General features: G+C 35.4%; 50 protein-coding genes (1 of these 50 cut by a window edge). 9 read left to right on the plus strand and 41 right to left on the minus strand.

The features are described from left to right. Window positions 1-96 precede the first annotated feature (96 nt). Window positions 97-4,491, plus strand: coding sequence for a T9SS type A sorting domain-containing protein (locus ACK4R1_RS10205; RefSeq protein WP_409686483.1), 4,395 nt, complete (start codon window positions 97-99; stop codon window positions 4,489-4,491). A 99-nt stretch (window positions 4,492-4,590) separates the two neighbouring features. Here the strand turns inward: ACK4R1_RS10205 and recQ are convergent, their stop codons facing one another. Next, the gene (gene recQ / locus ACK4R1_RS10210) at window positions 4,591-6,786 is read right to left on the minus strand and encodes a DNA helicase RecQ (RefSeq protein ID WP_409686485.1); all 2,196 of its coding nucleotides are present in this window, start codon (window positions 6,784-6,786) and stop codon (window positions 4,591-4,593) included. 86 nt (window positions 6,787-6,872) lie between these two features. Between recQ and ACK4R1_RS10215 the strand changes: the two genes are divergently transcribed. The 5 genes from ACK4R1_RS10215 to ACK4R1_RS10235 all read left to right on the plus strand — a co-directional run bounded on the left by ACK4R1_RS10215 (window position 6,873) and on the right by ACK4R1_RS10235 (window position 10,110). Further along, entirely contained in the window at window positions 6,873-7,838 is a 966-nt protein-coding gene (locus ACK4R1_RS10215) for an SIS domain-containing protein (protein WP_409686487.1), read from the plus strand. Continuing rightward, complete coding sequence (gene tatC, locus ACK4R1_RS10220) at window positions 7,838-8,653, plus strand: twin-arginine translocase subunit TatC (RefSeq protein ID WP_409686489.1); 816 nt, start codon at window positions 7,838-7,840, stop codon at window positions 8,651-8,653. Before ACK4R1_RS10215 ends, tatC begins: the two co-directional genes overlap by 1 nt. After that, window positions 8,646-8,996, plus strand: a complete 351-nt coding sequence (locus ACK4R1_RS10225) for a carboxymuconolactone decarboxylase family protein (protein ID WP_409686491.1) — start codon at window positions 8,646-8,648, stop codon at window positions 8,994-8,996. Before tatC ends, ACK4R1_RS10225 begins: the two co-directional genes overlap by 8 nt. Window positions 8,997-9,145: 149 nt before the next feature. Continuing rightward, window positions 9,146-9,886 (plus strand): LPS export ABC transporter ATP-binding protein, encoded by a 741-nt coding sequence (gene lptB, locus ACK4R1_RS10230; protein ID WP_409686493.1) that lies wholly within the window; start codon window positions 9,146-9,148, stop codon window positions 9,884-9,886. A 26-nt stretch (window positions 9,887-9,912) separates the two neighbouring features. Continuing rightward, a complete protein-coding gene (locus ACK4R1_RS10235; RefSeq protein ID WP_409686495.1) occupies window positions 9,913-10,110 on the plus strand; it encodes a DUF5808 domain-containing protein in 198 nt (65 codons plus the stop codon). Window positions 10,111-10,242: 132 nt separating this feature from the next. Here the strand turns inward: ACK4R1_RS10235 and ACK4R1_RS10240 are convergent, their stop codons facing one another. After that, window positions 10,243-10,959 (minus strand): CDP-alcohol phosphatidyltransferase family protein, encoded by a 717-nt coding sequence (locus tag ACK4R1_RS10240; RefSeq protein ID WP_409686620.1) that lies wholly within the window; start codon window positions 10,957-10,959, stop codon window positions 10,243-10,245. A gap of 194 nt (window positions 10,960-11,153) precedes the next feature. Between ACK4R1_RS10240 and ACK4R1_RS10245 the strand changes: the two genes are divergently transcribed. Both ACK4R1_RS10245 and ACK4R1_RS10250 read left to right on the plus strand, forming a co-directional pair. Continuing rightward, window positions 11,154-12,137: a PorV/PorQ family protein gene (locus ACK4R1_RS10245; RefSeq protein WP_409686622.1), complete on the plus strand. Its 984-nt coding sequence runs from the start codon at window positions 11,154-11,156 to the stop codon at window positions 12,135-12,137. A 6-nt stretch (window positions 12,138-12,143) separates the two neighbouring features. After that, entirely contained in the window at window positions 12,144-13,274 is a 1,131-nt protein-coding gene (locus tag ACK4R1_RS10250) for a DUF4105 domain-containing protein (protein ID WP_409686497.1), read from the plus strand. Here ACK4R1_RS10250 and ACK4R1_RS10255 read toward each other — a convergent pair. The 26 genes from ACK4R1_RS10255 to ACK4R1_RS10380 all read right to left on the minus strand — a co-directional run bounded on the left by ACK4R1_RS10255 (window position 13,242) and on the right by ACK4R1_RS10380 (window position 41,723). Next, window positions 13,242-14,636, minus strand: a complete 1,395-nt coding sequence (locus tag ACK4R1_RS10255; protein WP_409686499.1) for an exopolysaccharide biosynthesis polyprenyl glycosylphosphotransferase — start codon at window positions 14,634-14,636, stop codon at window positions 13,242-13,244. The two genes, ACK4R1_RS10250 and ACK4R1_RS10255, sit on opposite strands and share 33 nt — an antisense overlap. Before the next feature lie 51 nt (window positions 14,637-14,687). Further along, window positions 14,688-15,698, minus strand: a complete 1,011-nt coding sequence (locus ACK4R1_RS10260) for a glycosyltransferase family 4 protein (protein WP_409686501.1) — start codon at window positions 15,696-15,698, stop codon at window positions 14,688-14,690. Next, window positions 15,670-17,010: an O-antigen ligase family protein gene (locus ACK4R1_RS10265; RefSeq protein ID WP_409686503.1), complete on the minus strand. Its 1,341-nt coding sequence runs from the start codon at window positions 17,008-17,010 to the stop codon at window positions 15,670-15,672. The genes ACK4R1_RS10260 and ACK4R1_RS10265 overlap by 29 nt, the downstream gene beginning before the upstream one ends. Before the next feature lie 4 nt (window positions 17,011-17,014). Further along, entirely contained in the window at window positions 17,015-18,088 is a 1,074-nt protein-coding gene (locus ACK4R1_RS10270; protein WP_409686505.1) for a glycosyltransferase, read from the minus strand. Beyond that, window positions 18,085-19,203: a glycosyltransferase gene (locus ACK4R1_RS10275; protein ID WP_409686507.1), complete on the minus strand. Its 1,119-nt coding sequence runs from the start codon at window positions 19,201-19,203 to the stop codon at window positions 18,085-18,087. The genes ACK4R1_RS10270 and ACK4R1_RS10275 overlap by 4 nt, the downstream gene beginning before the upstream one ends. Before the next feature lie 2 nt (window positions 19,204-19,205). Then, entirely contained in the window at window positions 19,206-20,207 is a 1,002-nt protein-coding gene (locus tag ACK4R1_RS10280; RefSeq protein WP_409686509.1) for a glycosyltransferase family 2 protein, read from the minus strand. Window position 20,208: 1 nt separating this feature from the next. Further along, window positions 20,209-21,750, minus strand: coding sequence for a glycosyltransferase family 2 protein (locus ACK4R1_RS10285; protein ID WP_409686511.1), 1,542 nt, complete (start codon window positions 21,748-21,750; stop codon window positions 20,209-20,211). Beyond that, a complete protein-coding gene (locus tag ACK4R1_RS10290; RefSeq protein WP_409686513.1) occupies window positions 21,744-22,889 on the minus strand; it encodes a glycosyltransferase family 4 protein in 1,146 nt (381 codons plus the stop codon). The genes ACK4R1_RS10285 and ACK4R1_RS10290 overlap by 7 nt, the downstream gene beginning before the upstream one ends. 4 nt (window positions 22,890-22,893) lie before the next feature. Beyond that, window positions 22,894-23,877 (minus strand): class I SAM-dependent DNA methyltransferase, encoded by a 984-nt coding sequence (locus ACK4R1_RS10295; protein ID WP_409686514.1) that lies wholly within the window; start codon window positions 23,875-23,877, stop codon window positions 22,894-22,896. 22 nt (window positions 23,878-23,899) lie between these two features. Continuing rightward, window positions 23,900-24,463 (minus strand): serine O-acetyltransferase, encoded by a 564-nt coding sequence (locus ACK4R1_RS10300; protein ID WP_409686516.1) that lies wholly within the window; start codon window positions 24,461-24,463, stop codon window positions 23,900-23,902. Further along, the gene (locus ACK4R1_RS10305; protein WP_409686518.1) at window positions 24,464-25,861 is read right to left on the minus strand and encodes a UDP-glycosyltransferase; all 1,398 of its coding nucleotides are present in this window, start codon (window positions 25,859-25,861) and stop codon (window positions 24,464-24,466) included. Window positions 25,862-25,964: 103 nt separating this feature from the next. After that, complete coding sequence (locus ACK4R1_RS10310; protein WP_409686520.1) at window positions 25,965-26,843, minus strand: FkbM family methyltransferase; 879 nt, start codon at window positions 26,841-26,843, stop codon at window positions 25,965-25,967. 1 nt (window position 26,844) lies between these two features. Beyond that, window positions 26,845-27,732, minus strand: a complete 888-nt coding sequence (locus ACK4R1_RS10315; protein WP_409686522.1) for a hypothetical protein — start codon at window positions 27,730-27,732, stop codon at window positions 26,845-26,847. After that, window positions 27,733-29,169 (minus strand): MBOAT family O-acyltransferase, encoded by a 1,437-nt coding sequence (locus ACK4R1_RS10320; RefSeq protein ID WP_409686524.1) that lies wholly within the window; start codon window positions 29,167-29,169, stop codon window positions 27,733-27,735. It abuts the gene before it with no gap. A gap of 3 nt (window positions 29,170-29,172) precedes the next feature. Next, window positions 29,173-30,870 (minus strand): asparagine synthase (glutamine-hydrolyzing), encoded by a 1,698-nt coding sequence (gene asnB, locus ACK4R1_RS10325; RefSeq protein ID WP_409686526.1) that lies wholly within the window; start codon window positions 30,868-30,870, stop codon window positions 29,173-29,175. A 1-nt stretch (window position 30,871) separates the two neighbouring features. Next, entirely contained in the window at window positions 30,872-31,813 is a 942-nt protein-coding gene (locus ACK4R1_RS10330; RefSeq protein WP_409686528.1) for an NAD(P)-dependent oxidoreductase, read from the minus strand. Beyond that, window positions 31,794-32,492 carry a cytidylyltransferase domain-containing protein gene (locus ACK4R1_RS10335; protein WP_409686530.1) on the minus strand — a complete coding sequence of 233 codons (699 nt, stop codon included), beginning with the start codon at window positions 32,490-32,492 and terminating at the stop codon, window positions 31,794-31,796. Before ACK4R1_RS10335 ends, ACK4R1_RS10330 begins: the two co-directional genes overlap by 20 nt. Beyond that, window positions 32,492-33,652 carry a UDP-N-acetylglucosamine 2-epimerase gene (gene neuC / locus ACK4R1_RS10340; protein WP_409686532.1) on the minus strand — a complete coding sequence of 387 codons (1,161 nt, stop codon included), beginning with the start codon at window positions 33,650-33,652 and terminating at the stop codon, window positions 32,492-32,494. Before neuC ends, ACK4R1_RS10335 begins: the two co-directional genes overlap by 1 nt. Continuing rightward, window positions 33,649-34,656, minus strand: coding sequence for an N-acetylneuraminate synthase family protein (locus ACK4R1_RS10345; protein ID WP_409686534.1), 1,008 nt, complete (start codon window positions 34,654-34,656; stop codon window positions 33,649-33,651). Before ACK4R1_RS10345 ends, neuC begins: the two co-directional genes overlap by 4 nt. 30 nt (window positions 34,657-34,686) lie before the next feature. Continuing rightward, window positions 34,687-35,601 (minus strand): glycosyltransferase family 2 protein, encoded by a 915-nt coding sequence (locus tag ACK4R1_RS10350; RefSeq protein WP_409686536.1) that lies wholly within the window; start codon window positions 35,599-35,601, stop codon window positions 34,687-34,689. 1 nt (window position 35,602) lies between these two features. Beyond that, window positions 35,603-36,619 (minus strand): glycosyltransferase family A protein, encoded by a 1,017-nt coding sequence (locus ACK4R1_RS10355; RefSeq protein WP_409686538.1) that lies wholly within the window; start codon window positions 36,617-36,619, stop codon window positions 35,603-35,605. Between the two features lie 41 nt (window positions 36,620-36,660). Continuing rightward, window positions 36,661-37,677 carry a glycosyltransferase family A protein gene (locus ACK4R1_RS10360; RefSeq protein WP_409686540.1) on the minus strand — a complete coding sequence of 339 codons (1,017 nt, stop codon included), beginning with the start codon at window positions 37,675-37,677 and terminating at the stop codon, window positions 36,661-36,663. Next, complete coding sequence (locus tag ACK4R1_RS10365; protein WP_409686542.1) at window positions 37,674-38,834, minus strand: glycosyltransferase family 4 protein; 1,161 nt, start codon at window positions 38,832-38,834, stop codon at window positions 37,674-37,676. The genes ACK4R1_RS10360 and ACK4R1_RS10365 overlap by 4 nt, the downstream gene beginning before the upstream one ends. A gap of 6 nt (window positions 38,835-38,840) precedes the next feature. After that, window positions 38,841-39,545 (minus strand): class I SAM-dependent methyltransferase, encoded by a 705-nt coding sequence (locus ACK4R1_RS10370; RefSeq protein ID WP_409686544.1) that lies wholly within the window; start codon window positions 39,543-39,545, stop codon window positions 38,841-38,843. A gap of 11 nt (window positions 39,546-39,556) precedes the next feature. Then, entirely contained in the window at window positions 39,557-40,837 is a 1,281-nt protein-coding gene (locus ACK4R1_RS10375; RefSeq protein WP_409686546.1) for an ABC transporter ATP-binding protein, read from the minus strand. Window position 40,838: 1 nt separating this feature from the next. Then, complete coding sequence (locus tag ACK4R1_RS10380) at window positions 40,839-41,723, minus strand: ABC transporter permease (protein WP_409686548.1); 885 nt, start codon at window positions 41,721-41,723, stop codon at window positions 40,839-40,841. A gap of 233 nt (window positions 41,724-41,956) precedes the next feature. Between ACK4R1_RS10380 and ACK4R1_RS10385 the strand changes: the two genes are divergently transcribed. Then, complete coding sequence (locus ACK4R1_RS10385; protein WP_409686623.1) at window positions 41,957-42,694, plus strand: tyrosine-protein phosphatase; 738 nt, start codon at window positions 41,957-41,959, stop codon at window positions 42,692-42,694. Here ACK4R1_RS10385 and ACK4R1_RS10390 read toward each other — a convergent pair. From ACK4R1_RS10390 to ACK4R1_RS10450, 13 genes are all read right to left on the minus strand, one after another. After that, window positions 42,677-45,067, minus strand: coding sequence for a GumC family protein (locus tag ACK4R1_RS10390; RefSeq protein WP_409686550.1), 2,391 nt, complete (start codon window positions 45,065-45,067; stop codon window positions 42,677-42,679). The genes ACK4R1_RS10385 and ACK4R1_RS10390 overlap by 18 nt on opposite strands. Before the next feature lies 1 nt (window position 45,068). Then, window positions 45,069-45,839, minus strand: a complete 771-nt coding sequence (locus ACK4R1_RS10395) for a polysaccharide biosynthesis/export family protein (protein ID WP_409686552.1) — start codon at window positions 45,837-45,839, stop codon at window positions 45,069-45,071. Between the two features lie 54 nt (window positions 45,840-45,893). Next, on the minus strand, window positions 45,894-47,840 hold the full coding sequence (locus ACK4R1_RS10400; protein WP_409686554.1) for a polysaccharide biosynthesis protein: 1,947 nt from the start codon (window positions 47,838-47,840) through the stop codon (window positions 45,894-45,896). Between the two features lie 42 nt (window positions 47,841-47,882). Further along, on the minus strand, window positions 47,883-49,031 hold the full coding sequence (locus ACK4R1_RS10405) for a DegT/DnrJ/EryC1/StrS family aminotransferase (RefSeq protein ID WP_409686556.1): 1,149 nt from the start codon (window positions 49,029-49,031) through the stop codon (window positions 47,883-47,885). Between the two features lie 294 nt (window positions 49,032-49,325). Further along, window positions 49,326-49,889: a sugar transferase gene (locus ACK4R1_RS10410; RefSeq protein WP_409686558.1), complete on the minus strand. Its 564-nt coding sequence runs from the start codon at window positions 49,887-49,889 to the stop codon at window positions 49,326-49,328. Window positions 49,890-49,908: 19 nt separating this feature from the next. Continuing rightward, entirely contained in the window at window positions 49,909-50,811 is a 903-nt protein-coding gene (locus ACK4R1_RS10415) for a hypothetical protein (RefSeq protein WP_409686560.1), read from the minus strand. Window positions 50,812-50,827: 16 nt separating this feature from the next. After that, window positions 50,828-52,273: an MBOAT family O-acyltransferase gene (locus tag ACK4R1_RS10420; protein ID WP_409686562.1), complete on the minus strand. Its 1,446-nt coding sequence runs from the start codon at window positions 52,271-52,273 to the stop codon at window positions 50,828-50,830. A gap of 29 nt (window positions 52,274-52,302) precedes the next feature. Continuing rightward, complete coding sequence (locus tag ACK4R1_RS10425) at window positions 52,303-53,358, minus strand: hypothetical protein (RefSeq protein ID WP_409686564.1); 1,056 nt, start codon at window positions 53,356-53,358, stop codon at window positions 52,303-52,305. A gap of 24 nt (window positions 53,359-53,382) precedes the next feature. Further along, entirely contained in the window at window positions 53,383-53,988 is a 606-nt protein-coding gene (locus tag ACK4R1_RS10430; RefSeq protein WP_409686566.1) for a sugar transferase, read from the minus strand. Beyond that, complete coding sequence (locus ACK4R1_RS10435) at window positions 53,981-54,976, minus strand: sugar-transfer associated ATP-grasp domain-containing protein (RefSeq protein ID WP_409686568.1); 996 nt, start codon at window positions 54,974-54,976, stop codon at window positions 53,981-53,983. Before ACK4R1_RS10435 ends, ACK4R1_RS10430 begins: the two co-directional genes overlap by 8 nt. After that, window positions 54,973-55,491, minus strand: coding sequence for a GNAT family N-acetyltransferase (locus tag ACK4R1_RS10440; protein ID WP_409686570.1), 519 nt, complete (start codon window positions 55,489-55,491; stop codon window positions 54,973-54,975). The genes ACK4R1_RS10435 and ACK4R1_RS10440 overlap by 4 nt, the downstream gene beginning before the upstream one ends. Next, complete coding sequence (locus tag ACK4R1_RS10445) at window positions 55,488-56,603, minus strand: hypothetical protein (protein ID WP_409686572.1); 1,116 nt, start codon at window positions 56,601-56,603, stop codon at window positions 55,488-55,490. The genes ACK4R1_RS10440 and ACK4R1_RS10445 overlap by 4 nt, the downstream gene beginning before the upstream one ends. Beyond that, a protein-coding gene (locus ACK4R1_RS10450; RefSeq protein ID WP_409686574.1) for a glycosyltransferase family 4 protein crosses the window boundary here: on the minus strand, window positions 56,600-57,671 show its 3' portion. It continues 143 nt past the right edge of the window; only the last 1,072 of its 1,215 coding nucleotides appear in the window; the start codon falls outside the window, past its right edge; the stop codon is at window positions 56,600-56,602. The genes ACK4R1_RS10445 and ACK4R1_RS10450 overlap by 4 nt, the downstream gene beginning before the upstream one ends.

Below are 57,671 nucleotides of genomic sequence, written 5' to 3' on the forward strand. Positions count from 1 at the left end.
TAGCTTTAGAAATTCTACCATTTTGAAAGTGTAACCTATAATATATAGGAGATAAGTAATTAGATTTGGATAATTAACTAATCCACCTATATCATTATGTTATTAAACTACATTTTTAAGAATCTTTCAAGTCGAGATTACAATCGAACCAAAATCTCAAAAGAGAAAAGTTTTATCTCTGTTGTGATGCTATTGCTTGTTGTGACAAGTGTACAATCGCAAGCGACGTTTACTTCAGTACAATCGGGGAACTTTACTGATCCTGTAACTTGGGGAACAGCAACTGCGCCAACTTCTATTGACAACATTATCATCGCAGCAGGCACAACAGTACTTCTTGACGATTTGATAACAGTAAACAACGCTACGATAGGTGGCACATTAGAAAGCGGTTCTAACTCAGCTGATTTTATAATAACCGGTAACTTGACAGTTAACTCAGGTGGTTTGTTTGATGGAATTTTCTATTATGATGCAGGCGGTTGGGGCTATGACAAAGGAACACAGCTTACAGTAGCAGGAAATATCACCAACAATGGTAGAATTGATTTGTCCATTGGTGCTAGTTACTTACCGGAAGGCGCTTTGAATTTGAACGGTTCAACAGTACAAACCGTGAGTGGTTTGGGGACTTTTGGAGGGACTTTGTATTTAACAGACAATACTAATACCGGAGCTGTTATTAATCAACTGATTGTAAATAACACAAGTACAGCTACTCCAAATATAATTTGGGGATTTAACAACATCAAAATTAGAAGTGTACTATCACTTACCAATACCCGAATTAACTTAGGCACCAATAAAATGACCATTGGAAATTATGCTACTGCAAGTTCGACTATTGCCTCTGGCAGTGGCTTTTTAAGCGGGACAATTGGAAGATGGTATAGTCAGTATGACAATCCTATTGCCATAACGCCGGGTACTGATTACTACAATAGCAATACATTATTCCCATTTATCAGTGCTAATGGTAAGAGCAGATCAACATTTATATCGAGACCGAATGATCCAAATGTTTCCGGAACATCGGGAGAACTTTCGGTAACCTATTATGACGAAACAGGAGTAGCTTCCGGGTTTTCTGTAACGGATGGGAGTTATACTGTAACCGACATTTATGAAGGTGCATGGACCATTGCTAAAGATGCTACCTATGCCTTTCCGTTAGGAAACCATACTATAGCCTTTTCTGTTCAAGACGCTTATTTAATCAAGAATGGTAATTCAAGAATTATTAAAGTAGACGGTACAACAATTGGCAACCACCAAACGGGAACCGTTACCCCATTTGCTTCAAGAAAAAACCTTTCTGATTCCGATTTAGACAATACTTTTCAAGTAGGTTATAATGCCGCATTAGACACTCCGGTGACATCAGTACAAACCGGTGATTGGAATACTACTTCAACTTGGAGTAGCAATAGTATTCCTACTTGTGGAGATACAGTAACCTTACTTTCAGGACACACTGTAACAGTTAACGCTACTAATTCGGTAGCTGGTATAAATATTTCTGCCGGAGCTACTTTAGTAAGTGAGTCTTCTACTTTAACAATTGGTTGCACAAATAACAACGCTACTTTTTTCAACGGAGGAACTTATACTATAAACGGAGGTTCTCTGGTAGTAAACGGAAATGTTGTACACGCCAATGGAAGTACATTCAACCAAATTGCTGGAGATATTATCGTTGATGGTAATCACAATGGTGACGCAGCTACAAGTACTGACCAGACAATCTTCAAAATTGAAAATGCAACTTTAAACTTAACCGGAGGTTCAATAACTATTGTTGACCCTGCGGTTTCAAGTGCAAGCATAGCAACCACTCACACAGCTACAGCCATTGTTCCTTGTACGGGATGGTTTTGTTGGTATCCTTCCAGTGTAACTTTAGATGCTATTGACGGTGTATCGGTTGGACAGGTTATAGTTGGCGACGGAATTCCTTTCGGCACTACAGTCGCTAACATCAATTTTGACGGATCTATCAACACTAACCCAAGTTTACCCGAGACTGGTTTGACTTTACCTTTAAGTTTAACTTTTTATAATGTTTCTAGTTCTCCTTCAACTTTTGTATACCAATCAAGTAGTCATTATGCAATTGGTGCTAATCACACTTTAAAAATTGGTGACGGAATATCAATCGAAAAAAGTACTGTAACTACTAACGGATTCAATTGTAATTTCAGAGCTGGAGAAGGAGTACTTTCCTTAAACAACTTAATTGTAAATGCTCCAGACGCTACCAACCGTTTTGTTAATTTAGATTCTAGTAATTCTAGTGGTAGTTCAATAATGAATGTTCAAAATGATTTTACCATTACACAAGGAAAAGTAAAAGGTCAAGGTGTTGATACTTATTTTGGTGGAAATGTTATCAATAACGGAGCGTTAAATTTATACAACAACACCTATTTTGGTAATTATATAGATGGCAATTCAGTAGCTACTGATAAAGCACAAACCATTTCGGGCTCAGGTACATTTAATGCCCAAACTGAAACCATCTTGAATACACCTGCCAATACCGGTTCGGTTTCCCAACTTAGAGTTAACAACACCAGTGCCGAAGGCGTAACTTTCTTGGTACCTTTTAATGTGGTGGTCGGATTGACAATGACTGAAGGAATCATTCATACCTCAGCAACTAGCGTATTAACTGTTGGAGCACCAGCCATGTCGTATACTGCATCTGTAACCGGTAATTTTGGGGAAACTTGTTATATAGATGGCCCTTTTGCTAAAGATATTGGTGGTGGACAGAATGCTACAGATTTAAATAGTGAATTTGATTTTGTCATAGAAAGATTCCTTTTCCCAGTTGGAAAATCATCTTATTCGCCGATTTGGGTAGCTGTTACAACTCCTGCTGGAGGTTTTGGAAGTCCGGGGACCAATTTAAAAGTAGAGGCTTTTGAAACAAATCCGGGAACACCTTCAGCAAATATTGCCTATTTAAGTCAGAACAGATGGGAAGTTTCTAAAACAGCCGGTACTGTTATCGATTTCAATATTAAAGTAGCCGATGCCAATGCTATTGAGACTAGCATTATTGTTCAAGCACCTTCAGCTGCGGGAATTTATGACAATGACTTTGGGATTACAGCAACTTTTGAGGCAGGCACTCCAAACATCTTAACTTCAAACGCTGATCCATTACCTTTTGCTGATTTTTACGGTTATTTTTCTACAGCAAGGCAAGCGGAATGTTCTGCTGTAACTCCGGGTAATACCTTATCTACAGAAACCAGTATTTGTGGTGGTAAAGCGGTAACTTTAAGTTTAGAAAATATTGTAGTTGGTGAAGGCATAACCTACCAATGGCAAAGTTCTACAACTGATTCAAACTATACAGATATTGACGGAGCTACAGACACAACTGCTTCAGTTGCTCCGGTTGAAAATACTTACTATCGTTGTAATGTTACTTGTTCATTCAGCACAACTACAGTAGCTTCAACACCAATTCAAATTACCTTAAATAATACTATTGTAACTACCACTCCGGCAACAATTTGTCAACCAACCGATACGGCTACTTTATCAGCTACTTCTTCAGTAGGTGATGTGAAATGGTATGCGTCTCAAGTTGGTGGTACTGCATTGGCTACAGGAAACTCGTTTACAACACCTGTAATCACAGCAACTACAACTTACTATGCCGGAACAGAATCAAGTACGGCAGGTACAGCAGGTATGGCTTACACTAATGACGGCTACGGTTCAGGTACATTAGATAGAGGTTTAGCCTTCAATTTATCGAATTCTATTATTTTAAATTCGGTTAAAGTTTATCCGCAACAAAACCCTGGTGGAACCGGTGCGGCACCTATAACCATTAAAGTATTCCAAAATGGAATTCAAGTACCGGGAACTGCCGATGTTATTTTCACCCCTGATACAGCTTCAGGATGGTCTCCAACCAATACAGCACAAACCGTTGCTCTTAATTATGTATTACAAGCCGGAGAAAATTATACGCTTCTAATCACTGATGGTGCTTCTTATGACAATACTTTGGCTTACGTAAGCCCGTTCCCTAGTCCTTTCCCGGTTAACACAGGTGCTGTATCAATTGTTGGAGGATATGCTTATGGTGATGTTGATACTTATAGCTACTACTTCTTCTTCGATTGGAATATTACTGAAGTTTGTTCATCTGCAAGAGTTCCAGTGACAGCCACTGTACAAACTGTTGAAGAGTGTGATTTAGGCAATCCAACTTCACAATTATTATCAAGAGTGGTGGCTTATCCGAACCCTTACAGCTCCACTTTTAGATTAGATATTCAAACCAATAATGCCGCAGATGTAAACATCAAAGTGTATGACATGGTGGGAAGATTAATTGAATATAGAACCGTTAGTCATAACGAGCTATCTAATGTTGAAATCGGAAATGGATATCCATCCGGAATTTACAATGTATCAGTAACACAAGAAGGTAAAGCAAAAACCCTTCAAGTGGTTAAAAGATAAAAACTAAACTTCATTGCAAAAAAACGGCTACTCAAAAGGTAGCCGTTTTTAATTTATTATTATCCACTTGTCTGAAAACTGTGACTGCGACTGCAAACTTTAGTTAGCCACTTCACTAATAAATTTAATTCGCATCAAACGCAATTCTTCGATATCATAGTCGCCGTCGAATTCTTTTAGTGCGTCTTCAATCTTGTCCGATTCAGAATCCATAAAATACTCATGAATTTCTTCTTGTTGTTCTTCGTCTAAAATTTCGTTTATCCAATAGCTGATATTCAATTTGGTTCCTGAATAAACGATTTGCTCCATTTCTTTAAGCAAATTATCCATCGTAAAACCTTTAGCTTTAGCGATATCATCTAAAGATAATTTTCTGTCTATATTTTGAATGATGTATAATTTATTGGCCGAATTAGCTCCGGTAGATTTTACCACCAAATCATCCGGACGAATGATATCGTTGTCTTCTACATATCTTTCTATAAGTTCAACAAACTCTTTTCCGTATTTTTTGGCTTTGCCTTCACCAACACCATGCACATTACTCAATTCATCAATAGTGATTGGGTATTTCAACGCCATATCTTCTAAAGACGGATCTTGGAACACCACAAATGGTGGAACGCCGAGTTTCTTAGCCACTTTTTTACGCAATTCACGCAACATACTCATCAAAGCTTCATCGGCTGTCCCGCTTGATTTGGCTGCCGTTACTATGGCTTCGTCTTCGCTTTCGCTGTATTCATGGTCTTCCGACATCATGAACGAAACCGGATTTTTAATGAACTCATGACCTTTATCGGAAACTTTTAAAATACCGTAAGTTTCAATGTCTTTGGTCAATAAGCCATCGACTAAAACTTGACGAATCAACGCCATCCAGTAGCGTTCATCAAAGTTAGAACCACAACCGAAAAAGGTTTGGGTGTCGGTTCTATGGGCTTTTATAGTCGCATTTACTCTTCCGATAAGCGTAAACACAATTTCTTTTGATTTGTATAAATACTTGGTATCGCGAACGACTTCCAACAGCATTTTGACTTGTTCTTTGGCTTCGACTTTGGTTTTCGGGTTGCGAACATTGTCATCCATATCGGCGCCTTCACCGGTTTCGCTGTCGAATTCTTCTCCGAAATAATGCAACAAGAATTTACGTCGCGACATCGAAGTTTCGGCATAAGCGACCACTTCTTGTAATAAGGCAAAACCAATTTCTTGTTCCGCTACCGGTTTACCCGACATGAATTTTTCCAGTTTTTCTACATCTTTATACGAGTAGTAAGCCAAACAATGACCTTCTCCTCCATCGCGTCCGGCACGACCGGTTTCTTGGTAATAACTTTCTAAAGATTTCGGAATATCGTGGTGAATGACAAAACGAACATCAGGTTTGTCAATTCCCATTCCGAAAGCGATAGTTGCTACAACCACATCAACATCTTCCATTAAGAACATATCTTGGTGTTTGGCACGGGTTTTAGCATCCAAACCGGCGTGATACGGAACGGCTGAAATTCCGTTTACTTGAAGTACTTCGGCAATTTCTTCAACCTTTTTACGGCTTAAGCAATAAATGATGCCCGATTTGCCTTTGTGCTGTTTGATAAAACGAATGATATCCGCTTCGATATTTTTGGTTTTGGTGCGTACTTCGTAAAATAAATTCGGACGGTTGAAAGACGCTTTAAACGTCGTAGCGTCAGACATATCCAAATTTTTCAGAATATCTTCCTGAACTTTTGGCGTAGCCGTAGCCGTTAAACCGATTACAGGTACATCGCCTAATTGTTTGATAATATGTCTCAGATTGCGGTATTCGGGTCTGAAATCGTGTCCCCATTCTGAGATACAATGGGCTTCATCTATCGCAACAAATGATATGGGCACACTTTGCAAAAATTCTACATATTCTTCTTTAGTCAAAGATTCGGGAGCGACATATAATAATTTGGTAATTCCTGAGGTAATATCCTTTTTAACCTGATTAATCTCGGTTTTGGTCAGTGACGAATTCAATACATGTGCAATACCATTTTCAGAAGACAAACTTCGGATGGCATCGACTTGATTTTTCATTAAAGCAATTAGAGGCGAAACCACAATTGCTGTTCCGTTTTGTATTAAGGCCGGTAATTGGTAACAAAGTGATTTTCCACCACCGGTTGGCATTATAACGAATGTATTATGTTTGGTAATAATACTTTTGATGACTTGTTCCTGTAAACCTTTAAATTGGCTAAAACCAAAATACTTTTTTAATTCTTTGTGGATGTCAATTTCGTCTAAATTCATTCTGTGTTAATGGTATTTTTACATAAATTTGCAAACATAAAGATACGACTTTCTTTCATACATACAAATTTTATATTATTTCAATTTTGATACCTAAAGAAACCATTTTAGCCTCTGCCAAGAAGACCATATTATCAGAAAGTGAAGCCATTGCGAAGCTGGTGGATTTTGTCAATGACGATTTTGTCAAAACAGTTGAAATCATATACAACGCAACCGGAAGATTAGTTGTGACAGGAATTGGCAAAAGTGCCATCATTGCTCAAAAAATTGTGGCCACATTAAATTCGACCGGAACACCTTCTTTATTCCTTCACGCTTCCGAAGCCATTCATGGCGATTTAGGCATGGTACAACCCGGCGATGTCGTAATTTGTATTTCTAAAAGCGGTAATAGTCCGGAGATTAAAGTTTTGGTTCCGTTGTTGAAACGTTTTGGCAACAAATTGGTAGCCATTACCGGAAACACCACTTCGTTTTTAGGCAAAGAAGCCCATTATGTTTTGAATACTTATGTAGACAGTGAAGCTTGTCCAATTAACTTGGCACCAACCAACAGTACAACTGCACAATTAGTGATGGGTGATGCGATTGCGGTTTGCTTAATGCAAATGAGAAACTTTACTGCCGAAGATTTCGCCAAATACCATCCCGGTGGTGCTTTGGGTAAAAAACTATTACTCCGTGTTGGCGATATGCTCGATACTACTCATAAACCAATTGTTGCACCCGATTCAAACATCAAAACAGTTATTGTGGAAATTTCCGAAAAACGTTTAGGAGTTACCGCAGTGGTCGATAATAATAAAGTAATCGGAATTATTACTGATGGTGATATCCGTAGAATGTTGAACAAAACGGAGAGCATTTCCGGTTTAGTCGCCCAAGACATCATGACCGTGAATCCGAAAATGATAAAGTCAACCGATATGGTTAGTGATGCCTTGAATATTTTAGAAGATTTCTCTATTACGCAATTGGTTGTGGTAGATAATGGCGAATACAAAGGCGTTTTACATTTACATGATATTTTAAAAGAAGGCATCGTATAATGGCAAAAAAAGAGCTTAAAGAAATGTCTTTTTTAGACCATCTGGAGGAATTGAGATGGTTGTTGGTCAGAAGTACACTTGCGATTATCATCATTGCCTGTGCTTCGTATTTTATTGATGATTTTATTTTCAATCAAATTATTTTCGGACCAAAAGATCCGAACTTCATCACCTATAAATTCTTTTGTGAAGTAACGCGTTTCTTTGGTGCAGACGATTCTTACGCTTGTGCCACTGAATTTTCTTTTATCATACAAAATACAGAAGTTGGCGGTCAGTTTTCTATTTATCTATGGATACTGATAACCACAGGATTTATATTGGGCTTCCCTTATATTCTTTGGGAATTATGGAAATTTATTCGTCCGGCCTTATATGAAAATGAGCGCAAAAAAGCTGGTTTATTTATCATTGTTTCCTCGTTGCTGTTTTTTATTGGAGTGCTTTTCGGCTACTTTATTATAGTTCCGTTGACCATTAATTTTTTTGCTACTTTCAATGTAAGCGACACAATTATCAATCAATTTACGGTAGAATCTTATATTAGTATTATTAAAACCTCTGTAATTGTAAGTGGATTGGTTTTCGAACTACCCATTATCATTTATTTTTTAACCAAATTAGGATTGGTAACTCCTGAATTTTTGAGGAAATACCGAAGAGCTGCTATCGTACTAATCCTAATCGTTTCCGCTATAGTTACACCACCGGATATCCCGAGTCAAGTAATCGTTTCTGTTCCTATCTTGATTTTATATGAATTGAGTATTTTAATTTCCGCATTTGTGGTAAAAAAAGAAAAACAAAATGGCTGATTTAGTACAAGAATTTAACGACTATCGTTCTAAAATGAACGAAAAGTTATTGGCTGACAATAACAAAATTGTAAAGCGAATTTTCAATTTGGATACCAATGCTTATGCCGAAGGCGCTTTAGATGTAAAAACCAAAGAGCTTTTAGGATTAGTAGCTTCAACCGTATTGCGTTGCGATGACTGCATCAAATACCATTTGGAAACCAGTTACAAAGAAGGCATCACCAAAGAAGAAATGATGGAAGCCATGGGAATTGCCACTTTAGTTGGCGGAACGATAGTAATTCCGCATTTAAGAAGAGCATACGAGTTTTGGGAAGCCTTAGAAGATTTGAAAATTTGAAGATGAAACAATTTGAAAATTATCTTTCGAACGATTTGTTAACATCAATTGTAAGTCATCTATTTTTTCTTAATTTTCCAAAAAATAAATTACACAAAGTAATATAGTTTGGCATTTTCAAATTTCCAAATTATCAAATCTTCAAATTAATGAAATTAAGAGCCGAAAATTTAATCAAAACCTACAAAGGCAGAAGCGTTGTCAAAGGCATCTCTGTAGAAGTAAACCAAGGAGAAATTGTGGGGCTTTTAGGGCCTAATGGTGCCGGAAAAACGACTTCTTTTTACATGATTGTTGGCTTGGTAAAACCCAATTCAGGAAACATCTATTTGGATGACATGAACATCACCGATTTCCCGATGTACAAACGGGCTCAAAACGGCATTGGTTATTTGGCACAAGAAGCTTCGGTATTCAGAAAATTGAGTATTGAAGATAATATTTTGAGCGTTCTACAGTTAACCAAATTGACCAAAGAAGAACAAGTGGCCAAAATGGAAAGTCTGATTGCCGAATTCAGTTTAGAACATATTAGAACCAATCGTGGTGATTTACTTTCGGGTGGTGAAAGAAGACGTACCGAAATCGCTCGTGCTTTGGCGACGGATCCGAAATTCATATTATTGGACGAACCTTTTGCAGGCGTTGATCCGGTAGCGGTAGAAGACATTCAAAGAATTGTAGCCCAATTAAAAAACAAAAACATCGGTATCTTAATTACCGATCACAACGTTCAAGAAACTTTAGCCATTACCGACAAAACCTATCTAATGTTCGAAGGTGGTATTTTAAAAGCCGGAAATCCGGAAGAATTGGCTGCTGATGAAATGGTGAGAAAAGTGTATCTCGGACAAAACTTTGAGTTGCGTAAAAAGAAGTTGCATTTTTAAAAGAAAAAAGAAAATAGACTTTCACTATGAAAGACACTTCAAAAAAGCATTGGAAATGGGGTTTGTTTTATTATAATAAAGAAGACGAAAGAATTTTGGTGGACAAACCCAATCCTAACTACGGTACCACTTTGAATTTTGCCCACAAGAAATCATATTTGTACCTATTACTTATTTTTTCGTTTTTCGGATTTATAGTTTATATGGTCACCAGAAATCAATAAAAAAGCTTCCGTTTAGGAAGCTTTTAGAATAATTTTTTTTTTACCGCAAATTCACAAATTAATTAATCATTTTTAAAAATTTGCGAATTTGCGGTCTTTTTTTTGATTGAAAGATAAGCGAGGTTCTACTTTCTAAACAGTAGCTTTTTTATTGACAATATTATTAAAAACCGACAGTAAAACGTAAAGCAAAATAATCAACGGAACCGCTAATATCTGAAGAAAAATCAGCATCAAAAGTGAAATTATCAAAAAGAAAACCTGCAGTTTATATTTAGCAAAACTAAAATCTTTAACCTTTAGGGAGAACAATGGAATTTCGGCGTTCATAATGTAAGCACTTAGAAGTGTCATTATCAACAACGCCCATTTATCATAAAAAATCCCCATATCAATAACCTGATGAAAATAATCGGCTATAACTGGTAAACTGGTAAAAAACAAACTATTAGCTGGCGTTGGCAAACCAATAAAGGAATCAGACTGTCTGGTGTCTATATTAAATTTAGCCAAACGATAGCAAGCACCTAATGTAATGATAAAACCTAAAAAAGGAACATAGCTTTCTATGCCAAAAGCATGATAATCACGTAAAAGCATAAACATTACATATCCGGGAACTACACCACTGGTAACCATATCCGCTAAGGAATCCAGTTGCACGCCCAATGGTCCGGCAACGCCAAACTTTCTCGCAAAAAAACCGTCAAAAAAGTCGAAAAAAATACCCAAACAAACGAAATAAAAAGCCAATTCATATTGTGCATTTGAAACAAAAACCAAAGCAACGCAACCGGAAAACAAATTAAGTATCGTAAAGAAGTTGGGAATCTGAGCTTTGATATTCATCATTGATGTTTGTTATTTTTAAAGAAATACAAATTTAATACAATAAGTTGCAGACTTCTGCGTTTTATATTCAAGATTTTTATGTGATATTTGTAAAAAGAAAAATTGCCTTGAAAAAAACGATTGCTATTCTGCTACTTTTCGTTAGCTTAATTACTCATGCTCAAGCCGTTAGAAAATATTCGAATGAGTTTATGAATATTGGCGTGGATGCTGCTTCTTTAGGTATGTCAAATGCTGTAACGGCTTTTACTGGCGATGTCAATTCAGGTTACTGGAATCCGGCCGGATTATTGAAAATTGAAGACAGCGAAGCTTCCTTAATGCACGCCAGTTATTTTGCCAATATTGCCCAATATGATTATGCGGCTTACGCCAAAAAAATAGACGATCGAAGCGCTTGGGGCGTTTCCTTGATTCGCTTTGGTGTAGATGACATCTTAAATACAACCCAATTAATCGACAGCGAAGGCAATATCGATTACAACCGAATCAGTTTGTTCTCGACCGCCGATTATGGTTTAACCTTTTCCTACGCTAGAAAATCTATACTAAAAGACATTCGTTACGGAATCAATGCCAAAGTAATCCGAAGAGTAATTGGTGAATTTGCCAATTCTTGGGGATTTGGTTTTGATGCCGGTTTGCAATTCGACAGAAACGATTGGCATTTTGGGTTAATGCTTCGCGATATTACTACGACTTACAACGTTTGGGCCATCGACGAAGACAAATACGAGCAAATTAGAGATGCGGTTGAAGGACAAAATCAGGAATTACCGGAAAGTACCGAGATTACTTTACCCAAAGCGCAATTGGGAATCGCTAAAAAATTCGAATTCCACTACGATTACACATTACTAGCAGCTGTGAATTTAAACATGCAATTTGCCCGAACCAATGATGTGTTTTCAACCGATGTTGTTAGTATTGATCCGGCCATCGGATTTGAATTTGGCTATACCGATTTGGTTTTTCTTCGCGCAGGTGTTGGCAATTTCCAAGATGTTGAACAAATTGACGGTTCTAGAAAAGTAAACTTTCAGCCTAACATTGGCTTAGGTTTCAAATACAAAGGTATCCAAGTGGATTATGCTTTGACCGATTTGGGTGACCAAAGTGCCGCTTTGTATTCCAATATCTTTTCGGTTAAAGTAGATTTGAGTATTTTTAGATAAAAATTTATGTTGAAAAAATCACTTTTTTTACTACTACTCGTTTTTAGTTTACCTTCTTTTTCACAAACTCCTAAGCTTTCTGAAAATACGCAAATCAGCATTTTTACTTGTGGCCGAGGCGAGCAATTGTATTCCACTTTTGGGCATACCGCTTTGAGAATTAAGGATGATGACAATCGATTAGACATCGTTTTTAATTATGGTGCTTTTGATTTCCGAACTGAAAATTTCTACTTGAAATTTGTCAAAGGAGATTTACAATATTTTATGAATGTGACTTCGGTTGAAGATTTTATTTTAGAATACCAAATTGATGAAAGAGAAGTCATTGAGCAAACCATCAACTTGACTTTAGCCCAAAAACAACAGCTTTTCGACGAATTAAGCGCTTCCCTTTACACTTCCGAAAGATATTATACTTATAAATTTATTGACCGAAATTGCACTACCATGGTCAACGAAAAGATCAATGGTTTATTGGGTCAAGCCCAAATTCAAAAAGTCGATGACAAGACCATCAGTTATAGAACTTTACTTTATCCCTATTTTGAGAATTACTTTTGGTACAAACTTGGAATTAATATTGTTTTTGGAGCCAAAACTGATGCCAAAGCAGAGAAGTTATTCCTTCCGGTAGAATTGATGAACAGCCTTGATAAAGCCATAGTAGATGGAAAACCATTGGTTATGAACAAGAAAACTTTGTTAACAGGAAGCACAATTGAATCAAAATTTTCTTTCTTCAACAGCATTTATGTGATTATTGCTTTCATAGTTTTGCTTATAGTAATCAATAAGCGCTGGTTGTTTATAAGCTATCTTTTTGTTTGCGGAATACTAGGAATCATCCTTTGTTCAATTGGGTTGTATTCCCAACATCAGGAATTGTTGTGGAATTATAATGCACTATTGTTTAGTCCGTTATTTTTGACATTGCCTTTCTTGAAAGAATTGAAATTAAAAAGAATTTGTAATCTTTCCATAGCGCTATTATTTGTTTATAGCATTTTCATGGTAAACAAACCGCATTTACCTATAATGTTACCCTTTATATTGGCGGCTTTTTACATGTTATTGAAAATCGACGGAAGAAATCCATTTAAATTATTGACCTCGGTAAAACAAAACCGTACTTAAGGTTTTAAACAGGATACTGAAATCCAGGAACAGACTTCGGTGTTTGATGTAATACAAGTCGTATTGCAGTTTGATCAAACTATCGTCAATGGTAGCGCCGTAAGAATAATTAACTTGTGCCCAACCCGTTAGTCCGGGTTTTATCACATGACGTGTTTCATAAAACGGCATGACTTCGGCAATTTCACTAACAAAAACAGGTCTTTCCGGTCTTGGACCAATAACAGCCATATCGCCTTTTAGAATATTAAAAAATTGAGGGAATTCATCTATCCTTGATTTTCGCATGATTTTTCCAAATGGAGTCACTCTTGAATCATTGGTTATAGCAAATACAGCTCCTTCAGATTCGGCATTTTTAATCATCGTTCTGAACTTTACAATATTAAAAACACGACCGTTCTTTCCAACTCTTTCTTGTGTATAAAATAATTTTCCTTTGTTGCCTATAAGATTGCCAACAAATACCAAAGGAATTAATAATGCTCCTATGGCTAATCCGATGATGGAAATCACTATTTCTAAAAATCGCACAATGCTTAAATACAAATGATTTTGGTTGCTTCGGCTGAAAGGGAAATACCTGTAAAAATCACGCGAAACATATTGCACCGGAATTCTTTGTGTAATGGCTTCATATACTTGAGTATATTCTCTAATAATATAACCGTTTTCGAGTAAGTGAATCAATTGATTGTAAAGTTTCACGGTAATCCCGTCGGTTTTTTGAGAAGCAATAACAACTTCCGACACAGAATTCTTCTTTACAAACGACTCTAAATCATTGATGTCAATATTTTTAATCTTAGTTGTAAAATCACTTTTTAAATTGCCACTGTCTGAATTTACAAAACCCAGAACACGATAATGAGGATCGGCCTTTTCCAAACCATCCACCAATTCTTTTAACTGTTCTTGATCACAAATGAGAATTACTTTTTTTTGAAATCGATTGGAGGCAAAAAAACGCACATAAATCATTCGCCAAGTAAACAAAGCTAGGAAGATAGCAATGAAAAAGAAAAAAATCTGGATTCGATTACTAGGTAAAACCGGGGTGTAAATTGGTGTCAGCAAATACAATAATACCGTTGTCGAGGAAGTCAATATAATACTTTTGATAACCTGAAACTGGTTACTCGCAACTTGTAAATTATACATTTCAAAAACAGAACCAATAAAATTCAAGTAAATCCCTAAAACAATAGTCCAATAAAAATTGGTTGCAGAAATATTAAAATAATCGAATTGAAAAACTATTCCTACCAAGTATAATGAAAGCAGTACAGAAATGACATCGAATAGTCTTAAAAGAATTTTTCTTTCTGAAACTTCAAAGTGTATGTCCTTGTATTTGTTCATGTTAAGGGTTACATAATATTTTAGAAGTCGCAAGTTAGTAAAATATACTTTTTATTTCAGCAAATCTATCCATTGCTTTTTTACTATTTCCCAATCGAAGTCGGCAACAGTTTCTTTTGCATTTTGGGAAATATTTTCTGCCAAATCACGATCTTCAATCAATCGTCTAATCTGTTGTGCCATTCCTTGCGCATCATTATCGTCAATTAATAAAGCATTGACTTCATGCTTTAACAAAAAGGGAATCCCACCAACCTTAGTAGAAACAACCGGTAAACCGAGTGCCATAGCTTCAATAACACTTACCGGTGTGTTGTCAAAATGAGTGGTATTGATAAAAACATTATAGTCTTTGGACATTTCAATCCATTCTTCTTTTGATAATTTGCCGGTAAAAATTACTTCTATATTATTTTTTTGGGCAAATTCAACTGTTTGATCATAACTGTCATCTTTTTTAGGACCAATCATACAAAGTTGAGCTTCCGGATAGTTTTTTTTCAAATCTATGAAGACCTTAACAGCCATTATAGGATTGTAAATATTAGCAAATGAACGGACCCATAGTAGTTTTGGAATCTTAAACTCTTTTGTATTTTGTGGATAAGCCTGAAGTTCAATGGTATTGGGAATGTATTTTAAATTATGGTAACCATTTTTTTTAAAAGCCTCATAAAGATAAAACGATGGCGCAATATTGATATAGGCATTGTTAAAAATCAAGTTGGAAAAATATTTGCTTTTTTCAATCCTATTGGGCAAATCGCCACCATGGAGTTTTGGGATATACTTTACGTTTAAAATTCTACAGAGTTGTGAAATAACAAGCGCATACCAAAAATTAACTGTACTGTAAGTATCGATCATTACATAATCAACTTTCTTGGCACACTTTAAGGTCATGTAAATCATTTCGAACATTCTTAACAGTTTATTTCTTTTCGATGAAGCGTAATAAACCGAAAAACCTTCCCCTTGCAAAAAAGAACCAAGTGTTTCTATTGAAGTGGCTGTATACCCATGATCAGATAATTTATTTCCTATGTACAGTAGGTTTTTCATTAAAATGTACTTTTAATAGTGATAATGAATAGACAAAAGCAGGTGCGGCAATTCGCATAGCTGCATGATTGATCGTCAGCAACCAAAAACATAAAAAACAAAATAAATAAAGATGCTGTTTGTTGTCAAGGTATAAAATAACCGGCGTCAAAAAAACAATCATTAAAGCAATAATCCCAAGCATGCCGTGTTCTGCCATTGACCTTGAAATTTCGTTGTGTGAAGCGATTACATCACCTCCGGTTTGTTCTTTTCGAATCTCAAGTCCTTTGGCAACACCAACCCCAAACACCGGATGGTCGATAAAAGTTTTAAGTTCACTGTCCCAAATTTCCTCTCTACCTGTAAACTGGCTTTCTTTTTTCTTACCGGTTGCATCTTGATTGGCATATCTTTTATCGATTAAACCACCTGTTTGCGTTGAAGTATAAACCCAAGTTAAAGCAAATCCAAACAAAAAAAGGATTAAAAAAATGTTCAGTTTTGTTTTTCCATAACCACTTGTATTGATGTATAAAAAGAAAATTAGAATCAATATCATCACAACCCCGGTAATCATTCCTCCACGAGAAAATGTTACTAATCCACGGTAACTGATATTAAAAAGGATAACTAAATTTACTATCAAAATCAGTTTTGATTTTGACTCTAAAATTAACCTCGAGAAGAAAACAAACATCCCTAAACCAAGAATCGTAGCCACTTGATTCGGACCAAATCCTCCTGAAGTAGCCATGTTAGAACCTGTGTTAATCAAAACTGTTTTCAGATCCGGAGTGTACGTTATCAAATAGGTCGTCGTGGCTACTATAGGCAATCCGATGGCTAATAAAATATTGTTAACTTGTTCAAATGAAATCCTTCTGTTATAGGTATAAATTGAGGCAACTCCTAAACAAGCCGGTCCCGAAATATTAAAAGCGATAGAAGTTCGAAGATCAGATTCTAAGTTGAGTGTCTCAGTAGCCACAATAATTCCCGGTATGAGCAATAACAAATAAATCCAAAATGGCATACTGTTTTTGGAAAAGCCTTTGTAATACATTCCTAATAAAAGAAAAATCATTACCCCATACTTTGAAAACTCATAAAGGATGTTGCCTCCGGTCATTCGCAAAAAAACTTCGCTTCCTACCAAATAACCAGCGACCAATAAAACCTCATTGTTAGCATTTTTCTTTTTGATGACATAAATCAAACCCAAGATTAAAATGGAAATCCCGTATATTTTTGAAACAAAAGGATAGAAATAGATTAACAAGCCAATTAAGGCGTGTAATAAAATTAATTGTATGTAATTCCTATCTTTCATTTGGCTACAAAGCTTTTATCCAATTCAAGTACTTATCAATAATACTATCTTCAGAATGATTTTCAAGAATGGTTTGATGTAGTGCTTCACCTAATCTTTGCCTCAACTTTTCGTCCTTAATTAATTGAGACAAACATTCCTCAAATTGATCAACTTCTTGAACACCTACTAAAAAACCATTTATACCATGCTGAATAATCATTGGTATTTCGCCAACACTAGTTGACACAACAGGCTTACTATACAAACCATATTCAATTAAAGCCACCGGCAAACCTTCTGACTTTGAAGTTAAAATAGCAATATCTACCTGGTTAATAATTGGAACTATATCATTTTTAGAACCGTATACGAAAACGGTTTGTGTCAATTCCATACTGACTATCAATTCCTTAATTTGTTTTGAATAGTCATCTCCAAAATCTTTTCCAATCAAATGAAATGTCCAATCCGGATTGCTTTTTTTCAATCTTTCCGCTACTTTCAAAAGTAAAAAATGATTTTTTTGATCTCTTAAATTGGCCAAACACAATATGCGTTTACCGGTAATTCCTTTCAAATGGGTTTCGACATTAACTACAGAAACCTCATTGGTAAAGTTAGGAAAATAAACCACTTTTTTACAATTCAGTTCCTTTTCTGCCCAGTTTTTCAGCTTGTAATTCACAACGATAATTCCTTTAAAAAAGAAAGAGGCTATTTTGAGTACCAATGATTTTTGGGCACTGATAAATTCACTCAAACCATTATGATCGTGCCAAATAATATTGATTTTAGGATAAATCATTTTCACCATCAAAGCGATAAAATAGGAACTGCTGTGCGGTTGCAAATAAGTAACTTGATGTGCTTTACAATATTTTTTTAATCGAATGGCTGCTGCAAAATCAACGGTTTTAGTCTTTTTCAAAAAAAGATAGGAAACTGAATTGCTTAACTGACTCTTCAAATTCCCTTCAGCTCTGGTAGCAACCAAACCGGAAAAAGCAACCTTTTTAGAAAGTGCATTGGCATAATTCACCGCCATTTTCTCGGCGCCTCCTATTTCCAAAGAATCAATTATTTGAACTATTCTCATGATTGCAAAAGCTTTTTGATTTCGGATTCAAAGACATCCAAAGTATACTGTCTGGACCATTCTAACGCTTGATGAGCCTTAAGAACATACTCACTGTTGTCTGCTAAAATCGACCTTATTTTGGCTACATCTTTCTGTAACTCCAAGTCTAAAAGTAGACCTCTGTTGCCGTTATCCAACATATTTGGCACACAAGAAACTTTGGAAGCTATAGGTAAACAACCCCAAAACATTCCTTCCGCAATCACTTTAGGCCATCCCTCGCTCACAGAAGGCAAAACCACAAAATGAGATTCACAAAAGGCTTTTCTTATGGTTTCCTGATGCTGGTTGCCTTTTAAGAATATTACAGATTCTAAATGTTGGTTTTTAATATATTCTTCTAATCTTTTTCTTTCTAAACCTTCCCCATAGAGTGTCAATTGAACCTCAAATCCATCTTTAAAAAGCTGTTCAATCAATTGAATAGCATACAAAGGTTGCTTTCCGCTAGACAATGTTCCCACAAAAACAAAAGAAATTTTACCGTTTAATGTTCTGGGTTTACTATCAACTTTGTCCTTTTCAAAATAACTGGCCGTGAAAAATGGCTTGATATTTTTAGTGCTACGCTCCCATTCACCATAAACCAAAACTTGCATGTTTTGGGTCAACAAAGTATTACTCAGAATCCATTTTTGCAACCTATAACTCAAAGGTTGTTTGGCATTCAAATCCCAATTTCCGGCGTATTTGGCCGTTTTATATTTGCTTGGAAAAAGCATTTGAACTATACAGCCAAGTAATCCCATATTTCCGGGGCAACGCAAGTGAATGTGATCGGCTTGTTGCATGGCTTTATAAATTTGGGAGACAACTTTTGGCAGCGTCAATAAAGTCGTAAAAGTTGATTTTAATGTTAGAAAATGAAATGAAGAGACTTTCCTAAAATCGATATCTTGATGATCATATGAAGCCTCAATGGCTGTTTTTTGGGATAGATGTAAAGGGGCAACTAAGATTATTTTATCGGCATATTTTGACCAAATGTTCATCTCTCTCACATAGGGCGAATAGGCAAAATATTCTCCACTTTGTTTGCCGTGCGCCACATGTGTGATGATACAAAAGGTCATTTTTAAGATTCTATTTTAGGTTGATTGAAAAACAAACTAAACCAGCCTATTACTCTACCTAAAAATTCGGTAAAAGATTCTTGACGTTTATTTGTGGTAAAGATATTGCTAAATCTAATGAATATCAACAACAAGACTATGGCATTCCATTTTACTTTTGCTGTAATCGAAGGGTTGGGGAATTTTACACGCCATACATACCAGCCATTTCTAACAACCATTTTGCCATAATGGTATTTATTAGGGCGACCCGACTCATCGTGATAATGAGCTAAACGGGCATTGGTATTGACAAATAATTTTCCGGTTTTGGAAAGTCTAAGGGTAAAATCGGCATCTTCATACAAACCGTAACCTTCAAAATAAGTTGAAAATTTAAACGATTCAAAAACTGATTTTCTAAACGAAGAAACGCCACCCATCAATTGCTCTACTTGATATATCTTTCCCGAAGGCGGCAAAAAACCAATACTTCTACCATTCGAAAACTCGGGTAAAAAACCCGGTTGGGTATCCGCATCTAATCCTAGTTTTTTTCGCATCACAAATCGACTTCCGTCTTTTCTTTTCCAGCCATCATAAAAAAACTCGTTTATTGAGGGTTTATAATCTGTTGTCGTTTTTTGCCATTCAACTTCGTTGGTAATATAACCGCCAACGCCCAAAGCTTCCGGGTAAATTGTATAAGTTTTTAGCAATTCTTCAAAATAATTGGGTTCTAAAATCGTATCATCATCTAAAAAGCAAATAATCCCTGAATTATCAGCTGTTTTAGAAATACCAAAATTTCGTTGCTTAGTCAAACCTCTGTCTTTTGGGGTTACCAAAAAATAATGGAGATTTGGAAAGGAATTTTGTTCTAAAACCAGTTCAGTTTCTCTATTGGTGGACCCATCGATTATCAAAATTTCATTAGGATAAACGGACTGTTGCTTCACTGATTCGAGTAGTTTCAGCAAAGGATTGGGTCGCATATAGGTACAAATAATCAGCGTAAAATTCATCCTACTTCGTTCTTTTCCCTATGGCCATTAAATTTTTGGCATAAAAAATTGATTTATTGAATTGTAAATGTCTGAAAGGCAATTTGATTAATCGCAGTGGCAATCCTAATTTTGACCCTTTAAACAAATAAGTGAAAAAATATTTATGACGATATTCATTGACTAAATCTTTTCCAAAATGTTTATAAAAATAATACATTATAGTTGGACTAGGGACCGGTCTAATCCATTTAACCAGATGGTTCAATTCCCATGGTTGTGTTTTTCGTTTCTTACCAAGTATTTTGGCTTGGTTTCCCCAAAAACGGTAACCACCAACCGGTGGCTTCAAATGCAAGTTAGTGGCATACGGATTTTGCAAAACCACCACTCCGATGCTAACTAAAGAAAGACCGAAATCATTGTCTTCACCATAACCACCGTCAAAATTAACATCGTTGCCAATCAATTGGTTGACAAATTCTCTTTTCACACAATTATTGGCATTATTAAAATGTGGCGCAGCTCCGCCCAAATATCTTTTATTTCCTAAACGGTCTAACTTCATTTTTAAATCAGTTAGATTTTGTTGTTGATGATCTGCTCTAACATCAAGACCATTACAAGCATTGGCGTTATAAGTTTGTAGAAAACGAATATGGTTTTCAATATAATCTTCAGGAATTCTAATATCATCATCCCCAAAAACAATATACTCTCCGGTACAAAGTTCAATTGCTTCATTTCTTGCACGACAACTTCCTTTGGTTTGTTGCCATTTTACAACCAATTCAAAAGGATAATTTGAAGGATTGTATAAAGCTTCTTCCCTTTGGTCACTTGGAGTAGCATCAACCACTACTACTTGGGAAGGTTGGTAGGTTTGGTTTTTTAAATCTTCCAATAAATGGAGAGTGAAATCTTGACGCATCATCGTTGGAATAATATAACTCACTGATGGATTTCCTTGTAAAGGCTCAAGCGTTCTTGGCTTTACAAGAACTGATTTGTTCCTTTTCTCAAACTTTTTAAGGGCATATAAAAAAGCATTCCATTCAACAATATTCCAAATTCCTTTGCGGTACAACATATAAAAAGCATGTGCTTTTTTGAAATTCTTGACAAAAAAAGTATAGCGATCTTTGACAGATATGGTTATTTTTTCCTTTGTGTCAACAGTAAACAATCCTTTACAATAAAGCGGAACGGCACCATGCAATCGCAATGCGTTAAATCCAAAATCAAAAGCCTGCAAAAATGGGTTGCTGTACTCAAAATCAAATCCGTTTAAGGTTTCCCAAACGGTTTTTCTAACAGCAAAATGATTCGGATTTATCCTCCAACTAATGCTTTGATTAAGACCATCAAAATCTTTAATATACCAAAAAAAAGTAGCGGTTTGATAGGCCAAATCCATAAACGCATTTTTATAACCTTGTTCAAAAGAACTGTGCCAAACATCTCCAAATCCATCTGCTAATTCCTCAAGCATATTGAAATTTGGTGAACCAATATAAAGAATTACTTCTCCTTTTTGGGTAATATATTCCTTAAGTTCTAACATAAAACGGTCTTATAAAAATCAATACTTTGCTTTGCCACTACTTCAATGCTGAACTGCTGGACTACTTTTGCTCTGGCATTACTGCCAAATTGCTTTCTTAAACTTTCATTTTCTAACAATGTTATTATTCTTTGCGCAAATGGGCTGTGGTCTTTGGGATGTACTAAAAACCCATTGACATTATCATCAATTAGCTCAGTTGCCCAGCCAATATTAGAAGCCACTATTGCTTTTTGCATCGCCATAGCTTCAATCCACGAAACCGGCAAAGCTTCTGCGAATGTAGGGAAAACACAAACCGTTGAAGCATTAATATGCGCTTTAATTTGATCATAAGTCACACTGCCTAAATAGCTGACATTTTGAAAAGCTTGCTCGTCAAATAATTTTTGCATCATTTGCCAAGTCGAAGTGTTTCCGGTAATAACATCCGAAGCATCGTGACCGATAAGAATTAATTTTGCGTTGCTATTATGCTTGTAAACTTCATTAAAAATCAGCGGCAATTCGAGCAATCCTTTCTTTCGAATTAAGGTGCCAAAGTATAAAATGGTATTATGCTGTGACTCATTTTGAGTGTCATCAATGGAGAATTTTTGAAGGTCAATACAATTCGGAATTACTGTAAAATCGTTTTTTAAGTCGAATATTTGCTTCGTAATGGTTGCAGTAAACTGACTCACGGATAGCCAAGCATTAGCTCTTTTAAGGGCTAATTTTTCTCTTAACTTGTTCAGAAACTTTACCGGACGTTGGTCAAGATGACAAAAATAAGTGTCAGATCCGTGAAGTTTAATAACCAAAGGACATTTCAAACGCATGGTAGAGCTAAAGCCAATCCAATCAGGAATTTCAACCAAATCGATTTCGCCTTTATCTACCAATTCATTAATTTTTCTTTGGATCTTTTTTTGGGTTAAAATCCTGGAAAGTCCTTTTATTTTGATGTTTTTTATTTTATGAAAAGTAATGCCGTCGTCATTAAAAGATTCGTCTTTGTCTTGACCATGTAAAATAATAACCACTTCATGTCCTTGTTCTACAATGCCCTTGCTCAGATTCATAATGCTGGTGCCAATCCCGGCAGCAAAACGAGCTTTGGGATGCGGATATTCTGAAGTGAGAAAGGCTATTTTCATTATCTTATTTTTTAATCCAAATACAAGATAGGTTACGGCCGTTGATTTGATTTTCGGCTATGCATTGGGCTTCTTTTTCTTGGTAACTTTCGGTTAAATCGCTTTTCAAAAATCCGTAAAAACCATAAGAACGCATTTTGATTAACTCAAAATTTTGCAATTCCTTTTTCAAAAACTGCAACGAAATTCCTTTGTTCATCGAGTCCGATTTGGTTTCTACATGAATATCGGTTACACTCCAAATTTCATCAGCTGTCATTCTTCTTTTAATGGTTTTTTCAGCCAATAATTGGTCGTTGATTAAATCGATATAATCTTTTCGATTTAACAATCGTTTGATTGATTTGAGCCATGGTTTCGGAACAAAATCGCTTATTTTTTTATTTTTGGGTAAAGCCTCGAGTTGCTTTTCGTATTCATTTTTGCGCTGCAAATATTCCGCCGAATTGATATAATCGCCGTTTGGATCTTGGAGATGAATTAGGATTCCACCAGAATTTAGCGCAGTATCAACTTGATTCAAAAAAGCTTCTAAATCGGGAATATGATGTAAAACCGAACTGATAATGATGATGTCAAACTTCTCATTAATGTCAGCCAAATAAGCATTGACCGTTTTGAATTTTTTACCCCAATTTTTCGCCTTTAGCTCCGCTTGTTTCAACATGTTAGGCGAAGTATCGAGTAATGTAACCTGGTTGATGTGTTGACCAAGTTTTGAATTGAGTAAAATTTGAGTACTCAAACCCGTTCCGCAACCAATGTCGAGTAAACTAAGTTCGTTATTTTCTATATTTTCATGAGTAAATAAATCGGCAACCAATAAATTAATTTGTTCTTGCAAACTTCCCCACATATCAGTATGCATGGCGTCGTAATGACTGGCTTCAAAATCATGAAATACTATATTGATTCGCTCCTGAAACTTTTCGGGCGTTAAAGTACTGCCGGTTTTCTGCAACAATGGCAATAATGATTGGTATGACATGAGAGAATATTTTTTAAATAAATTAATTGGCTTTATTTTGAATATAAAATTCAGATAAATCTTTATTGATAACGATGGAAGCTGCCGGCAAAACCGTTTTATGAGCAAGAATAGAATCAGTTACTACTGAATTGGCACCAATAGTAACTTTATCACCAATAGTTATGTTGCCAAAAATTCCGGCATTTGGCCCAATAAAAACTTCGTTACCAATGGTTGGCACGCCCATTTTTTTTCCATAATTACTAACACCGATGGTAATGCCTTGCGAAATATTACAATTGTCACCAATAATACTATCGCCATGAATTACGATTCCTCCGAAGTGGCCAATATAAAACCCTTTTCCGATTTGCGTTCTATAAGAAATATCAAAACCATATTTTACCCTTAATCGTCTGTACCAAAGGAAATAAAAATAGAACAATAACCTGTTTCTTCTGCGATAATGTTGCACCAAACGGAAAATGGTCATGAATTTCAAACCCGGAATAGGTCTCAAGATAAAAACATTCAATAACACGCTCAAGGATATCTTTGGAAATCCGTAACGATTGTAATCAGATAAGAGTATTTCTTTTCCCATTTACTTGATGATTTCTTCAATGGCGGTCCAAATTCGCTCTGAGGCTAATTCCGGTGGATGTTGGTTGATTTTTTCGAACCATTTTTTGGCGTTGACAATTATCTCTTTTCCTTCATTGGTAATGACTTTTTCAATACAAGACTCTATTTCATTCGGATGGTTAATCCAAAAGACTGAATCTTTACTTGGCATCGACCTGAAGTGTATAAATTTATAAATATTACTCACCGACCAATTTGGAAAATGACTATTAGGTACATTATAATTTATGTAGGCACAAGGCTTGTCAAAAGAAACATAATCAAAAACCATTGATGAACCCAAATTGATTACAAATTCCGTGTGATAAATAGTATTCATTTGCAATATCAAATCTTCCTTTGTAGGCAAAATATCATTCCAAGCTTCGCCTTTTTTCTCCCATTTTGGTAAAATACTGGTAATTACATCACTATATTTTGACATAATAGCCTCAAATCTGTTGGAAAAATCTACAGGACATCTTCTAAAAACAATACCCAAATGATGCCCTTTTTCATTGAGCTTAATTATGGCTTCAGCAGTATCTGCCAAATATTGCGGATCATTGGGCGATGTAGTGATATCGTCTCCGGAAAAACAAATGTATTTTTTGTTTAAATCCAAATTGTATTCTTTAAAAAAATCTTCTCGAGAAACTAACATTTCCTTTTTGGTATGGGTTTCAAATTGTGGCGTACCGGTAACCCTAATTTGGAATTCTTTGATGTGAGCATAATAAAATAACAATTCTGCTTTCATATGATCGCTCCAAACAAAATAAAAATCGGTTTCTACAATTTTAGTAGCTTTGGGTAAATTATCCCATGAAAAAATAAAAGTGGCTGTTGGAATTCCCAAATCTTGAGCTGCTAATATTGGCGCAACGGCCAACATAGTTCTTTGATTGGTACAAAATATAAAATCGGGTTTTTCTTTTTGTAACGTTTCTAGACTATCAAAATAAAGCTTCGTTTTACGCTCATTTTCTACAATTCTTTTGCGAACTCTTTCCAATCCCTTGTTTGAATTGTTCCAAAAAACCAATCCTTTTTTGTAACTGCTTTTCAAAGCCGACTTCAAGTTAGCATACGAAAATGGGAATCGATAATAATCATAAACAGTATCCTTAGATCTTTTAATGTTCAAATTCAACTCAATCTGAATTTGAGCATTTTTCAGCAAATCGGTCATTGGATGCGACTTTGCATTTTTAATCTTTATTTCATTAATTCCCAATGTAGTTAAATCAAAAGGTGTATTGTTCCAAAATATGACATCAAACCCTTTGTGTATACCTATTTTGTGAAAATTTGTAAATGAAAAATTTCTCAAACCAACGCCATCCGGAAGAAGTATAAATATTTTTTTGTTTTGCATTCCTAGTTTCTATTGAAGTCTCAAATATCTCTATTTTAGACTTAATATAAAAGGAAATAAGAGGTTAATTAAACCAACTTCCATCTATAGTTTCCAATAACACTCAATTTGTAGTAGTTTTTGTCAAATTAAGATTAATTCCGATAGTCAACTCACCCGAATTGAAATACTCAAAATTATACTTTTTCAAGACTGTATAAATCGCTTCTCGGCAGTCAAACTCGTCGTGAATTTCGATGGCAACACATTTAGTTTTTGATAAATAAGACACATCAGCTTTGGGTGAAGTCAGCACTTCTTTTTCAGAACCTTCGATATCCATTTTGAGAATATCAATATATTGAAAGTTATTTTTCTCCATCAAATAATTGACTGAAAAAGCTTTTAAATCTGTTGCTTCGGTAGCTTCTTCAACCCGAAAAGACCAATCGTTTTGATCTCGAAAATCGCTTACGATTTTCAAATTAGCATTCGTACTCCAAACACCGCCTTTTACTTTATGAGTTGCTTCAATTCCATTAGCAGCAAGATTATAAGACATTGACTCAAAATTAGACGTATCAGGTTCAATGGTGATAAAATTCGACCCCGGAAAAAACTTGGAGAAATATACTGAAGTCAAGCCAATGTTGCTTCCGGCATCCATAAAATTCAATTGCGTTGAATCCGGAAAATGTTTTTTAAAAACTTCAACTACAGGCTTATATTCCTCATAATTATAAACTTGACTAAAGACATCCATATCGCTCGACGGGCGCTTTCTGATTTTTATAGTTGCTTTAAAATTAGGATAATAGGCTACAAAATCTTTAGGATTGTCTTGTTTTAAAAACCCATTAAAACGAATCAGATGAAAATAGTATTCATTGATTCGTCTTTCGCTTTCAGTGGTTTTAAAATGCACAACTCGCTTGAACAAATATTGCAAAACCAATAGACGATTGGCCCAATTTAACCTATAGAGTTGTGTGATTTTTTGCATTTTATTTTTTATTATTCAAAACCTTATCGACAAAAATAGCAGTAAAAATTCTCGCTCCTTTGTCGTTCAAATGATTCGCATTGTGAAACAAGCTATCCTCTTTTATTATCACAGAAAAATCATGTAATTCCGGTATTTTAGATTGTAGTTTAGCAACATAATCAAGGTTTTTGGTATGATGGCAAAAAGGCGCACAATAAAAAACTACATTCATCTTATGCTTTTTACTAAACTGCCTAATGCTGTCAATATAATCGCTCTTTTCATTTATTTGTTTAGGCAATGAAAACTGGTGTCCTTCTGACTTAGCAAGCGGTGGTGAATAACCTTTATCCTTCATTACGTTGGTCTGCTTTTGCGCTAAATTAAGAATAACTTCTCTAATGCCTATTTTCAAATCATTTCGAGCATACCTAAAAAAAGGAATCGCATTGTACTTGTGGTAATTAATTGAATCATATTTTAGGTGATCATTATAAATACTATTTTCATGAATAAACGGTATAACTTCCGGACGAAAAATAGGTGAAACATCACTGCTATTGTAAATATAATCTACCTGAATAAAAATCTTCTCACTCTTGATGTTATAATATTGCACCAATTTTAAAATCGTATAAATATCATGAAGCTTGGCCGCCTGAAAACCAAGGTTTATAACATTCTTATGGGTTCGCTCTTCGATTACCGAGGGAACAATCCCGTTTTGAACCCTTGATGAACCAATAAAAATATAGTCGATTTTTTGATCTTTTTGGGTTCTAAAATGTTGCACTCTTGTACGAGGTTTGGCCGTTTGATAAACCTTTGTAAAACCAAAATCCAGCAAATACATCAAAACCAATGTTGCTATAAAAAAAGCGGTTATATGTAAAATAAATTTCTTCATCTAGAATTGAAAATATATAAATTCACTAAATTCAGAATAAGTGCCTAAAGCTATAATCATTGATATGACAAATAAAGCCCAAAAGTTTTTGCCTTTGCCGAAAAAAGGATGTTCATGCTCACGAGAAAACCATTCGAAGACCAAAAAAACCAAAAGCAACAAAATCAATTCCACCGAATACCTGTCGATAGATAAATACTGAATACCGCCATTGAAATTGAAGGAAAAAATATTTTTGATATAACTAAAAGCCTGTCCAACCGTTGCTGATCTGAAAAATATCCAAGCCAAAGTAGTCAAACAAAAAGTCAGAGTAATGCTAACAAACTCACTAACAGTTGGCCATAATTTCCCTTTGGCCACAATGTCAATATGAGCTCTGTTTTTGTTCGTAAGCAATAAGGGTAAAAAATAAATGGCGTTAAGCAAACCCCAAAGGATAAAAGTCCAATTGGCGCCATGCCAAAAACCACTAACCAAGAAAATAATAAACGTATTTCTAATTTTAGATTGAAGACCGCCTTTACTTCCACCTAACGGAATGTATAAATAATCCCGAAACCAAGACGACAATGAAATATGCCATCTTCTCCAAAACTCGGCAATGTCTCTTGAAAAATAAGGAAAATTGAAATTGCGCAACAAATTAATGCCTAACAGTTTTGATGTGCCAAGTGCTATATCAGAATAACCACTAAAATCGCCATAAATCTGGAAAGAGAAATAAATCGCGCCAATAACCAACGTTAGCGAATTCATGTTTTCATGGTTATCAAAGATAGCATTCGCATAAACGGCACAAGTATCGGCAATGACTATTTTCTTAAATAAACCCCATAAAATTTGATAAAAACCATCCATCGCTTGGTGGTAATCAAAATATCTTTTCTTTTTAATTTGAGGCAAAAGATGTGTCGCTCGTTCAATTGGTCCGGCCACCAACAGCGGAAAAAAACTAACAAATAAGGAATAATCAACAATATCTTTTTCAGGTTTAATTCTGTCGTTATAAATGTCAATCACATATGACAAACCATGAAAAGTATAAAACGAAATTCCAACCGGTAAAATGATTTGTAAAGTCCAAAAATGCGATTGTACCCCAAAACCGGAAAGCAAATCTTCAAAGGATTGGATAAAGAAATTGTAATACTTAAAAACCCCTAAAAAACCAAGGTTAATTATTATACTCAACCAAAACCAAAACTTTTTAAGCGACTTATTTTGTGCATGATGCATTTTCAATCCGGTGAAATAATCCAATCCGGTGGAAAAAACAAGCAAAAACAAAAACCGCCAATCCCAACAAGCATAAAAATAATAACTTGCAATAAGCAGGATAATATTCTGAAGCTTTAAACTTTTGTTATTAACCGACCAATAGAGAATAAAAACTATGGGTAAAAAGTAAAGATAAGATAGCGAGTTAAACAACATAGGCTATCGCTTTAAAATTTGAGCGGCATTAATCCATTGCCAAATGTGAAAACTGCTTTGGTTATCGCCTTTGAAAAAGTTATCTAATGCTGACTGTAACGATTTTTTGTCAAACCATTGGTTGTTTTTTAATTGTTCAACTTCGGCTGAAACCCAATCTCTCAAATCCTCCGAAAGCCATTCTCTTTGTGGTGTTTGCAAAGGTCTTTTTGGTGCCAAAACCAAATCTTTTTGCAAAAACTTTTCGGCTATTTTACGCAACATCCATTTTTGAATACCGTCTTTGATTTTAAAGTCGGTCGGTCGACTAAATACATATTCCACCAATTCATAATCCAAAAAAGGTTCGCGCAATTCGGTGCCGTACATCATCGAAATGCGATCGTTAAAACGCAACGCTCTTGGAATCTTGGTACAAAACAAATCGCGATATTGTAAGTTCAGTAAATTGTCTTCAAAAGGTTTCGGGTAATTGGTTTTTATATAATTTTTGCCAAAATCACCATCCAAAACGCCGGCTCTAAAAGGTGATTTGGTCACGCCTTGCACTATGTTTTGCGAATTGGAAATATAGTAATCATAACCTGCCCAAGCTTCATCAGAACCTTGACCATCAAGCAAAACTTTCACGCCTTTTTGACTGGCTGTTTTAAAAATATTGGAATAAGCAATCGTCGGAATACCACCATAAGGTTCGGCTTGGTGTTGGGCAATTTTCAATGCCAAATCCGGAATTTCTTTGGAAGATAACTGACAAATATTCAAATGATAAGGCCGACTTTCCAACATCGATTTTACCCAAGGCAATTCGTCATAACGCTCGTCATTAGTGATAAAAGTAAAGGCTTCAATCGTTGATTTGTCAATATCTTGTTGGTCAATCAGTGCCAATAACGTACTCGAATCCAAACCGCCACTCAAATTAAAACCGATAGGAACATCAGCTCTGAATCGGAAATTAATAGCTTTTAGCAGCAAATTAGTGATGTATTCTTCTTCGTTTTGATGAAACTGATTTTGCAGTTGGACTATGCGTTCTTCAAAGTGATACCATTTCTTGATTTGTAACTGATTGTACTGCAAAGTCAATAAATGTCCGGCTTCGAGTTGCTGAATGTCGGTCCAAAAAGTTTCATTAGGCAAACCGTAACTGCCTTCGGAAAAGAAGTTCAACCAAACCTTATCATTCGGTTTTTTATTGATTCCGGCAGCAAAAAAAGTATTAATTTCTGAAGCAAAATAGAAGTTATTTTGGTCAAAAAAATAATAGAAAGGCTTGACGCCAAATCGATCTCGCGCTGCAAATAAAGTTTGTTCTTTAATATTCCAAATCGCGAAAGCAAACATACCGTTGCATTGGTCCAAACAATTGTCACCCCATTCGCGGTAAGCGTTGAGCAAAACTTCGGTATCAGATTGTGTTTTGAAAGTGTACTTGGATTGGAGTGTTTTCCGAAGCTCCAAATAATTGTAAATTTCGCCATTAAAAACTAAGACATAATTCCCGCAATCACTAAAAAAAGGTTGGTTGGCGCCTTCAGATAAATCGATAATACTCAAACGGTTGTGACCAAAAGCCACTTTATTTTCGATTACCCAATCAGCTGTAAAATCAGGACCTCGATGCTTTTGGGCTTCAAGCATTTTTAAAATATTATTCTGATTGGCTTGTTGACCAATGATTCCGGCAATTCCACACATCTTATAAAGTCGTTGTTTTTAAAAATTGAGACACTATAAATTCTTCTGTCATCGCCATGGATTCATAAGTTGCGCCGGCTATATGCGGTGTAATGATAATATTGTATTCTTCGGTTGCGAGATCTATCAAAGGATTTTTTTTCAATTGCTTTTTATTGAATTCGTCCTGCAAAACATCGGTAGCAATACCCTTTATTTTCCCTTGCTTAAGTAAATTAGCCACTGCCTTTTCATCCCAAACATTGCCTCGAGAAGTATTGAGTAAAACGGTATTTGAAGTACAGTGTTGTAATAAATTTTCGCTTACAAAATTTTCATTTTCGATATTGTATGGGATGTGAATACTAATGATATTTGCCCAGGAAAACAGTGCTTCCGGACTTGAAAAGCTCTTGTAATTATTGGTTTGCGAAGCCACATCAAAATAACCAATCTCCAACCCAAAAGCTTCGGCAAAATGAGCCACTTGTTTCCCAACTCTGCCCAATCCTAAAATCCCGATTTTTTTTCCGCGAAGATTGTTGCCTTTAAAGTGATCGCGGTTCCAATTTCCTTCTTTTACGTCTACAAAAGCAGTTGGGATTTTTTTGAGCAAAGCCAGTAACAAAGCCCAAGTGTGTTCGGCAGTTGAAGGAATCGAACCCAAAAAATCAACTTCCCCTTTTAACGAAATGACTGTTCCGCCTCGGCTTTCAAAATAGTCAACATCAATATGATCTAAACCGGTTGTGGCTGTTAAAATGTATTGGAGTTTGGGTGCTTTTTCGAGGATTTCTTGGGTTAGCTTGAATCGGAGTCGGACAAACAAAACGTCAACATCAGCAATACTTGCCGTCAATTCCTCCAACGAAGTAAAATCATGCGGAATCACCTCAAAATGTTTTTGAAGTTCAGCTATAGCTTTTGGACTAAAATCGCCCGATTCAGTGATTAGAATTTTCATTTTTCCAGTCTTGGTAAAGTATTTCGGCTATTTTAAAATCCCTTGGCGTGTCAATGTTGGCCAACCAATCAGCATTCATCACATAAGCTTTCTTATCGGTTACCATGAATGAGTTATGCTCCAAAAAAGCAGTAGTTCTTACCGCATAAAAGCAACCATTTCTATAATAAACCGGTTCTAAATCCTGTCTTCTCGCCGTTTCTAAATCTTGTAGTAACGGAATCAGTTCATCATTGGAACTTAAATTATACATTCTTGCCGGATGCATATCATCCATCGGAATCACACTGATTACACTGTTGGTCTTTTTATCTTTTTCAAACAAAGCAATGATATTATCCAAATCGGCTCCGGTTCTCAATGGAGATGTTGGTTGCAGCAAAACAATAATATCAAAATCTTCTTTTAATTCCTGATAAACATGTGCTACTGCCGTAACCACATTACTGGTATCGGTCGCCAAATCTTCCAGTCTAAAAATTACTTCACTGCCAAATTGTTTCGACACTTCCGCTATTTCGGCTGAATCGGTAGAAACTACTATTCTTGTGGTTTTACGAGAAGCTTTGGCACAATCAATCGCATGTGCAATCAAGGGTTTGTCACCCAATATTTTGATGTTCTTTTTGGGAACGCCTTTCGAACCGCCACGCGCCGGTATGATGACCAATACTTTCATTAATAAGTGATGGTTTTATGAAACTGTAAAGGCAAATCTTTGAGCAACTGCGCAATTTGTGTTCCGGCATCACCACCGCCATAAACCGCTGATTTGGTTCTTTGTTGGTTTTTCAAAATAGTTTCTACTGCGGTTACAATTTCGTTTTCATCATAAGTCACATCAACTACATTCTCTCCGCGGTCACGGCGATTTTGACGCGAACCGATATTGACTGTCGGAACGCCGAGATAAGCGCATTCGCGAATGCCAACACTGGAGTTGCCAATCAAACAAAGCGAAGAATGCAATAAATTCAGGAAATCATCGCCTTCCATATTTTTGAAAAAATGAACGTTTTCCATCTTGTCTTTTTCCCGGAAGGAACGAATTCCGGTAGAAGTGCCATCGGCTCCGGCATCCACATTAGGCCAAAACCAAAGCGTTGGCTTGTTTATTTTTTGAATGGCTCTCAAAGTTGCTTCAATGTGTTTTCGAGAATCTTGGTATTCGTTGGTTACCGGATGTTGCATTACCACAATGTAACCGTTACTCAAATCGGGTTGCGAACCAACGCCACCGTATTTTTCATAAGGATTGAAGGTCAACGCATTATTTTTAGCAACTTCCTGCGCAATGTCAATCGAAGGACAGCCGGTATTGAAAACCATAGCTTCATTTTCACCCAATTGAATGACTCTTTGTTTGGCGTTTTCAGAAGCTACAAAATGGTAATCAGCCAATTTGGTAATGGCATGTCTTACTTTTTCATCAATATTACCGGTTACTTCGCCACCTTGAATATGTGCCAAAGGAATATTCATATACGAAGCGGAAATCGCAGTCGCCATGGTTTCAAATCGATCCGCAACCGTAACAACGATATCCGGCCGAAGATTGTCGAAAACGGTTGACAATTCCAGGATTCCGATTCCGGTTGTTTTCGCGGCAGCGGTAAGGTTTTCACCTTCTAAAACATTAAAAACTTTCGCGGCAATTTCGAAACCGTCTTTTTCTATATAATTCACAGCGCTACCATACCTGTCAAGCAAAGCCGAAGCTGCTACGATAAGTTGCAACTCCAATTCGGGATGCTTTTTGATGGCAGTTAAAACCGTTTTAACTCGGCTGTAAGATGGTCGGGCTGTAATAACGACAGCTATTTTTCGGGTGTTGCTCATGTTAAATCTTCTTCATTCAAAAAATCCCATTGGGATTTATCGGTATTCAATTGTTTGCCGATTACTTTTTCAAAATCGGCTGCAGAAATGCCATAACCTTTGGGTTTTTTGCTTTCTAAATCGGCAAAAGTCAGGACATGACCTTTGGGTAATTTTTTGTTAACCGCCAATGATTTTTCAAAAATGGATTTGAGTGCTGTAAAATCGGCATTGCTGTTTTTATTGATTGGGTTGTTTTGTGCCCAATGGATTTCGTTTACGGATTCCACCAATTGTTTGGTTTCTTCTAACGTCAGAGAAGCAATCGCATCCGGTCCGAACATCGAACGATTGAACACCACATGAAATTCTAAAATTTCGGCACCAAGTGCAACTGCGGCAATTCCGGTGGCTATTTTGGCCGAATGGTCTGAAAAACCAATGGTGACTTGGTATCGTTCTTTTAATGCTGAAATCACATTCAGTCCGTATTGTTCCGGTTTTGTCGGATAAGCGGTCGTGCATTGCAAGATGGAAAAATTCGCTTTTTTACTTTTCAGAAAATCTGCGGTTTGGTCCAATTCGGCAAAACTACTCATGCCTGAAGAAATGATAATTGGTTTTCCGGTTTGGGTAATTTTTTCCAATAACAGAAAATTATTGACTTCACCTGAACCGACTTTATAAGTATGAACGCCAATTTCTTCCAACCAATCTACTGCTAGATTGCTGAACGGCGAACAAATGAAATCCAATCCCACTGCATCACAATGTTGCTTGATGGCTTTCCATTGCTCTAGTGTAAACTCCATGCGTTTCCAGTAATCATAACGTGTCGCATCTTCTTTAGAGAATTTGACACGGAATGGCTCGTGAATACTGCTTTCTGCTTCGGCGATATGCATTTGGAACTTAATGGCCTGAACACCGGTTTGGGCTACAGCATCGATATAGGAATGTAAAATTCCCAAACTGCCTTCGTGCGCTTGTGCAATTTCGGCTATTAAATAGGGTTGGTTGTTCATCAAAATGGGTTGTAATGGAAGTAAAAATAACTATTTTTCCGGTTTCCAATATATTTTTGCTTCGTTTAATTTGAGGTAAGCGCTATATTCTTCAGAAGTTAGGGCATTTCGGTGTTTAAACAATTTGGGCACCGCCAAAAACAAATCAACCATGGCTAAAAACAAAGGTAAAACAACTTTAAATTGCCCTTTGAAAATTTTGGTTATAAATTGCATCCAAAGCGAATAAACCATTTTTCGGGGAATTTTGGTCAATGGCAAAAACAAAAAGTAATTGTACCAATCGGCGCGAATTGCCCTACGGTAACGAAAGGCAAAAGTTTTGGTGTCTTTGGCTCTTGCTTTCAAATCTACACGGTGTTGTACCAAAATTTCGGGTACATAAAGAATTTCCCATCGGGTTTTGAACAATTGCAAGGCCGCAAAATTTTCTTCGCCATAAAATCCAAACCATTCGGGATAATTGGGAATGTCTCGCCAGGCTTTCATTCGCCAAATATGTCCGCAACCTACAAAGCTTTTAACTAACTGCGAATGTTCATCGCTGCTTAAATTGGCGGCTTCCGTTTTACTCCAAAATATTCTCGTAGCAATTAATCCGCATTTAGGATTGGCTTCAAAATAATGGGTTAGAATTGCCAATGGATTTTCGGTCAAAAAATGTGCATCGTCATCTAAAGAAATGGCAAAATCAGCCTTGGTTTCATTGAGCATTTTGTTCCGACAATAAATATAACCCTTTGAAGTTTCGTTTCTGTGAATGGTGATTTGGGGAAATGCCTTTTTAGCCTTTTCAAAAGTTCCGTCAGTTGAACCATCGTCAAAAACCACACAACTTACATTGTCATTCCACAAATATTGGATTTTATCCAATGTAAAAAGCAAATCATCACAGCGATTTTTGGTGGAAATGAGTATGGTAATTTTTGGATTATCGACAATCATTTTAATAGTTTTTGGCAACCGTTTTAGGCAAACCCTTAAAATGGTAAAAATACTTCCTGAAGGTTGTATTATCGAAGATCTTGGCAAACAATTTGTTCTTGATGAAAAAAGAAAAACGACTTATTTTTTTGGCTTTTGGCTGATTCTTAAGCATTGAAACTTCAACTGAGTCAACAGCATTTTCTTGAAGCGATTCGATCATCCAATCTTCGACAACATTGCCCATGTGGTAGGCATAATTGTCATTAGTGGTCAGTCGCCAAAGTCCTTTATGCAATGGGCTTTCATCTAAATATCTTTCAGAATCGGCACCCATTTTATAACCCATAAAGGTTTTAATTTCGTCGAATAATTCTTTTTTGTAAGTCGCTACAAAATGTCCGGAACCAACTACCGCTCGGAAATCTTTATTATCGATAGAAAGTGTCCAACGCGAATAATCGAGATTATAATCTTCGCTCCAGCCAATGCTGTAATAGAACTTTTTGAAGGCTTCGGGATTTTTGACTTCGGTAAATTGCAAGTTTTTGGAGAACAACTTATCAAATATCAAATTGTTTGACAAATAAGCAAAGTTTCTGATTTGAGGCACCAAACCCACAACACCAGCTTTTGGAAAATTATTAAAAACCGCCACCGTTTCTTTTTGCCAATCATTTAAGAACAAAACATCTGAATCAGTAATGGTTACCAACGGAATATTGTTTCCGGATAAGCCTTTAAAAACAGCATTGATTTTGCCTAAATTTTCGGTATGAATGACTTCTTGAATTTTTTGTTCTTCAAACAATTGATTGAGATAATCTACAATCGTTGTACAGCTTCCGTTATTGACAACTGTAATCATTGTTTGATTGTGCACCGTTTGGAATAAGGAATGCAAACAATAATCCAATATGGTAAAAGCGTCTTTGTAATAACCTTCAAAATGAGGAATAAAAACAGGAATAATCACCTGATGAAGGTAACTACTTTGCTCTAAAGGTTTGTCTTTATGTGGATTAAAACCAACTCTCATTCGAATGTTTTTAAAATGCTAATGTATTGAAAAAGCGTTGGCTAATAGTGTTTTGCTTCCTCTTTTTTCAATCCTTTGAAGCGCAAAAAGTTTTTCCAAAAAATGTGACGGGAAAACAATATACTACCGAAAACCTTGATTTTAAACCAATTCAGAAAAGGAGAAGACGTAATGGGAACCAATTTAGGTTTAGGAATCACTTGTTTGTCATCAACTAAATTATGTAGTTTATCATACATCCAGTCTTCCGATTGATTACCCATGTGATAAGTAAAATTATGCACTGTTGACAATCGCCAAAAACCCTTTTTTATGATTCCGAGGTCGATTGGATCCATAGTGTTTTTACCCAATAATGTATCCGTATTGTCAAAGCCGTTTTGAGGTAAGGCATCTCGGCGATAGGTACAAACATAGTGTCCGGCACCAACTACAGCACTAATATTATCATGATTTACAGTCAAATATTGCTCCAGATGAATTGGTCGATAAACCCAAGGATTGCCAATACTTTCTACAAAATCGATCATCGCTTGACTGTCTTTGACTTGAGTAAAGCGCAACGATTTAGAGAAAAAATTATCAAAATAAATGTTCTCCGTTAGTTTTTTCAAAGTCCTGGAATTAGGTGTTGTACAAACCGCTCCGGCTTTGGGAAAGGCTTCCAATACTTCATAAACTGATTTTTGCCAATCGTTTAAAAACAACACATCGGCATCGGTAATCGTAACCAAAGGAAACGATTGCCCGACTAGTGCTTTATTAACGGCATTGACTTTTCCGATATTATTGGTCTGAATCAATTCGTGAATATCCCCATTCTCATACAATTTTTCCAAATAAGCTTCCACTTCGGCTGAAGAACCATTATTGACAATGGAAATAAACGTTTGGGCATGACAAGTTTTGAGCAATGAATCCACGGTAATTTTAAACACATTAAAACTGTCTTTGAAATAATCTTCGTTGTTGGGAATATAGACAGGCACAATCACCTGATGGAAATAATCAGGGGTTTGCAGTGATTTTGCTATTTGTGGATTCTTCCCTATTCTCATGAATTCAGATACTGTTTCAAGCAATGAATGTATTTGTCCTTTATCGCGGTAAACTGATAGTCTGCAAGATAAACTTCTCTGTTGTCATTTGCAATCCTATTAAAGTCTTCTTTGCTTAGATTTTCTATTTGGGCTAAACTAGCCAAAAAAGAATCTTGGTCATCAATATTAAACCAAAAATTATTGGGTGAATTGGCCAGTCTTTCTTCCATGGCGCCTACTTTAGTAGACAAAATCAACTTACCGGCTGCCATTGCTTCTAGGCCAACCAAAGGTCCGGATTCTTCTAGTGAAGGAATAACCAGAGTATTTATTTTTTGAAAAAATGTCGTCAGTTCGTCGGGTTGCATTTGTCCTATATAGTCGATATTTTTCGATTGTTTTATAGCCAAAAGGACTTCCTTCTTCAATGGACCATCGCCGGCAATTAGTAATTTTCCATTATTTGTATTTTGGTAAAACCTAATCAATTCCAAAATACCTTTTTCAGGGCTTAATCGACCTAAATAACCGTAAATATTTTGGTTTTCGATTAGTGGCAAAGCCAAAAATTTAGCTTCAAATTGTGCACATTGGTCAATAATTACATACGGCAATGCCAATTGTTGGTTCAAATTTTCGGCATTGTTTTCTGAATGATGGATGAAACAAGTTACTTTTTTCAAAAAAGCAAAAGAGTTAGTGTCAAGCGGTCGAATTGTTCCGGTGGTTCGGATGAAAAAAGGCTTATTGAGTTGATGGCAAAATTCGACTGCTTCTTTTAGATAAGAAGACGTTGGTTGCACACAAGCAATTACGGCATCAACTTTTTGGAGTTCGTTAAAAAGGATTTTTTTTCGGGCTTTTTCAAAATCGAAAAGAACCTTAGAAACACCATTTTTAAGGTAAGCATATGGTAATTTCTTTTTTTTGTTTTTAAGGTAAAAGACTTTGGATAAAGTTCTCAGAAACCAATTGGATTGATAAATTGCTCTTTCGAAAGAAGTAAACTCAACGTCTTTCAATCCTTGTAAGGCATAAGAATTTTGTGTGATATAAATACTTGAAAAGACCGACACTTGATAGTGTTCACTAATGGCTTTAGCAATAATATTGACTTCAACATCTCTGCCACCAAAATCACCAATGGGTCCAAAAAGCAGTACTTTTTTTTTCAAAATAAATTAGTCTTCGTTGATTTGATAAAGCAACAAGTACTTGTCGTTGTATTTTCCGTTGCCTTCGGTACAATTTTCAAAAATTTCATCTATAGGATTGACCATATTGAACGGTGGCAATTCTAAATTAATAGTGCGCCAAAATCCGATAATTCCGTTATCTTGATTGGTTGTGGTGTTTTTAAAACTGGTGGTCAATAAATATTTGGAGCCGCTTTTCTTAATATTTTTTAGGGCTGCTGTTATTTGTTGGTTTTTGAGGTGAACCAATAAATCTCGGCACAAAATCAAATCGACTTTAGGCAAAGTATCATTGATGACATCTATTTCTTTGAAAGAAATATTTTCGGATGAAAATTTGTTATTGTTCTCCTTAATTACTTTATCTACGATATCGCCACCGGTATATTGTATGCCTTTTAAGTCAACTTGCTGCATCCAATAAAAGTCGCCACACGGCACATCGAGGACGCTTTTGATTTGGTATTTTTCGAAAAGTAAAGGTAAGTTTTTGATGATTTCTTTGGTTTGTTCCAAATCGGAACCTGAACCTGATTTAGAAACACTATTTTCGTTTCCACTGCGTGCGTTGAATAAATCTTTTTCATAAATCTTTGTAAAAACGCGCTTGTTGAACTGTCGATTGTTTTTATTAACCGAGTTCAAAAGTAAATTCAAACGCTTTTTGATCAATGATTTTAACCTTTTCATTTTCATTTTTTTTAAATTATTTCCCAGTTTGATTTAAAGGCAACATTACCGTGAAGTCTCGGATTAATTTCTCTTATAATATTCATATTGATGGCATCCATAATTTCAATAGTAATGAAGTTTTCCGTAGTAAACACTTTTGAGGTATCATTATAATTCACCACAACTAAACTAATACTGTAAACGCCTTTCATCAGATTTAAAGAATCAATAGCCACTCTCAACACCAGGGATTTTTCTTTTTTATTAATAGCAAAACCGGATAAATAACTGGAAAGCACTGAAATAATATTCCCAAAGTTATCTATAATTTTTAATTCAAAAACGTAATGTTTAAAATCAATTTCTTGGTCTGAGGCAATATTTAAGTCTACTATTACTTTTTCACCCGAACGGAAAACTGTTTTAGGACTAAGCGAATCATCATAAACATCAGAGGTTATAGAAAAAGTATCGTCTCCGAAACTTACAACAGCATCATCATTTGAAGTTTTATGCCCTAAGTCTAAATACGTATTAATAGCCTGTGTCACCGTACCATCAAACAAAACGTGTCCTTTATCAATTACCAAACCATGAGTGCATAAACTCTGAACAGCAGCCATATTGTGACTTACAAACAACACTGTTCTGCCTTGACCTTTGCTGATATCGCCCATTTTACCTAAACATTTCTTTTGAAACTCGGCATCGCCCACGGCTAACACTTCATCAACAATAAGGATTTCACTTTCTAGATGTGCCGCAACGGCAAAAGCCAAACGCACGTACATTCCTGAAGAATACCTTTTCACCGGAGTATCGATATACCTTTCAACTCCGGAAAAGTCGATGATTTCATTTAATTTTCGGGTGATTTCCTTTTTCCGCATTCCTAAAATGGCACCATTGAGATAGATATTTTCTCTTCCGGATAATTCGGGATGGAAACCGGTTCCTACCTCGAGTAAGCTGGCGATTCTGCCTTTGACTTTGATTTGGCCGGTAGTTGGACTGGTGACTCTGGATAATATTTTTAAGAGTGTGCTTTTTCCGGCTCCATTTTTCCCTATGATTCCGACCGCTTCGCCTTGATTAATTTGAAAATTAATATCTCTCAAAGACCAAACAATATCGCTATCGCCTTTAACACTTCGATCATTGGTTTCACCGATTTTTAAAAACGGGTCTTCTTTTCCTCTTACTTTTGTGAGCCAAAAACGCTCCAAATCGCGCGAAATGGTTCCGGTGCCTATTTGTCCTATTTGATAGGCTTTGGATAGATTTTCTACTTGTATTGCGGTTTGGCTCATTTTAAATAGTGTCTACGAAATTCTTCTCAGTTTTATTAAAAATAATAATGCCCATAAATAGGATGACCAAAGTAACTATAATCGAATATCCGATACTGGATAAAGTAAATTCTCCTTTACCCAAAAAAGCATAACGGAAGGCTTCAATAATACCGGTCATTGGATTCAGGGCTACAATATCGCCATAACCTTTTTCCCGGGCGTAACTCAACGGATAAATTACGGTGGTGGAATACATTAACAATTGAACACCAAAGGTCACCAAGAAAGTTAAATCCTTGTATTTTGTGGTAACTGCAGTAATAATTAGTCCTAGACCTAAACCTAAAAGCGCCATTAAAATCACTAAAAAAGGAAAAAGTAATAAGCCGTTACTGACTTGAAAGCTGGTTCCTTCCACAGGATTCCAATAAAAATAAGCCATCAAGACTAACAATAATAATAATTGCACTCCAAAACGCACCAAATTACTGACCACTATACTCAAAGGCATGATGAGTCGTGGGAAATATACTTTCCCAAAAATATTGGCATTGTCTTTAAAAACGGTACTGGTTTTAGTGAGGCAATCTGAAAAATAATTCCAAGAAGTGATTCCGGCCAAATAAAATAGTTGCTGTGGTAAGCCATCTGAACTAATTCCGGCCAAACTCCCAAAAACAAAAGTAAAAACTATAGTAGTGAAGATGGGCTGAATAAAAAACCATAACGGACCAAGTATGGTTTGTTTGTAAAAACTAACAAAGTCGCGCTTAACAAACATCAATAACAAATCTCTGTAATGCCAAAGATCTTTGAATTTAATGTCAAAAAGAGAAGTATGCCCTTTGATGACTAAATCCCAATCATCAACGGATTGATTATCCTGTGTAATTTTATGCTTCACTTTTATTAAATTATCTTAAAATTAAAACCAACCGTCTGAAAAATATCACCAAATACTATATTACTAATTCTTCTGCGTCCTTTGCGTGATACCAATAACAAACAACCGACAACTGCAAATATATAAATTAGCAAACCTCAAGGAAAGATTTAGGTCGTTTTAATTTAGTAATTCAATTTAAATTGGTATAAACGATTTTAATTTGATTATTTTTGGAAAAACAAACCGCTATTTTGATTTCTTTTTTCAAAAATAAACCATTATTAAGTGATTTAATCCCAGACAATCACGTTGATATTCATTCTCATTTAATTCCCGGGATTGACGATGGTGCGGTCACTATTGAAGACAGTATTTCATTGATTAATAGAATGAATGATATTGGCTTCAAAAATATCATCACAACACCACATATTATTACCAATGTTTGGAATAATACTGAAAGTGCCATAACACAAAAGCATCAGGAAATCCTAAAAACAATTCATGACCACACTAACACTAAAAGTTTCACTATAGGTGTTGAATACATGATGGATGATTATTTTTTAAAAAGATTGACAACAGAGAAACTATTGACGTTGAAAGACAATTATCTCTTGGTAGAAATGTCTTATTTGAATCCGCCAATTCAATTATACGATATTATATTTGAAATCCAATTGGCCGGTTATAAACCTATTTTAGCACATCCGGAGCGATACTTATTTTACCATCAAAATTTTAAGGAATACCACAAACTAAAAAATGCCGGTTGCTTGTTTCAATTAAACCTACTTTCAACAGTTGATTATTATGGTAAAAATGTGAGGTTGGTAACCGATAAGCTATTGAGTAATCAATTGTATGATTTTATTGGAAGTGACATCCACCATCAGAAACACATTGATGCTTTCAAAAACAAAGTAAAGGTGAAAAGCCTTCCCGAATTAGAGAAGGCCATCCAAAATAACTTATTTTTTCTTGAATAGTTTGTCTTTCCAAGATTTTTTTTCTTCTTCAACGCCGTAGCCGTAACCGTAGCCATAGCCGTAGCCATAGCCGTAAGTTTTTCTCCAAATGGTGTCATTGAGTAAAATGGCCATGTTAGGCAATTTTTTCTCTTGATAAAAACTATCGGCAATTTTCAGCAATCGCTTGTCTAAGTAATTAGCCCTTACAATATAAATAAAGGCATCGGCATGTTTAGCCACCAACAAGGTATCGGTAACCAAACTCACCGGAGCGGTATCAACCACTATATAATCATATTGTTGTTTCAAGATTTCAAACATTTCATCCACTTTAGGACTTAACAGTAAATCCGCTGGATTAGGAGGAATCACACCTGATGGCAAAACAAACAAATTATCAAAGGCATCAAGCTTAGTAATAAAATCATCTACTTTTTGACCTGATTTGACTAAATAATTGGTAAGCCCTTTGGCAGGAACATCCAAATACTTATCTATTTTCGGGTTTCTGATATCAAGTCCAATTAACAAAACCTTTCTACCGGTAAGTGCAATGGTACTGGCAAGATTTATGGCAACAAAAGTTTTTCCCTCTTTAGGCATGGTTGAAGTCACAAAGATGGTTTTTGCCTTATTTTCGGGAACCGTATTCAGCATGAATTCAAGATTTGTTCGAACTATCCTTATTGCCTCTGCAGAACTCGAACGGCTACTGGCACTGATAATCTCGTCCTCTGTTTCTGATTTTGGTATGTCACCTAAGAAAGGAATATCGGTATTGTCTTCAATATCTTGTCTGTTTTTAATCTTGGTATCAAGTAAATCTATTCCGAAAATAACTAAAAAAGGAATTAACCAACCTAATGAAAAACCAACCAATAAAATAATATTTGACTTTGGTGAGATTGGAGCTCCTTTTGATTTAGCTTCATCAATTAACTTTGCTTTTGGCGCAGTAACGGCGAGTGAAATACCTACTTCCTCTCTTTTTTGCATCAAATAGAGATAAAGAGATTCTTTTATTTTTTGTTGTCTTCCTATGACATTAAGTTCTCTGGTTTGCTTAGGCACCTCTGAAATCTTACCACTCATTATATTGTCTTGTCTTTGCAAGTCGGCTCTTTTAATTTTGAGTGAGGTAATTAAACGGTTTAAACTTTCTTTAATACTTTTTCTAATGTCATCAATTCTGTTGTTGTAATTAATAACAACCGTGTTTTTTTGGGTTCCGCCACTTCCAATCCTATTTCTTTCTATAATCAAACCATTATATTGATTAATTAAGTCGGCAGCATTGTTGTTGTTGGTATTGTTTGGTGATGGAATAAGGTTACTGGGAATAATATCGTCTTTAGAAGAATTGTTAAGATAGTCGAGCATAGACGTTACTACTTTTATTTGGGTCTCGGTTTCAATTAACGCTCTCTCAAACTCAACAGAATTTTGTATAAACAAATCGGCATCTGAAGTAATATTAGTCAAACGGTTAGCCGTCATATACTTTTCGCCTTCTTTTTCTACATCCCCAAGTTCATTGGTGATGTAAACCAGTCGATCATCAATAAACTTTTGGGTATTTCTTGAAATATAATTTTTGTCATCAATGGCATCTTGATTATAGATAGCAATAATTGTGTTCAATAAATCCTCTGCTTTAGTAGCCACAGGATCATTTAAGGTAAGCTCAACAATGCTCGACTTTTCACTCAATGGAGCTAATGAAAGTCTGCTCTTGTAACTTTGAACCACTTGGTCAATAGCATTAATTGTTACGGTAATAGAAAAATCTTGTTTGCTTTGTTTATCCCAAAGCATTCTTTTGCTAACCACCATTTTACAATTACCTAATCTTATAGTACTGCCATATTTAAAAGTATTAATTAACTTTCCTTCAGCAGTGTTGAGTTCAAAAGTGCTTTCTGATTTAGAATTAATCAAATAAGACTGTCTTTTAGTATAAAAAGTGTTGTCTGACTCAAAAAAAGAAACATCAATTGGCCTGTCTTCATAAAGTTCAATTCTTTTTACCCGACCTTCCATATGGTAGGTAATGTTGAAATTTAATTTTTTAATTGCTTCTTTGATAATAGACCTTGACTTAATAATTTCAATTTCATTATCAACATTACTTTTAATACCGGACATTAATCCCAAATCGGAAAAGGCTGTCAATTCCGATTCCAAGCCTCCTTTTTTTTCATCTTTAACTAATATAGTGGCGCTGGCTTGGTATAAAGGCACAGTATATCTCAAATACAGAAACGCAATACCGAGACAGATAATGACAGACACTATAAACCAAGGCCATTGCCTTAAATACTTGTCAAATTGTTCTCTGAGGTCAAGACTTTCGTCTTTTAATTTATGTCTAAATGAAGATTGTTCTTGCATATTATCTGCTTAATATGATGTATAATGTTGAAAGGAGTGACAAAGCTGAAATGATGGTTGTAACATTAGGACCAACAACTGATGAATTCATTTTGGTCTTGTTCGGCTCAACCACAATAACATCATTTTGAGTCAAATAGTAAAACGGTGAACCTATAAAATCGGCCTTTGTTAGATCTACTCTGTTATAGGTCATTTTGCCTTCAGACTCTCTTATTAACAAAATATTATTTCTTTTACCATAAATAGTCAAATCACCAGCTTGACTGATGGCTTCTAAAAGTGTAATCCGCTCGCTTGAAATGGTGTAAGTCCCCGGCCGTGCAACTTCTCCTAAAACAGAAACTTTATAATTAAGAATTCTGAGGTTAATAGTAGGATTGATAATATATTCTTTTATGGCAGTTTGAAGTTTAACAACGGCTTCTTCTCTGGTTAGACCGGCCAACTTAATTTTTCCTAAAACCGGAAATTCAATAAAACCATAGGCATCAATTAAATAGGTTTTTATTCCGTTTTGGTTTTGGTTAATTTGATAATTACCTTGAATTTGAGGCATATTAAAAGGTATGGTAAGTTCAGGCTGATCAGCAGAAACTATAATACTCAACAAATCATCATTTTGCAATTTAGGTTCATAATTCAAAGAGGCTTTGGAGTTTTGAAGAGCATCTACATTTTGAAGATAAGTCAAATCCTTTCTCGAAGCACAAGAAACCAATAAAAGAGAAACAAATAAAAAAATTGATTTTATAAAAAGCTTAAAATTCATAAAGTAGGTTTTGTTTGTAAATATAGTATATTTTATGATTGAATATGGCGACCACTAATGGTCAAGTGTTTCAAATACCGAGTTCATACTTTTAAACTCAGGCACAATCTTCTTCATCAATCCTACGATTTCCTCATTTGAGGATTTTTTTGCGGTTTGGATTAGGGTAGAAATGAGTAAATTAACTTGCTCAAAATCATCAACGTAATCTTGTCCTATCATGATTTTTTCATTATGGGTTGGTAATGTTTTTGAAGTGTCGTTTAACAGCTCTTCGTATAACTTCTCACCGGGTCTTAATCCTATAATTTTGATTTTGATTTCATTATCCGGAACAAAACCGGCGAGGCGAATCATTTTCTTGGCCAAATCTATAATCTTAACCGGTTCACCCATATCAAAAATATAAATCTCCCCTCCGTTACCCATGGCGCCGGCTTCTAAAACCAACTGACAAGCTTCAGGAATGGTCATAAAATACCTGATGATTTCTGGATGTGTTATCGTTAAAGGACCACCTTCTTGAATTTGTTTGGTAAACAAGGGAACAATAGAACCATTCGACCCTAAGACGTTGCCAAATCGGGTAGTAATAAACTTAGTTGTTTGTTTTTTTTGATTTTCCACCAAGTGAAAGTTAAACGATTGCACATATTTTTCTGCAATACGCTTACTCGCTCCCATAACACTACTCGGGTTAACAGCCTTATCCGTAGAAATTAAGACAAACTTCTCTACTTTATACTTATTGGATAAATCAGCAAGATTTTTGGTACCAATAACATTCGTACATATAGCTTGAGCCGGATTTTCTTCCATCAAGGGAACATGTTTATAAGCTGCTGCATGATAAACATATTCGGGTTTATAGGTTTGAAAAACATACTCCATGGCTTCAAAATCTTTAACATCGGCCAATACGGTTCGAATTTTTACTGCATTAGCTATTTCTGAAACTTCTAGTTGCAAATTATGGAGTGGAGATTCTGCCTGATCTAAAATTATAATCTTGTAAGGTGAAAAATGAATCACTTGTCTAACAATCTCACTACCAATAGAACCCGCACCTCCGGTGATTAAAACGGTCTTTCCATTGATTTGTGAAGAAATAGTTTTGCTGTCTAAGACGATAGGCTTTCGATGCAATAAGTCTTCAATATCAAAGTTTTTCAGTTGATTGGAAATTTGTTTTTGATCTTCCCAATCGGTAATCAAAGGCACCGTAAAGACCTTAAAGTTGTATTCCAAACACTCTTCAACAATCGCTACTGTCTCTTCCTTAGTAAGACTCTTCTCCGCTATAATTAATGCCTCTGCACCCAAACTTCTCAAAATCACATGAATGTCTCTTGATTGATTGATTATAGGCAAGTCTAATATACTTTTTGAAGTCTTAGTTTGTTTGTATTTATCTATAAAAGCAACCAAATTAAAACGGGAAGGCTTTTCTGTTTTAAGGGCATTGGCGACTGAAATAGCATTAGCATCAGCACCATAAATGACCGCCTTAATCATTTTTCTTTTATCATCACTTTGTAAATACTTTTCAAAGATATTTTTAACCATGATTCTGAATAAAAACAACAATAAAAAAGAGATTACAAAAGTGATAAATAAGCCTGTGGATAGAAATATTTTTTGATTAGTAAGGAAAAAATACCCAATATTAATAAAAAGCAATATAAAGTAGGAAGATGCAGTGGCTACTAATAATTTAATACCGTCTATAAAAGTGGAATGCCTAATGATTCCTGAATAGGTCCGATAAACCATAAAAAAAATGGCGTTGACCAATACAATGATAAGATTGATAGAAACCTCATCCAAGGAACTTTTGTAAACCACTGAAAGAGTATTCAGAATAACAGCAGTAATAACACAAGCAACAGTGACAATAAAAACATCTATAGCAAAAATAATCCATCGAGGTAAATAACCTATATTCTGAAACTTTTTGTTAAAAATGCTGCGCTCTAATTCTTTAAAAATAGTCTTATTCATGCGTCATTTGGTCAATGGGTCAAAATTAAACTAATTTTAACATTAAGCCGTTGAATTGTTGAAAAAATCGTCAAGAGTTGTTTTTAATCTTATCCGATCGTCTTCGGTTAAATTTGAACCTGAAGGCAAGCACAACCCTTCATCAAATAAAGTTTCAGCCACATTCGTCCCATAATACGGGTATTCAGCGAAAACAGGCTGTAAATGCATTGGTTTCCAAAGTGGTCTCGATTCAATATGGTGGTGCTCTAAAAACAATCTTAATGCCTCTCGGGTTTTTCCGGCAATAGCAGGATTAATGGTTACACCTGTCAACCAATGATTAGAGAAAAAATCGGAATTGGGTTCACTAAAAACAATCACCCCTTTTTTATCGGCAAAATAAGCTTGATAAAAATCATGCATCTTGCGTCTTAAATTGACATGGTCTTCTAACACTTCCATTTGTCCTCTTCCAATGCCGGCGCAAATATTACTCATGCGATAGTTATAACCTACTTCACTATGCTGATAATGTGGTGCATTATCCCTAGCTTGAGTAGAAAGAAAAACGGCCTTGTCTTTTTGCTTTGCAGAATGGGTAACCAAAGCACCACCGCCTGAAGTCGTAATGATTTTGTTTCCGTTAAAAGATAAAACCGAGATATCCCCAAAAGTACCACATTGCTTGCCTTTATAATGACTTCCTAAAGCTTCGGCACTGTCTTCTAAAAGTGGAATTTCATATTGATGAGCAACTGCTTTGATTTCATCTACTTTAAAAGGCATGCCGTAAAGATGAACCCCTATAATCGCTTTAGGCTTTTTACCTTTAGCAATTCTATCTTTAATGGCTTCCTCTAAAGCAACCGGACACAAATTCCAAGTCTCTTTTTCGCTATCAATAAAAACGGGAGTAGCGCCCAAATAAAGGATTGGGTTGGCCGAAGCGGAAAAAGTAAAACTTTGACAAATCACCTCATCACCAGCTTGAACACCTAACAAAATCAAACCCAAATGTATCGCTGCCGTTCCTGAGCTCAAAGCGGCTACATGAACCTCATCGTTTAGAAACTTTTCAAGATCTTGTTCGAACCCGTTAACGTTGGGTCCTAATGGAGCAACCCAATTGCTATCAAAAGCTTCATTAACATACTGCTGTTCGGTTCCACCCATGTGAGGAGAAGAAAGCCATATTTTTTCTGGAATCATAATCAATATATATAATCAATACGGAGCAAAGCTACAATAATAATTGGTTTTCTAAATAGCATAATACAAACCTGTCTTCAGTTTAAATAATCATATAATAAAAAACCCTTTCAGCAATTTCTAACATTGAAAGGGTTTCTAAATAAGATTGGATAAAATTATCCTATCCTTATACTTTTGTAATCTTGATTCTATTCTCTATTTTCTATTCTCTATTCTCTATTTTCTATTCTCTATTCTCTATTTTCTATTCTCTATTTTCTATTCTCTATTTTCTAACCTATTGCTTTTTGCCTATTGCCTTTCTCCTTTTCTCCCAAACACCGTCTTCCACAAAATAACCAAATCACCCAAAAAAGACCGATTATAATAATAAGCCAAATTCATCGCTACTTTATCAGGAAATATAACCGTATCATTATAAGCCAAAGGATTTTCTTTTTGGGACAAAACACTCTCTTCATCAAAATATTTTATTGATGCCTCACAAGTAAGTCCGGGCTTTAACAAAAGAATTTTTCGGTTTTCTCCTTCCAATTGATCATAATAACCCGGTAAATCGGGTCTTGGTCCAACGAAGCTCATTTCGCCTATTAGTATATTCCACAATTGGGGAAGTTCATCTATTTTGTACTTTCTTAAAAATTGTCCTAAAGAAGACACTTTTCCGGTTTGGGAATGGAAAGTTCTTAATTTAAAAATGGTGAACTTTTTTCCATATTGACCAATTCTTTCTTGTAAAAACAATCCGCTTGACTTTGTATCAATAGCCGCCACTAACCAAAAGAGTAAAATAATGACACCCGAAAAAAGTAAAACCATCAGGGCTAAAACAATATCAAAAAGACGTTTTGTCATTATTTTTTTCTAATCGGTTTTACTTTAAGAAAAACTCAGCAACTTGTTTGGCAACTTCTTGATGTCCATAACAACTCCAGTGGCTGTCCTCGGGCATTTGCCAAGATTTATAATCATTTGTTTGCAGTTGAAAGTATTTAAAACCATTTTCTTTGGCAATGTCAATCACTTTTTTATCTGTGTCAGGGCTAAAAACCAATACAATGTTTTGAATTTGGTACTTTTTCTTGGTAAGAATAAATAAATCTTGAATTAAACCATAGTCAATCTTTTTGCCTTTTATCAATACTCTATTATTAGTTGCATCATTATTGTTGACCAACTTTAAAAGATAATTTCGGTACAGATAATAAAAAAATTTAAAATTATAAATAACATCCTTAAGCTTGCTGGATTTTAATTTAGCAAAAGTAACTTCACCATTTTTGACGGAAATCTGCACCGTTAAAGGGTTGCGTTTAATTTCAGCTATACTTTCAACAAAATCGCCATCATGAACATATAACAATTGATAAACCGGTTTTAAATGCGCTAATGCTTTGGCCCTTTCCATCATCTCAATAAAAGAAGCACCATCACGAGATGAAGGATAGAAGTTGTATTTAGTGCCCATTTGTGACAAATAATTGGCTTGATGACACTCAGGAGGATTCATAATGTTTGAAATATAAGAATCGCCTATAACTGTAACCAAATTATCCAAAGATTTTGGTTCATAACCAAACTCACCATATTTATTGATTGACCATTTATGAGTATGCGCCATATTCCCTGTTTGGTTTGGATAATTTTTTATCAAGTTATCTTTATCCAAATAAAATTTATGGACATCAATACTTAAGGAAAATACACGCACTATAATCTCACCTATTACAATACCTACAACTACAAAAAAGAACAGTGATTTTAAAAATTGCTTCATATCTGGCTATGCTTTTCTAAAATTGAAAATAAATAAATTCTTGTTCTTCACCGCCAAAATAAAAAATAGCAATAATCAACAAATAATAAAATGTCCATCTTATAACCTTTGGCCACTTTAGATTCATTCCTTCTAAAGCATAATTACGTTGCCTTCCCAGCCACTCTATAAAGACAAAGCCAATGATTAAAAATACTATTTCATAAGGGAAAATCTTAGGCATAGTAAATAATGATTCCGTGAACAAATGATTTATATAAGAAAAGGCAGCTCCAATGTTATCTGCCCTGAAGAAAATCCAAGCAAAAACGGTCAACGAAAAAGTAATCAATACTGATACTATTTCTTTAAAGTTTGGAAAATACCTGCCCTTCGCTACGACATCCAAATTATTTCTATTGGTTTTGAATATAATGGAAGGCATAATGTAAAGCGCATTTAGGAATCCCCAAGCGATAAAAGTCCAATTGGCACCATGCCAAAAACCGCTGACCAAAAATATGATAAAGGTATTGCGTACTCTAACCCAAGTACCACCTTTACTACCTCCTAATGGGATGTACAAATAATCTCTGAACCAAGTGGATAAAGAAATATGCCATCGACGCCAAAACTCTGCTATATCTCTGGAAAAATAAGGAAACGCAAAATTCTTTAGTAAGTCAATACCAAACAATCTGGCTGTTCCCAAAGCAATATCTGAGTAACCTGAAAAGTCGCCATAAATTTGAAAAGTAAAAAAAATAGCGCCCATTAAAAGTGTACTTCCGGAAAGGTTTGAATAATCGGAAGAGTCATTAAAAATCATATTGGCATATTTAGCGCAGTTGTCTGCTATGACAATTTTCTTGAACAATCCCCATAAAATTTGCCGCAAACCATCTTTGGCTTTGGCCAAATCAAAAAATCTTTTCCTCTTAATTTGAGGTAAAAGATGAGTCGCTCTTTCTATTGGACCTGCTACCAACAAAGGAAAAAAGCTTACAAATACAGAATAATCCACAAAATTTTTCTCCGGCTTAATTCGGTCATAATAGATATCAATTACATAAGACAAGCCGTGGAAAGTGTAAAACGAAATACCCACCGGTAGAATCACTTTTAGTGTCCATGGATTAACTTGAAAACCCAAATTGGCCAAACCTTCGGCAAAAGAAAGTGCAAAAAAATTATAGTATTTAAATACGCCTAAGAAACCTAAATTCACCACTATACTGAGCCAAAACCAAAACTTCCTTTTAGAAATAGTGGAGGATTCAGACATTAAAATTCCTGTAGAATAATCTAAAACCGTGGAAAACATCAATAAAAATAAAAACCTCCAATCCCAACAAGCATAAAAAAAATAACTTGCCAACAACAAAAGGATATTTTGGTATCGAAAATTCTTTTTGGCAACAAACCAATAACCAAAAAAAACCAGTGGTAAAAATATGGCAAAACTTATTGAATTAAAAAGCATGTTTTAGTTGGGTTTAACTTGAATTATAACTATTTTGTTTTCAATTCTGACTCTTTCATAACTATCGGAGCAACGTCTACGTCTCTCAAAAATATATAATCCGAATCATAATAATACCTTCCTTCAGTAATTTCTTCCGGTTTGCCTAGTAAAAATTTAATGGTATCACTTACCAAATCAAAACCTACTTGCGCCATTATTCCGGTATAAGCCATGTGGCGGATGTTGATTTCTGTCACTTTTAAATTCCCTTCTGCATCTTCCTTTAAATCAAAACTATAAACACCATGAGCTTTAACATCTGTTTCGGCTTGAATAAAATTCATAACTTCTTCACAAAACTCAAGCAAATTGTCCTCATTGATGAATTTACCATAAGAAGTGTTTCCCGTTACTTTTGAAGGGGCAATGTCTGCCATTACATATTCCGCACAATGCAAACCGGCATTCTTGATTAATTTACCATTGAGGTACAGCATTTGATTAGCCAAATGTCTTCCGGTTAAAAACTCGCTAACCGTAAATTCATTAACCTCTTTATGGATAAACAACCAGGCTTCTAATTCTCTGGCTGAATTTAGCTTCAATGAGCCTAAACCTCCTGAGCCTACCGAAGCCCTAATCCAACAAGGATAACCTATTTCACTGCCAATAAATGACAAATCCTCAGTGCCTTGCAGTAAGGTTACTGTTTTAGGAATATAGCTCGTTCCTTTAAGTAAATCAGCCATTTTGGCCTTATTCATCAAAAACTGAACATGTACTAATGGCGGAATTAAAACAGGGCAAGGATAATTACCATGTGCTTCAAAATAGATGCCCCAAGCCGTTACCTCAGCTTCGGGTTGAACAAAAGCAAAATCAATTTTATAGTCCTTGATAATTTTTAAAATAGTCGGCCAATACTCTTGGGAGTCAGCTCTCGGGATTAAGAGGGTTTCATCTACCAGACCTTTCATATAAAATCCTAAGGCCTTTTTATTGGAATCAACTCCAATAAGTTTGGCTTCACCATAATTTTTCCTAATGCTATGAGCGATTGATCTTGGTGTTGGCCCACCAATTCCGTTAATTAATATATTCATTTTTAAAAATTTTAATTCATCATCTTAATTCGTCCCATCAAAAGGAAACATTGGTCTTTCTTCTGATTGATTAACGCCTTCCGTTCTTAAAACTTTAAGAATGGTCAACCAAAATATTTTAAAATCCAAGGACAGTGAAAGGTGGTTTACATAATAAACATCCAGTTCAAATTTTTTGGTCCATGAGATAGAGTTTCTTCCATTAACTTGAGCCCAACCGGTAATTCCCGGTCTAACTTCATGCCTTCTTGCTTGGTCTCCTACGTAAAGAGGAATGTATTTAAACAACAAAGGTCTAGGGCCTATAAGACTCATATCGCCTTTCAAAACATTGAGTAATTGTGGCAATTCATCTATAGACATTTTTCTAATCCATTTGCCAAAGAAAGTAATTCTTTCTACATCCGGTAATAAATGACCTTGGCTATCTTTTCTATCGGTCATTGTTTTAAATTTAATAATAGTAAATGCCTTTTGATCTTTCCCCGGACGCACTTGAAAGAAAAAAGGTTTTCCGTTGTTCTGAAATAACAAAATAAGCAAAACAACGACTAAAATTGGGCTTAAAACTAGTAATCCAATAAAGGAAACCAACAAGTCTAAAACTCTTTTTATAATTTTTCTATACATACTTTAAAAGTAAATCTTTAAGACCTTGGCTTACGGGCAACTGCCAAACAAGCTTACACCAATCGTGGTTTCCTTCTATCAAACCCGGTCCGTCAGGTGTAACGACTATATCCCAACCAATCGATCTATTTTGAGGGTGCATCAACGCAGCGTCTTTGGCCAGTTGTACACACTCCTCCCAAAATGGCACTACAAAACCTTCAATAGGCACTTGGGTCACGGGATGAATACTTTCAGGTGTTTTGGTTATATCACTATATACGCCGGGTCCAACTACTATCCCGGTATCGGGGTGAATTGGTGCTGCTATATTTCCGGCAGCCATATTGTCTACAGTACAATTTATAGATATTCTCAATCGACAACCAATAATATCAACGCTATTAAACTCATTTAGTTGGGTAAATATTCTAACCGTATTTACAGCAGAAGGCGACAACTTCATTAGGTCCTCGTGCTGTTCAATGTAAGTTTCTACCAAATCAAATTTATGTAATGTCATATAGGCTATTAGGGAATCAGGGGTAAATGATGTAGCGTCTTTGAATTCAATCCCAACGCCACATTTTCCATCTGAAACTTTTAAAACTATTTTTCGGCCCTTAAGCATCTCTTCAACCGAAGATCGGTCATTAATCAAGGTCTCTAAATTATATACTTTGTGCTTAAAAAAAGGAGCGTACATCTTATGAAATAAGGTTTTGTCATCAAGAATATTTCGTTCTCCAATAGGGTTCATTATCTTTTGGTATTCATACATAAAACCAGTGCCGGCCCATTTTTTTCTTTCGGCTGATTTTTTCTCAAAAAAACGAAACTGAAAATACTCTAGTATGGAAATATTGTACTTAAGAGAAGCATATACAACATCACATAAAATTTTAAATTTTGAGACTTTTTTTTGAAGCGAGACAAAATTCAAGAACAGCCAAAACTTTTTTTGGTCCAATCTTTTTAGGTAATAAAAGAAGTATAGTATTCTTTTCATAATGAACTACTTTTTAAAATTTTAAACAAAGACAAACCCAAAAAATTTGATTTAACCCCATAAGAATTCAGTTGAAAACCAACACCTTCTGCTGTAGATTTGGAAGCCTGATTTGAATCATCCGTTACATACCAAACAGCGTTGTCTCTATTTTGATGCTGCAACATGAAAAGTACATTAGTGATCATTTGCTTGCCATAACCTTTACCCCTATATTCTTTGTAAATTTTAACGTAAGTTAATTGCACATCATCCTTGTGCATAAAAGGCCATTTAAAATACTTCGGCACAACCAACAATGAACCGACCAATTCATTTTCTTTGTAAGCAAAAAAAGCGCTGTAATTCTTGTTTTTAAAGATTCCTAAAAAACTAAACAAGCTGTATAAAAAATACTTTGCTCCATACCCTTTGGGATACCACGAAAAAACAGACGGCTTCCATTCAGCAAGAGTCATTGAGGTTTCTTCTTTAAGCGGTATGGCCTCTCGGTTTAATTTATAAATCAGGATCAACGCTTAGCTATTTCATTACACAATTCGGCACTGGACATAAACTCTACCTCCGGCCATTTTTCTACAATTTTTTTCAACAACAGTCTCAAACCTTCAATCCCTTTCTTTCTGTTAAACGGATCTATATTGCCACTGAAATTTACCCTGTGTGAACTTATTATAGCAGGTTTATTTAACCTAAAAGCAGCCTCGATACTTTGAAGAGCCTGCTCTGTAGCATTACGGTTCTCTGTAGGTTCAAAAACTACGTTTCTAACTAAAAAAGTTAGGTTTTTGTTGCCTTTTTTCCCCGTATAATTGAAAGTAGTTTTGTATTGACCAAACCCTTCATGTTGTTTATGGATTAAACCTCTATCCACAAATCTCAAGTTGAGTTCTCCTATTTTGTCTAAAATCGCATCAGAGATTTTCGAAGTAGGCGGCATAAAATGCACTGCTTTATATCCATATACTTCCTCGAATAAACTAACACCATCTTTTACAATGTCAAATAGCTTTTCATTTTCTGTTGGATCCCAAAAATCAAAAGCAGCTGTGTAATTTATGGTTGGATAGTCAGCGGCTGAAATACAAGAGAATGAACGATTTTTTAAAGCGGTTAATATATCGGAATCTCTTTTCGAAATCTTATCGTTAAATACTTTTAAATTTAAATGCTCTCTTCCGTGAAATTGAGGTTTCATTAATCCTTTAGCAATTCCTTCCTTCCACAATTGCCAGGTGCCTTCATACGCTTTAGGTTGTTGTTGACTAAGCTTTTCAAAGGTTACCGGTAAAATCTCATTGCTGAACACCTCATAATTTTCACCCGCCATTTTTTCAAAATTGATATTACAAGATAAAGCAAATGGTGTAAAAACAGCATAATTTCCGTTTTTATCTTTCACAGAAGACAATGCCTCATAGAGCATTTCTAAATCTTCTTTGGTTTCGAGAGAATCAAAAATATCAAACCTGGATTGTGCTTTTAGTCCGGCTGCGCTCATTCGCTCAAAAGCCGCCTTTGAATCTAATCTTACATTACCATAATCATCCACAGCAATAACGACTATCTTCCGATTGGTTTTCCAGCCCCGAAGGTTTTTTAAGTGATTGAGTATCTTTTGTTTCATGAATTGGTTTGTGCTTCAATAAAATCTAAAAATTGAGCATATACTTTTTTAGAATCGCCTTTGGCTAGAAATAAATTTTTAGCATTGTGGCGCATTTCATTGTAAAGTTCGGTATTTTGCTTTAACAATAATATACAATTAGCCAAAGCTTTGGCATCGCCTGATGGGTGATGAAAACCTACTTTATTATCAACTATAATATCTCTCATTTCACTCTCAAGCGAATTGATAATGGGCAAGCTGCAAGATAATAAATCGAATAATTTATAGGTTACTGATTGGGTTGCGCCTTTGGTATGTTGGGTTAACCCAATATTAGCCGTATAATATTCTTCCATCAATTGCTCTTTGGAAAGCCTTCCCAAATATTTGAGATTAGGCAACTGTTTGACTGCTTTTTCAATCAGACCTACTTGTGGTCCGAGACCGGCGATGACAAATTCAACACCTATTTCCTCTTTTAACAATTCGGCCGCTGCCAATATGCAAGGAATATCATAAGAATACCCTAAGCTACCGGCATAAATTATTTTAAAAACTTTAGGTGTTGCTGACTGCGACTGGGAAGCCTGTAATAATTGTGCTTCTACTGTTGCGCCATCAATAGCAGGATAAAAACAAGCGGTTTTAATTTGGGATGCATACGTTTTAGCCCAATTTAAATACTGATTAGAAATTGCTGTTACGGCTGTAGCCTTTTGAAAGACATATTTTGCTTTTTTATTTTGTCCTGAAAAAATAATTTTAGACAAAGGTTGGGGCAACTTTTTTAATTTCTGCTCAAACAATTCCGGCCATGGATCTATAACATCAACTATTACGGGAACGGTATTACTTTTACACCATTTTACTACTTCATAAGCAGTTGAAATAGGCGGATAAGCAATGACTACAACATCAGGCTTTTGGGTAGCGGCTGTCATCGCTTTTACGATGTCTTTCCCTAAAACATAATGCGAATAAAGTCTTTGGATACCAATGTTTTTTTGGTACGGTTTAGATTTAACAAACTGTAACGTTAATCCTTCTTGAATAGCCAAAGTTGTTTTCTTATCAAACCTTTGCGAC

Origin of the sequence: Flavobacterium sp., assembly GCF_046293665.1 — a bacterium.
Lineage (GTDB): Bacteria > Bacteroidota > Bacteroidia > Flavobacteriales > Flavobacteriaceae > Flavobacterium.

Excerpts from the sequence above, each read along its gene's own strand:
- ACK4R1_RS10415 (WP_409686560.1), bottom strand. The coding sequence starts at position 50,811 with ATGAAGCAATTTTTAAAATCACTGTTCTTTTTTGTAGTTGTAGGTATT.
- lptB (WP_409686493.1), top strand. The coding sequence starts at position 9,146 with ATGAAATTAAGAGCCGAAAATTTAATCAAAACCTACAAAGGCAGAAGC.
- ACK4R1_RS10295 (WP_409686514.1), bottom strand. The coding sequence starts at position 23,877 with ATGTCATACCAATCATTATTGCCATTGTTGCAGAAAACCGGCAGTACT.
- ACK4R1_RS10430 (WP_409686566.1), bottom strand. The coding sequence starts at position 53,988 with ATGTATAGAAAAATTATAAAAAGAGTTTTAGACTTGTTGGTTTCCTTT.
- ACK4R1_RS10370 (WP_409686544.1), bottom strand. The coding sequence starts at position 39,545 with ATGAAAAGGTTAAAATCATTGATCAAAAAGCGTTTGAATTTACTTTTG.
- asnB (WP_409686526.1), bottom strand. The coding sequence starts at position 30,870 with ATGTGTGGAATTGCCGGAATCATTGGTCAACAAGCCAATCAGAATAAT.
- ACK4R1_RS10280 (WP_409686509.1), bottom strand. The coding sequence starts at position 20,207 with ATGAATTTTACGCTGATTATTTGTACCTATATGCGACCCAATCCTTTG.
- ACK4R1_RS10375 (WP_409686546.1), bottom strand. The coding sequence starts at position 40,837 with ATGAGCCAAACCGCAATACAAGTAGAAAATCTATCCAAAGCCTATCAA.
- ACK4R1_RS10425 (WP_409686564.1), bottom strand. The coding sequence starts at position 53,358 with ATGAATATATTAATTAACGGAATTGGTGGGCCAACACCAAGATCAATC.
- ACK4R1_RS10260 (WP_409686501.1), bottom strand. The coding sequence starts at position 15,698 with ATGAAAAACCTACTGTACATAGGAAATAAATTATCTGATCATGGGTAT.
- ACK4R1_RS10310 (WP_409686520.1), bottom strand. The coding sequence starts at position 26,843 with ATGCAAAAAATCACACAACTCTATAGGTTAAATTGGGCCAATCGTCTA.
- ACK4R1_RS10390 (WP_409686550.1), bottom strand. The coding sequence starts at position 45,067 with ATGCAAGAACAATCTTCATTTAGACATAAATTAAAAGACGAAAGTCTT.
- ACK4R1_RS10290 (WP_409686513.1), bottom strand. The coding sequence starts at position 22,889 with ATGAAAATAGCCTTTCTCACTTCAGAATATCCGCATCCCAAAGCTCGT.
- ACK4R1_RS10360 (WP_409686540.1), bottom strand. The coding sequence starts at position 37,677 with ATGAGAATAGGGAAGAATCCACAAATAGCAAAATCACTGCAAACCCCT.
- ACK4R1_RS10345 (WP_409686534.1), bottom strand. The coding sequence starts at position 34,656 with ATGAACAACCAACCCTATTTAATAGCCGAAATTGCACAAGCGCACGAA.
- neuC (WP_409686532.1), bottom strand. The coding sequence starts at position 33,652 with ATGAGCAACACCCGAAAAATAGCTGTCGTTATTACAGCCCGACCATCT.
- ACK4R1_RS10265 (WP_409686503.1), bottom strand. The coding sequence starts at position 17,010 with ATGAAAGATAGGAATTACATACAATTAATTTTATTACACGCCTTAATT.
- ACK4R1_RS10240 (WP_409686620.1), bottom strand. The coding sequence starts at position 10,959 with ATGAATATCAAAGCTCAGATTCCCAACTTCTTTACGATACTTAATTTG.
- ACK4R1_RS10205 (WP_409686483.1), top strand. The coding sequence starts at position 97 with ATGTTATTAAACTACATTTTTAAGAATCTTTCAAGTCGAGATTACAAT.
- ACK4R1_RS10235 (WP_409686495.1), top strand. The coding sequence starts at position 9,913 with ATGAAAGACACTTCAAAAAAGCATTGGAAATGGGGTTTGTTTTATTAT.
- ACK4R1_RS10410 (WP_409686558.1), bottom strand. The coding sequence starts at position 49,889 with ATGACAAAACGTCTTTTTGATATTGTTTTAGCCCTGATGGTTTTACTT.
- ACK4R1_RS10315 (WP_409686522.1), bottom strand. The coding sequence starts at position 27,732 with ATGAAGAAATTTATTTTACATATAACCGCTTTTTTTATAGCAACATTG.
- ACK4R1_RS10355 (WP_409686538.1), bottom strand. The coding sequence starts at position 36,619 with ATGAGAGTTGGTTTTAATCCACATAAAGACAAACCTTTAGAGCAAAGT.
- ACK4R1_RS10350 (WP_409686536.1), bottom strand. The coding sequence starts at position 35,601 with ATGATTGTCGATAATCCAAAAATTACCATACTCATTTCCACCAAAAAT.
- ACK4R1_RS10335 (WP_409686530.1), bottom strand. The coding sequence starts at position 32,492 with ATGAAAGTATTGGTCATCATACCGGCGCGTGGCGGTTCGAAAGGCGTT.
- ACK4R1_RS10255 (WP_409686499.1), bottom strand. The coding sequence starts at position 14,636 with ATGAACAAATACAAGGACATACACTTTGAAGTTTCAGAAAGAAAAATT.
- ACK4R1_RS10420 (WP_409686562.1), bottom strand. The coding sequence starts at position 52,273 with ATGCTTTTTAATTCAATAAGTTTTGCCATATTTTTACCACTGGTTTTT.
- recQ (WP_409686485.1), bottom strand. The coding sequence starts at position 6,786 with ATGAATTTAGACGAAATTGACATCCACAAAGAATTAAAAAAGTATTTT.
- ACK4R1_RS10275 (WP_409686507.1), bottom strand. The coding sequence starts at position 19,203 with ATGACCTTTTGTATCATCACACATGTGGCGCACGGCAAACAAAGTGGA.
- ACK4R1_RS10250 (WP_409686497.1), top strand. The coding sequence starts at position 12,144 with ATGTTGAAAAAATCACTTTTTTTACTACTACTCGTTTTTAGTTTACCT.
- ACK4R1_RS10245 (WP_409686622.1), top strand. The coding sequence starts at position 11,154 with ATGAATATTGGCGTGGATGCTGCTTCTTTAGGTATGTCAAATGCTGTA.
- ACK4R1_RS10225 (WP_409686491.1), top strand. The coding sequence starts at position 8,646 with ATGGCTGATTTAGTACAAGAATTTAACGACTATCGTTCTAAAATGAAC.
- ACK4R1_RS10300 (WP_409686516.1), bottom strand. The coding sequence starts at position 24,463 with ATGGGAAAAGAAATACTCTTATCTGATTACAATCGTTACGGATTTCCA.
- ACK4R1_RS10270 (WP_409686505.1), bottom strand. The coding sequence starts at position 18,088 with ATGAGAATAGTTCAAATAATTGATTCTTTGGAAATAGGAGGCGCCGAG.
- ACK4R1_RS10395 (WP_409686552.1), bottom strand. The coding sequence starts at position 45,839 with ATGAATTTTAAGCTTTTTATAAAATCAATTTTTTTATTTGTTTCTCTT.
- ACK4R1_RS10285 (WP_409686511.1), bottom strand. The coding sequence starts at position 21,750 with ATGTTAGAACTTAAGGAATATATTACCCAAAAAGGAGAAGTAATTCTT.
- ACK4R1_RS10445 (WP_409686572.1), bottom strand. The coding sequence starts at position 56,603 with ATGAAACAAAAGATACTCAATCACTTAAAAAACCTTCGGGGCTGGAAA.
- ACK4R1_RS10405 (WP_409686556.1), bottom strand. The coding sequence starts at position 49,031 with ATGATTCCAGAAAAAATATGGCTTTCTTCTCCTCACATGGGTGGAACC.
- ACK4R1_RS10305 (WP_409686518.1), bottom strand. The coding sequence starts at position 25,861 with ATGCAAAACAAAAAAATATTTATACTTCTTCCGGATGGCGTTGGTTTG.
- ACK4R1_RS10400 (WP_409686554.1), bottom strand. The coding sequence starts at position 47,840 with ATGAATAAGACTATTTTTAAAGAATTAGAGCGCAGCATTTTTAACAAA.
- ACK4R1_RS10330 (WP_409686528.1), bottom strand. The coding sequence starts at position 31,813 with ATGAAAATTCTAATCACTGAATCGGGCGATTTTAGTCCAAAAGCTATA.
- ACK4R1_RS10320 (WP_409686524.1), bottom strand. The coding sequence starts at position 29,169 with ATGTTGTTTAACTCGCTATCTTATCTTTACTTTTTACCCATAGTTTTT.
- tatC (WP_409686489.1), top strand. The coding sequence starts at position 7,838 with ATGGCAAAAAAAGAGCTTAAAGAAATGTCTTTTTTAGACCATCTGGAG.
- ACK4R1_RS10435 (WP_409686568.1), bottom strand. The coding sequence starts at position 54,976 with ATGAAAAGAATACTATACTTCTTTTATTACCTAAAAAGATTGGACCAA.